Genomic DNA, 57,542 nt, shown 5'->3' on the forward strand with positions numbered 1-57,542 from the left:
CCGGGTACGACACCCAGGTGGGCGACCAACTGGTCAAGGGCCAGGATCGCGCGCCCAGCAACACGCTCGAAGCGCTGGTCAAGCGCAGCAAGGTGCTGGCCGATGCGGCAGTGCTGGCCAGCTCGCAGTCGGCGCAGCACAAACTGGTGTACTCGGCAGTCGCCACCATCGTTGCGGCGGTGTGCCTGGTGGCGGCGCTGGGCTGGTGGATCCGGCGTTCGATCGTGCGTCCGATCGAGAATGTCGCGCATGCCGCACGTCTGGTGGCAGCGGGCGACCTGTCGGCGCGTGCGACGGTCAGCAATCGCGATGAAATCGGCCTGCTGGGCCAGGCCATGGGTCAGGTCGTCACCACGCTCACCGACGTTTCCACCGCGCAGGCCGACATGGCGCAGCGCCACGAGGCCGGGCAGATGAGCTATCGCATGGATGCGCAGGTGTTTCCGGGCGCTTACGGGCGCATGGTCGACGACACCAATGGTTTGATCGGTGCGCAAGTGGACCTGATCGGCACCATGCTGCAGGTGATGCAGCACTACGCGGTGGGCGACATGTCGGTGGACATGCCGCGCCTGCCGGGCGAGAAAGCGCAGATTACAGAGGCGATGGACACCACCAAGCGCAATCTGGCCGCAATCAACGGCGAAATCCGCGGCCTGGTCGACGCCGCGGCCGCCGGCGACTTTGCCACGCGCGGCAACGCCGATGCCTATCAGTTCGAGTTTCGCGGCATGGTGAGCGGTCTCAATGGGTTGATGCAGAACGTGGACCACAACCTGGCCGAGTTGTCGCAATTGCTCAAGGCCATCGCCGACGGCGATCTGACTGCGCGCATGCATGGCGACCAGCAGGGCGTGTTTGCGCGGATGCGCGACGACGCCAATGCCACCGTGCAGCGCCTGACCGACATCGTTGGCGACATCACGCTGGCGGCCCAGACCATCCGCACCGCGTCGGCGGAAATCGCCGCCGGCAACAACGACCTCGCCCAGCGCACCGAACAGCAGGCCGCGAATCTGGAGGAAACCGCTGCCTCGATGGAGGAGTTGACCTCCACCGTGCGACAGAATTCCGAGACCGCGCAGCAGGCCAGCCGTGGCGCTCAGGCGGCGGCCGAAATCGCCGGCCGCGGCGGCGAGATGGTCGCCAGCGTGGTCGACACCATGGGCGAGATCGAAGGCTCGTCCCGGAAGATCGCCGAGATCATCAGCGTCATCGACGGTATCGCGTTCCAGACCAACATCCTGGCCTTGAACGCGGCGGTGGAAGCGGCGCGTGCCGGCGAACAGGGGCGCGGCTTTGCCGTGGTGGCCTCGGAAGTGCGCGCGCTGGCACAACGCTCGGCTGGTGCCGCGAGGGAGGTCAAGCAATTGATCCAAGCCTCGGTGGAAAGCGTCGAGCGCGGCAGTGCACGCGTGGATCAGGCCGGGCGCACGATGCAGGACATCGTGCAATCGGTACAGCAGGTCACCACCCTGATCGCGGAGATCTCCGCCGCCTCGCGCGAACAGTCGGCCGGGATCGAACAGGTGGCGCGCACCGTCAACGACATGGACGAAACCACCCAGCGCAATGCCGCGCTGGTGGAAGAGGCTTCCGCCGCCGCGCGCGCGATGGAGGAGCAGGCGGTGGAACTGAGCGAAGCGGTGGCAGTGTTCCGGCTGGATGTGCGCCGGCCGCGGTTGGCGGCTGCGGCGTGATTGCGTGAGATGTCGTAGCGGCCCGGGTGCAGATGCTTGAATCGAACGCCTGGTGAGTCGAGGGCGCGGTGCCCTTGCCGCTTGCGGGACATGCCGTGAATCCATCCGTGGAGGCTCCTAGGCGGCAGCCATGCCGCCAAGGGTCACGCAACCGGCGCGAACACCGCACCAGGATGGCGGTCGGTGGCCGGGTCAAAACCTGAGTTTGCCTTGGGACGCCGAGAAGTTTGAGATCGCCTTGTTCAAGGCTTGCCTGTTGCTTGGCTTCGATTGAGAAGCCAACCGGAAGCTCATCATCCGAACAACGCGCCTCATGCAGTGCTTACACCATGCGCACCGATGCCTTCGACTGGTCCTTGTTCGCCCATCGTTGCGGGACCTTACGCGGCATGGATGCCGCACAAGAGCCTACAAGGACATACTTACGGGGTGTCCTGCGATGGTGGACGGGCAAGGGCCTTGCGGCCAGGCAGCAGATCGACCGCTCCACGATCGATCTATCGACACCAGTCACTTCGAGACACAGGACAGCTGCGCTGCAATGACGCATTCAAGTCGCAGCGTTGTCGGACGACCAAGCCAGGCCAGGCCAACCTCAGCACCCAGGCATCAACCTGCTTCGCGCACCCGCGCGGTCAGGCCCTTGAGGAAGGCACGCAGCAGCTGATCGCCGCAGGGGCGGAAATTCTTGTGACCGGGCTGGCGGAACAGTGCGGAGAGTTCCGGCTTGGAGAGCGGAAAGCCGGCACCGGCGAAGATGGCGTGCATGTCGACATCCTTCAGCTCGAAGGCCACGCGCAGCTTCTTCAGCACCAGGTTGTTGCCGACGCGCGCCTCCAGTGGCCGTGGCGGCTGGCTCTCGTCGCGGCCACGGAAGCGCAGCACCAGCCCGTCCAGGAAGCGCGCCAGCATCGCATCGGTGCAGGGTTCGAAACCGGGCTCGTCTTCCTTCTTCAGCCAGGCCTGTACCTGCGGCTTGTCGAGCACGAACTGCGGGTCGGCCAGGTGGGTGATCTGCACCACCTTGTCGTCGCTGAGATCGAGCATGTAGCGAATGCTGCGCAGTACATCGTTGTGGATCATGACCATTCCGGTGCCCCGGCCCGCGGCCGGAAAGCGGCCATTCTACGGGGCTTGCATGAAACAGGCCTGACATGGGGCCCAGCGCATCCTGCGCGCCGGAGGCGCGGCGGGTGGCGTGAGCGTTGGGGCAATGCGGCCCCGGCTGCCGGGGCGCCGCAGCGCGCTCAGCTGCCGCGATAGGTGGAATAGCCGTACGGGGAAAGCAGCAGTGGCACGTGGTAGTGGCCATCGTCGGCGATGCCGAACGCGATCGGCACCACGTCCAGGAAGGGTGGATCGGCCAGCGCGGCGCCGTTGGCGCGCCAGTAGCCGGCCACCGCGAATTCCAGCCGGTAGTGGCCCGGTGCCAGGGTCAGGGCGGCCAGCGCCGGGCAGCGCCCGTCCGCATCGGTGACCGCTTCCAGGCGCAGCGCCTGGCCGGCGAACAGGCGCAGCGACACGCCGGCTGCGGGACGTCCCCGCGCGGTGTCCAGCACGTGGGTGGAGAGCGTGCTCATGCCACCGCCTGGGCCGGTTGTGGCCATTGGCCGACGAATTCGGGTTGGTCGTAGGCCAGGTAGCCATCGACGATGGCCTGGCGGTCGTCCAGGAACAACTGGTCGGCCACCGCGCGTGCCAGCCGTGGCAGCGCGACCTTGAGCCCGGACAGGGCCGCGGCCGAGGGGCCGTGATTGATCAGCGCCGAGTAGTTGAAGGCGAACAGCCCGTGCAGCAGGGCGGCATCTTCCGGCGCGCGCGGCAGCAGCTCGAAACCCGGCCCGAGGTAGGGGTGCGCGTCCAGCACCGCATTGGCCTGGCCTGGCGGCGGCTGGTAGCGGTCGGCCCAGCAGGCGATGCGCCCGGACAGCGCGGCCAGTTCCGGGCGCAGCTGCGGGTCGGTGACCAGCCCGGTGGCGATGGCGAGGAAATCGAAGCGATGTTCGCCCTGCGGCGTGCGCACCACCACGGCGCCATCGCGTTCGGCCACCTCCTGCCACGGTGCACCCGCATGCAGTGCGAAGCCGGCATGTGCGCAGGCGCGCTGGAAGGTGTCGTTGGTGGGAGGTTGGTTGTGCGCGAAGAAGCTGGCCATCATGCGGTACTTGTCCGCATCCGGCAGGGCGAGAAAGCGCGGGATGATGCCGGCCTGTTCCATATGCCGGAACGGGTTGATGCGCGGCAGTTCGCTCCGCCGGACGAACACCTCCGCGCAGGCCGCGCCCTGTTCCAGCGCGAAGCAGGCATTGTCGAACGCCGAGGCGCCGCCGCCCAGGATCCCCACGCGCCGGCCGGCCAGCGCGGCGTAGTCGATGGGGCCGGAGGTATGCGCGTAGCGGTGCGCGGGCAGGGCGCGGGCGATCCACTCGGGGACTACCCACTGGCCGCCACCCTGGATGCCGGTGGCCAGGATCAGCTTGCGCGTCAGCAGCGGCGCGCCCATCGCCAGATGCAGGCGGTGGATGCCCGGCGCCACGTTGGGCTCCACCCGCACCAACCGGGTCGCATTGCGCACCGGCAGCCGCAACACGGCGCGGTACCAGCGCAGATAGTCCATCCAGGCGCCGCGCGGGATCTTGTCCAGCGCGTCCCAGCCGGCGCTGCCGTGCTGCGCCTCCCACCACGCGCGGAAGGTGAGCGACGCGACGCCCAGATCGATCGAGGTGATCTGCTTGGGCGTGCGCAGCGTCTGCATGCGCGCATAGGTCACCCACGGGCCCTCCTGCCCGGCCGGGTTTTCGTCGACGACCAGCAGGTTGTGCAGGCGCTCGCGTTGCAACGCGAACGCCGCGCCCAGGCCGCTCTGCCCGGCGCCGACGATGATGGCGTCATAGACATGCCCGGCCGGATGCACGCGCGGGGCCACCCAGGTCTCACCGCCGTGGGCCAGGCGTTGCAGGTCGCGGGCGATCTCGCGTTCGAGGTGGGCCAGGCTCATGGCAATGCCTCCAGACGAAGCTGCACGATGCTGCCGATCTCGGCGAGGGCGGTGGCGATTTCCTCGCGGCGCGTCGCCTCCAGGCGGCGTTCCAGCGCGGCGAGGATGCCGGCCTTGTCGTGCAACCGCACGCAGATCACGAACGGAAAGCCGAAGCGATGACGATACGCCTGATTGAGCGCGTGGAAGCGCCTGAACTCGGCCTCGCTGAGCCGGTCCAACCCGGCTGAGGCCTGCTCTGCAGCCGAGGTGGCGGTGAGCGTGCGATCGATCGCCGCCTTGCCGGCCAGTTCCGGATGCGCACGGATCAGCGCGACCTGATCTTCCGGCGAGGCCTCGTAGACGACCTGCATCAAGCCGACATGCACATCGTCGAACGGCCGCCGCCGCACCGCGCGCTCGACCACCCAAGGCGAATGCTCGAACAGGTCGCGGTAGCGCGCCACGAAGGCGGCATCGTCCAGAACGCGGTCGTCGACCACGCTCATGCGTGCGTGCCCTGCAGCGAGACGTGCGCGGCCACCACCTTCCAGCCATCGGCAAAACGCACCCAGCTCTGACTTTGCCGCCCGCGCGCACTGCTGCCCTCGCGAACGAATTCTGCATGCGTGGTGGCGAAATCCTGGCCGAAGCCATGCACCTGCACCTGCGTCAGCCGGCGCTGCGGCGAGCCGCCGCGGCCGATGCGAAACGCACGGATCGCGTCGATGCCGTACAGCACCTCGCCCACGCCGTAGCGCACGGTGCTGGGCGCTGCATGAAACAGCGCATCCATCGCGGCGATGTCATCGCGCATCAAGGCGTCCTCGTAGGCGTGGAAGGCCGCGCTCACCTGCGCGATGACCTCGGGCAGATCGATCTGGGCTGCATCGATGCTCATGCCGGATGCACCTGCAGCCAATGGCGGGCGATATCGATCCGGCGCGCCACCCAGGCGTCGCCGCTGGCCAGCACGTGATCGACGAAACGGGCCAATGCCGCCGCGCGCGCCGGTTTGCCGGCGATGCGCCCGTGCAGGCCGATGGAGAGCATGCGCCCGCCCTCGCTACGCAACTGCTCGAAGCCATCGCGCAGGTAACGGAAGAACGGCTCGCCATCGGCGAAGCCGTTGTAGGCGACGAATTTCATGTCGTTGGCATCCAGCGTATAAGGCACGACCAATTGCGCACGGCCGTGGCGGGTGTCGTAATACGGCAGGTCGTCGGCATAGCTGTCGGCGTCGTAGACGAAGCCACCTTCCTCGGCGATCAGTCGCGCGGTGTTCGGGCTGGTGCGGCCCTGGTACCAGCCCAGCGGCCGGCTGCCGGTGACGCGGGTGTGCACGGCGATGGCCTCGGCGATGTGCGCGCGCTCGATGTGTTCGGACACCTGTTGATAGTCGATCCAGCGCAGCCCATGGCTGGCGATTTCCCAGTCGGCCGCCTGCATCGCCGCCACCGCGTCCGGGTTGCAGGCCAATGCGCTGGCCACCCCGAACACCGTCACCGGCAGCGCGCGTGCGGTGAAAAGCCGATGCAGCCGCCAGAAGCCGGCGCGGCTGCCGTATTCGTACAGGCTTTCCATCGCCATGGCGCGCGCGCCGGGCTGTGCCTGGGCGCCGACCATCTCCGACAGGAAGGCCTCGGAGCCGGCATCGCCGTTGAGCACGCAGTTCTCCGCGCCTTCTTCGTAATTGACCACGAACTGCACCGCGATGCGTGCGCCTCCGGGCCAGTGCGCCGGGGGCGGCGTGGCGCCGTAGCCGACCAGGTCGCGCGCGGCACTCATGCCGCCGGCTCCGCGTGCCAGGCGGCCAGTGCCGCTTCCACCGCCAGGCCTGGCGTGCAGGCGTAGCCTTCGGCCCGCAGCACCGCCTCCAGTGCGGCCAGGGTGATCAGCACCTTGTGCTTCATCGCGTTGTAGCCCATGGCGCCGATGCGCCAGATCCTGCCTTGCAGCGGCCCGAACGCGGTGCCGATCTCGATCTCGAAGTCTTCGCGCATGCGTCGCCGCACCGCATCGTTGTCGATGCCCGGCGGAATCACCACGCCGGTGACGTTGGTCATGCGGTGCGCGTCGCTGCCGAACACCTCCAGCCCCATCGCGCGCACGCCCGCACTCACCGCGCGGCCGGCAGCGGCGTGGCGGGCGAAGCGCGCATGCAGGCCTTCCTGCAATGCAACGCGTGCGCATTCGCGCGCGCCGTACAGCATGGTGGTGGCTTCGGTGTGGTGATTGAGGCGCTTGTCCGACCAGTAATCCATGATCATGGCCAGGTCGAAATAGTTGGACGCGATGCGCGGGCCACGGCCATCGGCGATGTCGGCGCGCACGATGCCGCGCTCGACATGCCGCCGCGCGAAGATCGCCTCGGCCGCCTGTTCGGACACGGTGATCGGCGCCGAGCCGGACGGCCCGCCCAGGCATTTCTGCAGGCCGCCGGTGACCACGTCCACGTCCCAGCGGTCGCTGGCGATCTCCATCCCGCCGATGGTCGCGGTGGCATCGACATAACTCAGCGCACCGGCTGCGCGACACAGCGCGCCCAGGCCATCGAGTGGCTGCGCCATGGTGGTGGAAGTATCGCCGTGCACGGTGGCCACCAACGCGGGCGCAACGCGTTCGATCGCCTCGCCGATCGCCTCCAGCGGCACCACCTCGCCCCACGGTGCTTCCACGCGGTGCACCTGCGCGCCCAGGCGTTGCAGGATCTCGGTAAGCAGCAGCCCGAAGCGGCCGAAGTCGATCACCAGCACGCGATCGCCCGGCTTCACCAGCGACACCAGCGCCGCCTCGATGCCGGCGCGTGCGGTGCCGTCGACCAGGAACGTCCAGCGGTTGTCGGTGCCGAACAGCGGCCGGTATAGCGCCATCACCTCGTTCATGTAGCCGGTCATTTCCGGATCGAACTGCCCCAGCAGGTCGGCCGCCATCGCGCGCAACACGCGCGGATGCGCGTTGACCGGGCCCGGGCCCATCAGCAGCCGCTGTGGCGGATCGAGTTCGGCGAAGGTGTGCAGGTGGCGCAGGTCAGGCGACAAGGAAATCTCCCAGCTGTTCGATGAAGTGGCGCATGACCGCCAGTGCGACCTCGGCATCGGCCGGGTCGACGTGTTCGTCCGGATGGTGGCTGATGCCGCCGGCGCAGCGCACGAACAGCATCGCGGTGGGACACAGCGCGGCCATCGTCATCGCATCGTGGCCGGCGCCGGAGACCAGGCGCCGCGGGCGGATGCCATGCGCCGCCACGGCCTGTTCCAGCCGGTCGATCAGTGCCGGTGCGCAGGGGCTGGCGGCGAGGGTCTGCAGCGGCTCGATGGCGACGGCGACGCCGCGTGCGGCGCCGATGCCGGCCAGCGCATGTGCGATGTCGCGCACTGCGGCATCGCGGGTGGCGTCATCGCCGGCGCGCACATCCAGCGTGCAGTCCACGCGGCCGGGCACCACGTTGATCGCACCGGGAGCAACCTGCAGTCTGCCGACGGTGGCCACCAGATCGTTGCTGCCATCGCGCGCGATGCGTTCGATCGCCAGCAGTGCGTCGGCCGCGGCGCTCAAGGCATCGCGACGCAGTGCCATCGTGGTGGTACCGGCATGCCCGGCGCGGCCTTCAAACCGCAGCGCAAAACGCCGCTGTGCGGCGATCGCAGTGACGATACCCACCGGCAGGTCTTCGGCTTCGAGCACAGGGCCTTGTTCGATATGCGTTTCCAGATACGCCAGCACGCTGCCAGGTGCGCGCGCGGCGTGGTGGATCTGCGCGATGTCCAGATCCCATTGTGCCAACGCGCTGGCGACATCGATGCCGGCCGCGTCGCTCAGCGCCAGCGCGCCCGGATCGAGCGTGCCGGCCACCGCGCGGCTGCAGAACATGGAGGCCGGGAAGCGCGAGCCTTCCTCGTCGCCGAACGCAACGACCTCGATGGCGAAGGGCAGCCGGCGCGCCTGCGCCTGCAGCGCAGCGACGCACTCGATCCCGAGCAGGATGCCGAGCGGGCCGTCGTAGCGCCCGGCGTCGCGTACGCTGTCCAGATGGCTGCCGACCAGCAGCGCCGGTGCGTCTGGCCGCACCGCCTCGTAGCGGCCGATCAGATTGGCTGCGGCATCCAGCCGGACCTGCATGCCGGCCTGGCGCATCCACTCGCCTACCTGCGCGACTGCGGCGCGGTAGGCGGGGCTGAGCCAGGCGCGGAACAGCCCGGTCGGCGTGTCGCTGTACGGGGCGACGCCGAGCTGGTCGCAACGCGCCACGGCACGCGCGCCGCCGGTACAGGCGTGGTCGGCGGCAGGCAATGAGAACGGCGCGGCAGCAAGCATCGACGGGACCGGTGAGGCCATCGAGACGCCGGAGACGGCCCAATGGCAGGCGAACGGGGAACGGTTCGACTATAGGGAGCCGGTCCTGTCGACATCAAAGAGTTTTTTCGCGCGCTCGCGCTGCAAAAAATGCAACACGGGATTGGTGGTTTCTGGATCGGGGTTCGCGGCGGATTGCCGGCCAGCGGTGTGCCTGCGTGATCCGGCGATGGCACCAGGCGGACGTGCTGCGGTCCGGCGAATATCAAGTGCCGTCACGTCCGATCAGCGACAGCCCGACACGCGTCAGGGCTGCTCAAGCACCTGCCGCAAGGCCTGGACACACTCGTCGACGAAGCGACGCACCTTGGACGAGCCGCGGCGTCCTTGCACGTGCACCACATGCACCGGTTCGGGCGCGATCTCGAACGCGTCCAGCACGCAGGCGAGCCGACCGCTGTGCAGGTGATCGCGCACTTGGTAAGACGGCACCTGGATCAGCCCCCAGCCCTGCAGTGCGGCGTGGATGGCGGCGCCGGAAGCGTTCACGCTGAGCCGAGCGGCCACGTCCACCAGCTGCTCGCGCCCGTCCACCCGGAACGGCCAGCGCGGTGCGCGTTCGGCCGATGAGATCGCCACGGCCGTATGGTGGATCAGGGCATCCGGATGCGAGGGCATGCCATGCGTGCGCAGATAGCCGGGCGTGGCGCAGACCATCCGGCGGACGGTGCCGACCGGGATGGCGGTCAGCGACGAATCGGGCAGCGCGCCGATGCGCACGGCGACATCGATGCCTTCGTCCAGCAGCGCCATCACCCGATCGAGCAGGATGGCGCGCACCTGCACCTGCGGATAGCGCTCCAGGAAGCGGGTGACCACCGGCATCACATGCAGGGTGCCGAACATCTGCGGTGCGGTCACCGTCAGCAAGCCGCTGGGTAGCGCGTGCAGGCCGGCGGCACGGTTCTCGGCATCCTCCAGCTCGGCCAACAGACGCCGGCAATCGCTGGCGTACTGCTGGCCGGCATCGGTCAGTCGCATGGTGCGGGTGCTGCGCACCACCAGCAGCACGCCGAGGCGGTGCTCCATCTGCGCGATGGTGCGCGTGACCGTCGCGGTGGAAATGCCGAGGTGACGCGCCACGCCGGCAAAGCTGGGGTGGTCGGCAATCGCCGCAAATAGCGTCATTTCCTGGATGCGATCCACCGCTGCCTCGCCTTCGCCAACCATCCTCGACAAGGCGCAAAGCCTAGCAGCCCGCCGTGACCGGACTGCAGACGCGAGCGCACCGCGTATCGGTCAGCGAACGCGACCACCGGGCGCAGCATTGCGTGCTGCGCAATGCTGCATTGAGCCGCACGGTGGTTCCCGCGTCCGGATGCCACGTCTAGCATGGCCGGCAATCCACCGGATCCACCTGGATCGGCATCGACATGCACACCGCGACACAGACGAGCTACACGCCGTTCGGCGCGCCGCCGATACACGACCGCCGCAGTTTCCTGCGCGTGTGCTGGATCGCCACCGCCTCTGCGTTGGGCGCGTGCGTGCTGCCTGCTGCCGATGCCTCCGACGCCCATTCCCCACGCTTCGAAGGAGCCCGCATGTCACACGACCCCGCGTACCAGATCAGTTACCGCACCCAACAGGTTGGCGATGTCCAGGTGTTCTATCGCGAAGCCGGCCACAAGGACGCGCCGGTGCTGTTGCTGTTGCATGGCTTTCCCAGTGCCAGCCACATGTTCCGCGACCTGATGCCGTTGCTGGCACGCCAATACCGGCTGATCGCCCCGGATCTGCCCGGCTTCGGCAATACCCAGGCACCGCCGCGCGGGCAGTTCGCCTACACCTTCGACAACCTGTACAAGGTGATCGAAGGCTTCACCGAGGCGCTGGGCCTGAGCCGCTACGCGCTCTATGTGTTCGATTACGGCGCGCCGGTGGGCCTGCGCCTTGCGGCCGCAAACCCGCACAAGGTCACCGCCATCATCAGCCAGAACGGCAATGCCTATCTGGAGGGATTCAGCGACCAATGGGATGCCTGGCAGGCGTATTGGCGTGAACCGAGCGCCGCCAATCGCGAGGCCTGTCGCGCGTCGTTATCGCCGCAGACCATCCGCGACTGGCAGTACGGCACCGGTGCCGACCCGAGCAGGCTCTCGCCCGATGGCTATACCCTGGATATCGCCTACATGGCGCGCCCGGATGCCGAGGAAATCCAGCTGGACCTGATTCTCGACTACCGCAGCAACCCGCAGGCCTATCCCGTATTCCAGGCCTACTTTCGCGCGCACCAGCCACCCTTGCTGGCGGTCTGGGGCAGGCACGATCCGGCGTTCGTTCCGGCCGGCGCGCAGGCGTATCGCAAGGATCTGCCGCATGCCGAGGTGCATCTGCTCGATACTGGACACTTCGCGCTGGAAACGCACGCAACCGAGATCGCGCAGATCATCGGCGAGTTCCTGCCGCGCGCGCTGAAGGGTGCGGGCTGAGGCCTCGGCATCAGGGCGATGTTCGGGAGCGGCGACGCACCTGCGCTCCTGTGGCGACTGCCCGGCGGCCATGCGACGCTGCGTCCGGCCAGCCATCGCGGCCGGACGTATGCATGCGTCATGCAAACAGGCTGCGCACCACATCGGCATTGGTCTGACCGTCGGGATTGCCGACGGTGCTGTCGGAAGCAAGATTCCAGCAACTCAGGTGCGCCACGGCGTTGACCAGCGGGTGCGAGAGATGCAGCTGGGTGACGGTGCCGTACAGCGGGAAATCGTCCACGCTCTGCAGATCCAGTTCGATCTGCGTTGCGTCAGGCAATTGTTTCCACCATGCATGCACCGAGTCGTTGTAGACCCACAGGACCTCGACCGACGGCTGCGCAGGCACGTTGAACCATGCGTTCTGCAACACTGCCAGGGTCTGCCTTACCAGCAGGGAGCCGCCTGCCCTCTTGGCGGCCAGCAGGCCCTGCTGCAGTGACGCGAATGCCGTCGTTTCGAACACCTGGTTATGGCGGAACATGCGATTGGCACCTTCGCCCGGCTGCGTGTCGGAGTAGACCGGATAGCTTCGGGTTTTCTCGCAGAACGGTTGCAGCCCGAACAGCGGCGGCAGCGCATCGGCCACCACGATCTCGCCCGATTCCGGATCCACGTTCACGCCTTGATCGGAATTGACGAACACCAGCAGACGCGCAAAGCCACGCGCGAGCAGCGGCGTGATTCCCAGATTCTCCAGGTTGCCACCGTCGGCGAAGCGGTACGTCTGCGTGTCGCGCGGCTGGCGGTCGTTCACCGGCCAGTACGGATAGCGTGGCACCAGTCCGTTGACCTCGGGGAATCGTTCTTCGAAGTCTTCGGCCGGTGCCATGCTGCTGCAGCCGGCGATATCGTTGAGGCTGAAGGCACGCGTTGGCACGCTGGCGATGACCCGGTCGGGACCATCGTCGCTCAGGTACTCGCTGCCCATCGCAAACGATTCGATCAACCCGCCGCCGACCGCTCCCAGCTGCCCTGGCCGGTTCACGAAGCTGGCGCGTACGCCGAGGACATTGCTGGCCTCGAACGGCACCAGTTCGGCGGTCGGGCTATCGTTGAGGAAGAGCGAGGTATTGAAGATCGGCAACGGGCGCCCGGGACGCACGGTGTAGGCCTTGCTGATGGGCAAGTTCGCGCCTTGCGCAGATGCGCTGTCCGCCGCAGGCGAGACGGTGCCGGTGAAGCAATGCGGATCGACCCCCGTGGCGTCCGGATTCCACAGGCCGAAATCCTGCAGCACCAGCTTGCCGATCACCGCTTGCCACATGTCCGAGGGCGCGTAGCGCTGGGTCGAGCGATACTCGGCAAGTTCGTCGAGGATCGGCAAGGTGCCCAAGCGGTATGGCACCTGGCCCAGATTGTTCGGCGCCATCTGCGCCAGTACGTCCAGGGTGAGTTGCGCCGGATCCAGCATCACCGGGCCGAGCAATTCGTCGTCGCTGATCGATTCCGGCAGGTAACTGAACACCACGTTGGCCCATGTGCCACCGGAGACCGAAGAGATCGCGCTGACCTTGTCGAGCAATCCCAGATGGCGTAATCCGCGCAGCTGCCCCATTGCACACGACAACGCGCGGCTGCCACCGCCGGACAGACAGATGCCGACCCCATTGGACGATACGGCGGTGGGCGGAGTGTTCAGTACTTCGATTGCCACGCTGAGTGTCGCCACTGTGTCCTTCCCGTGCGAGATGCCGTATCACGGCGCAGCGATGAGCGTAGCGTTCCCGATACGATCGCCATGCGATGCCGTGCACAGATCGCGGCACGCTGCGCGATCGGCAGGGGGCATGCTGTGGCGGGAGCGTCATTGGGTGATCGTGCGCATTGTTGCGTCCGCTGGTGTCCATCAGGGCAGCATTGCGCAGGTAGGTGACAGCAGGTCGGATGACAGACGGACGCACTCGCTGTCTGCGTGTGGCTATGCAACCAGGTTCAGGCTTCACCACCCTGCTGCCGCGCCATCCGAGCGCGGGTCGCTCGCGGCGCTGATGGTGCCATCGGCGCCGCGCACCAAGGCACCGGCGTGGCCCATCACCGAGGTGAACGCCGGCAGCAGTTCCACCGCATGTCCGGCTGCGCGCAGTGCCTGCACCAGTGCCGGATCGAAGCGGTCTTCCAGCTTCAGTGATGTGCTGTCCTGCCCCCAGGTGCGGCCCAGCAGCCAGCGCGGTGCGGTGACGGCCTGTTGCAGCGGCATGCCGTAGCGGGCGTAGCGCGAGAAGATCGCGGCCTGGGTCTGCGGCTGGCCTTCGCCGCCCATGGTGCCGTAGGCCATGACGCGGCCGTCGTCGAACACGGCCATTGCCGGATTGAGGGTGTGGAAGGGTTTGCGACCGGGTGCCAGCGCATTCCAGCCGTCGTCGGCGAGCCGGAAGCTGCAGCCGCGGTTCTGCCAGATGATGCCGGTGCGTGGCAGCACCAGGCCGGAGCCGAATTCGAAATAGGTGGACTGGATGCAGCTGACCGCGCGCCCGGCGGCGTCGATGGCGCCGAACCAGACGGTGTCGCCGGCCTGCGAAGGCTGCGGCCAGGGCATGGCGCGGGCCATGTCGATGCGTGCGGCCAAGCCATCCAGCGCCTGCGCATCGTCCAGCAACGCCTGGGCATCCAGCGTCATCCACGCCGGGTCGCCGACATGCGCGTCGCGGATCAGGAAGGCCTGTTTGGTGGCTTCGACCAGGCCATGCAGATGCGCAAAACTGTCGGCATCGTCCGCATGCAGCCGCTCGAACAGCGCAAGGATCAGCAGCGATGCCAGGCCCTGGGTCGGCGGCGCATGGTTGTAGACACGCGCGCCGTGCAGGGCCACCGACAAGGGGACGCTGGCCTCGGCACGATGTTGCGCCAGGTCGTGCGCCCGCAGCGGGCTGCCCAGCGCGTGCAGGTCGGCGGCGATGTCGGCGGCGAGTGCGCCACGATAGAAGCTGTCCAGTCCATCCTCGGCGAGGCGGTGCAAGGTGGTGGCCAATTGCCGCTGCGTCAACAGCTCGCCTTCGCGCAGCGGCGCGCCATGCGGTTCGAAGATCTCGGCATAGGCACCTGGCTGTGCGCGCAGTTCGACTCCCTTGTCTGCCGCGATCTGCGCACCGCCCAGCGTGACCGGCACGCCGGCGTGTGCATGCACGATGGCATCGCGCAACACGCGTGGCAGCGGCAGGCTGCCGCCGGCGTGCTGCAGGGCCAGCGCCCATCCGGAGACCGTGCCGGCCACGGTGTTGGCCGCGCCGGGGCCGCGCCAGGGGATGCTGGTGTGGCCGCGGTAGAACGCGCGCGTGGCGGCCTGCGCGGCGCGGCCGCAGGCGTCGATGGCATGCACGCGGCCGTCGGGTTCATGGATCAGCCAGAAGCCGTCGCCGCCGATGCCGGTCATGTGCGGATACACCACCGCCAGGCAGGCGGCGGTGGCAACGGCGGCTTCCACCGCAGTGCCGCCATCGCACAGGACATCGCGGCCGGCCTGCGCGGCCAGATGGTGGGGGGCCACGACCATGCCACGGCGGGCACGCAAGGTCTGCAGCATCAGGGCATCTCCGCTGGCGGGCTGAAGGCGAGCACACCATCGCGTTCGAGCCGCGCGGCCAGTGCGAACAGGCGATCTTCGCGGCCGGGCGCGGCAATCAACTGCACGCCCAGGGGCAGCCGGCCCGGACGCGGCAGCGGTGCGGCCAGCACCGGGCAGCCGGCCAGGCCGAGCGGCTGGGTGAAGATGCCCAGGTTGGCGCGGGCGGAGACCGGCAGGCCATCGATCTGGATGGTGTCCTGATCGATACGCGGCGCCACGCACGGCGTGGTGGGCGCGATCAGCACGTCCACCTCGTCCCATAGCGCCTGCATTGCGCTGGCGAACCAGCACGCGAACGCCTGTGCATCGGCCACCGCGCTCGCCGGCAGTTGCAGCCCCGCCAGCAGGCGATCGCGCGTGGCCGGGTCGAACTGCTCGGCATGGCTGCTCAACGCGGCGCGATGACGATAGCCGCCTTCGGCCGCGGTCAGCACGAAGGCGGCCGCGCGCGCGCGTTCGGCCTCGGGCAGCTCGACCACCACACTGCTATTGCATGCCTGCATCAGCGCACCCAGGCCGGCCTCCAGCTCGGGGTCGAGATTGCGCTGGAACCAGCCGCCGAGCCGGGCGATGCGCAGGCTGGCCACGTTGCAGGTGGCAAGCGGCTGCCCGCACACGACCTCGTGCACGCGGCGCAGATCGGCCACCGAAGTGGCGAATGGACCGACCACATCCAGCGCCTCGACGAATGGGAACACGCCCTGCAGCGGCACCGTGCCATGGGTCGGGCGCAGGCCGTACACGCCGCATAGCGCAGCAGGAACGCGGATCGAGCCGTTGGTGTCCGAGCCGAGCGCGAACGGCACCAGCCCCGCCGCCACCGCCGCCGCCGAACCGCCGGACGAGCCGCCGGCCAGATGCTGATGGTCGTGCGGGTTGGCGGTGGTGCCGTAGTGGGCGTTGACGGTGGCGAAACCGTAGGCGAATTCGTCCATGTTGGCGGTGCCGATCAGCACCGCACCGGCATCGCTCAGGCGCTGCACCACCGCCGCATCGCGGTTGGCCGGTGCGGCCTGCGCACGCAGCATCGCGCCGGCCGTGGTGACCTGGCCGGCAACATCGAACAGGTCCTTGACCACGAACGGCACGCCTGCCAGTGCGCCGCCATCGCTGCCACCGCTCAGCGCCGCCTGCACCCGCGCGGCATCGGCGGCGGCGCGTGCCGGCAGCAGGCGGGTGATTGCACACAGGCGGTCGTTGGCCTGGTGGATGCGCGTCAGGGTCTGGGTGGCCAGGCGCGCGGCTTGCGCGGGCTGGCTGCGCGTGGTGGCAACGATGGCCGCGATCTGGCCCCGCGGGCCGGCCGTGTCATGGGTGGCGGCGCGTGGCGGGGTGAAGCTGGCCAACACGTGCGCATGGCCGCGCAGGATATCGGTATTGCGATCGATGCCGGCTTGCCACTGCGCTGGGAGTTGCATGGGTCACCTTGGGGTTGGGAATTGGGAATCGGTAAATCGGGTTTCTTGGTTGATTGCAGTCAATGAGTTGTTGGTGGTGCGTGGGAACGCGGTGCAATTGACTGCAATACAGCGCATGAGCTGAGTAATCTGGTTACTGCAGTCGAGAACTGGATGAGGCTTGCGCTGCGGATGGAAGGATTCGATGGAAATGCGGAAATGCGGGTTGCAGCTGCATTGTTGGGGTGCCTTTGCGATCAAAGCATGCGGGGGCGGCATGAGGCGTCATTTCGTCTCAGTCCCGGAAGCTGCCCCTCTCCTGCGGGAGAGGGGTTTGGGTCAGGGTGCCCGGCCGGTCGACGATTCGTCAGGCGCGCGATGGATCGCGTTCTACCTACGCAACGCGTGACACGTCGTGATCAACTCCTCCATCTGTTCCGCGTGCCGCTTCGTCCCGTGGCAGCGGAGGTAACGGCCTGCCCACGGCCGGCGGCTGCGGTGCGGTGAGGCGCTCCACCAGCAACTGCTCGAACGCGTCCACATCCACCGCATGCACCACCGTCTGCGCCTGTTCGCCCAGCCCGGGCTGGTAGCCCGGCGCCCACGACAGGATGTCGCCATAGCCTGCGTCGAAGGCGGTGTTGGTGTCGATGTACAGCGTCTCGGTGCGTGTGGCCAATTCCGGGCGCAGCCACAGTGCCGTGGCCAGCTCATCCCACATCGGGAAGCCCGGCTCGCGCCGGCGCAGCGCATGCCCGATCGCCGTGTCGGCGGCACTCATGCGCGCGAGCAGGTGCGGGGTGAGTTCGGTGGCGGTGGAAGGGTCTACCGGCACCATGGTGATCTTGCGCCACGGGGCATGCATGACGATGCGGGCGGCTTCCGGATCCCAGCGGATATTGAATTCGCGGCGCGGCGAGTTGACGAACTCGCGTGCGAACTGGCGTGCGCTGATGCTGTCGCGCTGCTGCCGCGGATTGAGGCTGCCACCCATGTAGACCAGCTCGCGCGCCAGCGTGGCGAAGGCCGGATCCAGCGACTGCGCCAACGCCAGGTTGGTCAACGGACCGGTGGCCACGATGCTGACCTCGCCCGGGTACTGGCGCACCATGCGCAGCATGAACAATGCGGCCGGCTCGTCGCGGGGGCGCACCACGCTCGGGTTGCCGAGCGGCAGATCGGGGACCACGTCGTGTGCGTGATAGCGCGGTGCGCTCTGCACGGTGTCGCCATCCACCCAGTGCCGGGTCCACGCACCCTTCCAGACCAGTTTGCCGTACAGCGCTTCCCAACGTTCGGTGGCGGCCTCGCTGTTGAGCAGCGGGTGCACCGGGCCGGGCAGCACCGGAATATGCGGGTGTCCGGTGAGTTCCAGCAGGCGGCAGGTGTGCGCCAGCGCCTCGTCGCGCCAGATGTTGCCGCTGACCGCGCTGATGCCGAGCACCTCCACTTCGGGCGATTGCAACAGCAGCACATGCGCGGGGGTGAAACCATCGATATCGTCTTCGAGGATGACGCGGCGTCTGGGTGTGGCGGAAGAAGGTGCGGTCATTGCGCTTGGGTCGTGGAGGTGGATGTCTTGCAGTGGAGATGCAGCGGATGTTGCGTGGGCAGGCGCGTCCCTGCGTGTGACGAAACGTTACCGGTGCAGCCTGTTCGCGCTCAGGCGCGCTCATGCGTCGCAGGCGCTAACTGCGCTGCGCCAGCAACGCGCGTTCGTACTGCGCCAGGTCGATTTCCAGCTGCCATTGCAGCCGCGCCTTCGCGCTGGCCTGACGAAAGCCGCGGCAGCCGGCATCGTCGGTTTCGTGTTGGAGCGCATCGCGGCAGGCCGGCACGGCGGCGCCGTCGGCAGCCCACAGATCGGCGCCCGGCAGGAAGCTGTAACGCAAGCCGTTGCGCGCCAGCCGCTTGAGTGTCGGGTAATCGATGCCCTGCTCCTGCACGGCGCGTTGGTATTCGTGGGTCATGTCGGCGCGCGACACGCCGGCATCGTCGGTGGACAGCACCACCGGTACGCCGGCGCGCAGGTACATCGCCAGCGGGTGCTGCGCGCCCTTGATGCCAAGAATCACATCGTTGCTGGTCAGGTTGATCTCCACCGCGATCTGCTGCCGGCGCATGCGCTGCAACAGTTCGCCCGCATCGTCTTCGTAAGGCAGGTCCACGCCGTGGCCGATGCGGCGTGCGCCGGCATCCACGGCCTGGCGGATGTGCGAGCGCAACTGCGCCGGCGGCACCAGGCCCAGCGTCAGCTCGCCCGCATGCAGGGACAGCGGCACGTTCGGGTAGCGCGTGGCGAAGAAGCCGAACATGGCCATATGCCGCGTGTAGTCGGCCAACGCCACCGGGTTGTCTTCCGGCGCGACGATGTTCACCGCGACCGCACGGCTGCCACCGGCGGCCACCAGCGCGTGGGCAAGCGCCATCTGCCCGAACACCATCGGTTGTGGCAGTACGCGCAACACATACGGCACGTAGCGGTATTCCACCCCGCAGCCCGGATGCGCATCGGTGCGGTCGCAGCGCAGCACGCGGCGCACCTGCGCGTCGGTATCGGCAAGCGCGGCCTGTGCAGCCTGCACCAGCGGCGGCAGTGCGTCCTGCAGTGCAGCCAGATTGGCGCTGTCGTCGCCGCCGTACCAGGGCAGTGCCTGCATGCGCTGCGCGGCCTGCTCCATCTGCGGCGGGTTGGCGATGATCTCCACGTATGCCACACGGTCGCGCGCGGCCTGCTCGAGCACGGCCGCCACGGTGTCGGCCACGCGGGTGCGCACCACCGCCTCGAACTTGCCGAAGCTGCCGAAGAACTGACCATGCCCGGTGGGGTGTGCGGCGCTCGGCACGAAGCTGCGCATCGACATCGCATCCACCACCCGCCCATACAGCGCCGCATCGCGTGCGGCCAGGTCGCGGGCCGGCACCTGGTCCTTGCCGCATGGCGGCGCGCGCAGGCTCAGGTCGTCCAGCTGCACGCAGGCTTCGTCCTCGCTGGCCCAGCGCAGGTAGTCCTCGGCATACACCGAGCCGGACAGATGGTTGTGCAGGTCGCCGCCCTTGGGCATCGCCTGCAACCAGGCACGCAGTTGCGCCGGTTGCGCAGCGGCATTGCGAAACAGTTGTGTGATCTGCTGCTCGCGTTGCTGCGCCGAGGCGGGCTGCGTACGTGCATGGCCAACGACGGGCAGCAGCGCGCACACACTCAGGATCAGGCAGCGATGGAGGATCGACATGCGGGACGAACTCGGGAAGGACCACGGGGTGTCTGGTCGCCGCACGCGGGTGAGCGTGCGGCAACGGGGCTGATGGGATGCGCCGCATGCAGCCAAGCTGGCGCCGCGGGCTGCTGCCACTTCAACGCGATGGCCTGCGCAATGCAAGCGGCAAGACCTGCGCTGACCGTCGCAGACTGCGCCGGCGGCCCTGCGCCGGCCCCGCCACGGGAGCGGTGCTACCCGGCCGGCGTGCGTGCGCATGACCGACGGCGCAGCGCGAACGCTGTCTCGCAGGTGGCGAACATGCGCGCCAAGATCGCCGGCCGTCGCGCGCAGGCAGGCGCGCATCGGCTCATTCCAGCGCATGACGCAGCACGAACAGGCCGGCGATCGCCCAGGTTGCCGGGTGCACGCCGCGCCAGCGACCGCTGCCCAGCCTTAGCGCGGCATAGGCGATGAAGCCGAACGCCAGGCCGGTGGCGATGGAATAGGTGAGCGGCATCGCCAGCATGCACAGGGCCGCCGGCAGCGCGTCGCCGACATCGTCCCAACGGACCTGCGTGCATTCGCGCAGCATCATCGACGCCAGATAGATCAGTGCCGGTGCGGTGGCATAGGCAGGCACCATTGCCGCCAGCGGCGAGAACAGCAAGGCCAGCAGGAACAACGCGGCGACCACCAGCGCGGTGAGGCCGGTCCGCCCACCCGCCTGCACGCCGGCGGTACTTTCCACATAGGCGGTGGTGCTGGAGGTGCCGAGCAGCGAACCGGCCAGGATGGCAGTGCTGTCGGCCAGCAGGGCGCGGTCGAACTGCCGACGTTGCGCGGCGGTGCGCAGCAGGCCAGCGCGCTGCGCCACGCCCATCAGGGTGCCGGTGGCATCGAACATTTCCACCAGCACGAAGATGAGCACCACATGCAGGACCGCGGTCAGCGCGCCGCGCTCGCCGTGTGCCTGCAGTGCGCCGCCGACATCCAGTTGCAGCAGGGTGGGCGCCAGGCTGGGCGGCGGCGAGAGTATCCCCTGGTACTGCACCAGCCCCAGCGCCAGGGCGGCGGCGGTGATCGCCAGGATGCCCAGCAGCATCGCCCCGCGCACGCGGCGCGCGTCCAGCACGCCGATCAGCAGCAGCCCGGCCAGCGCCAGCAGTGGTTCGGGCCGGTGCAGATCGCCCAGGGTCAGCAAGGTCTGCGGATGGGCGACCACCAGCCCGGCCTTCTGCAGGCCGATCAACGCCAGGAACAAGCCGATACCGGCCGCGATCGCGCTGCGCAACGCGGGCGGGATGCCGTCCACCAACCAGCGACGTGCGCCGGTGAGGGTCAACAGCAGGAACACGCAGCCGGATACGAAGACCAGCCCGAGCGCCTGTTGCCAGCGATAGCCCAGCGTGCCGACCACGCTGAAGGCGAAGAACGCATTCAAGCCCATGCCCGGCGCCATGCCGATGGGGTAGTTGGCCAGCACGCCCATCAGCAGCGAGCCCAGCGCAGCGGCCAGGCAGGTCGCCACGAACACCGCGCCGTGGTCCATGCCGGTGGTGGCCAGGATGTCGGGATTGACGAAGACGATATAGGCCATCGTCAGGAAGGTGGTGGCGCCGGCCAGCACTTCGGTGCGGACGCTGCTGCCATTGGCGGCCAGTGCGAATTGGGGCCAGCGCATCAGCGTGCGCGCCCGCGAGGGGATCGGGTGAACACAGTGTAGGCAGGCATCGGCGCAGTCTCTTCAACGCAGAATCAAGTGCGCGCAGCGCACGCGCCGCTCATCTTGCACGGCACGCCCCGATTTTCCACCACCGCGTGCTGCCGCCGCGCGCGATCGCGGCCTGGCGGCACCCGGTCTCCAGCCCGGCCGTGCCGAGATCATGGTGGCGCATGGCCACCCTGCACGCCGCTTGCCCACTCACAGGTCCAGCACCAGGCGCGGCGAGCGGCTGCGCGAGCAGCACAGGGTGATCTGCGCATTGGCGGCGTGTTCGGCGGCGCTGAGTACGCTGTCACGGTGATCGGGCAGGCCGGCGATCACGCCGGTCAAGCAGGCTCCGCACATGCCCTGCTCGCAGGACAGCGGAACGTCGATGCCGGCATCCAGCAAGGCGCCGGCGATGCTGCACCCGGCCGGCACCTGCACCACACGGCCGCTGGCGGCCAGCTCCACCTCGAAGGCACGGTCGGCAGCGTCGGGCAGTTCCGGCGCGGTGGCGGCGAAGTGCTCGCGGTGCACCTGCGATTCCGCCCAGCCCTGCGCCCTGGCGACGGCGGTGAAGTGGTCCATGAACGCAGCCGGCCCGCACAGGTAGAGCTGGTCGCGCGCGCGCGCCTGGACGAGTGCGTCGGGCAGGTGCACGCGCGGGCTCTGGCCGCCTTCGCTCAAGTGCATGTGCACCTGGCCGTGCGAAAAGCCCTGTTGCAACCGCTGCCCGAACGCCACGTCGGCATGCCGGCGCGCGTAGTAGTGCAGGACGAAGGATTCACCACGCGCTTCCAGCGCCTCGGCCATTGACAGCAAGGGGGTGATGCCGATCCCGGCGGCCAGCAGCACATGCCGTTCGCCAGCACGCAGCGGGAACAGATTGCGCGGGCTGGAGATGCGCAGGCGATCGCCGGGCGACAGCTGCTCGCACAGATGCCGCGAGCCGCCGCGCGAGGCATCGGCCAGCTTGACGCACAGCAGGTAGTGGTCGCGCGCATGCGGGGCGCTGGCGATCGAATACTGGCGGATCAATCCGTCCGGCAGATGCAGGTCCACGTGCGCGCCGGCCTCGAACGCCGGCAGCTCGGCATCGATCGGCTCCAGGCGGATCGCACGCTGGCGGTGGCCTTGCTCGGCCACGGCGGCAACGCGCACTTCATGCAGGCCCATGGCGCGCTCCTTGGCGGTCAACGCAGGAAGAAGTCGCTGTAGCCCTGACTGCGCAGGCCACGGCGGTAGGCGATCGAACTGCGGTCGGCGGGGATATGCACCTCCAGCAGCGGGTCCAGCGGCAGGTATTCGGGCCGCTGTGCTTCGACCATGGCGCGGTCTTCCTCGAACACGCGCAGGTTGAAGGCATGCACGTCCTCCACCGGCAGATGGGTGTCGAAATTGCGTGCGATCGGCACCAGCAGGCGCGTCTTGTGCTTGGACACGGGGCTTGCGGCATTCATGATCACCAACCGCTTGCCCGGCACCGGGAAATGGATGGTGAGCGTGGCGGTGAACGGCAGATGCACTTCGAAGTGCCGCAGCCACTGGAACTCCGGGTCCACGTCCGGCAGCGGCATGTCTACCGAATAGTTGGCCACGCTGCTGAGGTAATCGGCGTCGAAACCGGTGGGTGTCTCGGTGGTGGTATAGGCCGGCACCTCGCGCTTGTCGGGCTGGGCGAATGTCGCGGTGTGCACGAACGCGAAATGCGCCACGTCGATGAAGCCTTCCAATTGCCGTGCGGCGCTGCCGGCGATGTCGAAGGCCGGGCACACGATCTGCTGGAAACCTTCTTCGTCCCAGCCGGGCATCGGCGGAATCTGCACCTCGGCCTCACTCACCCCGGCCGGCTTGGCCAGGCACACCCAGATCAGGCCGTAGCGCTCGGCCACCGCATAGGTGTGCAGGCGCATCCTGGCCGGAATGTTCTGATCTGGACTGGCCGGGATGTGATTGCAGCGCCCGCCCGAACCGAAGCGCAGCCCGTGGTAGGCGCACACCACGCCGCCGCCATCGGCGGTACCCATGCTCAGCGGCACACCGCGGTGCGGGCAGACATCGCGCGCGGCCACCAGCTCGTCGCCCAATCGGTACAGCACCAGTGGCTCGTCCAGCAGGGTGGCCTTGAATGGCGCCTGCCCGACTTCGCTGCTCAGCGCCACGGCGTGCCAGTGCTGGGCCAGGCGCTGCCAATCGGCGGCTTCGAAGGTGCAGTGCAGGGGGAGGGCGGGGACAGCGACATCCATGGGGCGGTCTCTGGCGTGAGGCGGGAGCGGCCCCTGACGCAGGGGCCTGGATTGACTCTAGGAAGCCGGGGGTGTGTGATCAAACATCGTTTTTCCGTCTAGCCATTGCAAAAAACGCAACGCCAACCGAGTCCTGCCCCATGCTGACCTTCTCCCGCTTCACCCGATACTTCATCGAAGTGGCCCGCTGCGGCAGCATCCGCAAGGCTTCCGAGGTGCTGCACGTGTCGGCCTCGGCGATCGACCGCCAGATCCTCAAGGCCGAAGAGGAGCTGGGGGCGCAGTTGTTCGAACGCCTGCCCGGCCGGCTGCGGCTCACTGCCGCCGGCGAGCTGCTGCTGGTGGACGTGCGCGGCTGGGAGAAGGCCTATGCGCGTACGCTGGAACGCTTCGACGAGCTCAAGGGGCTGCGCCGCGGGCATGTGGAGATCGCCATGATCGACGCGCTCAGCGAAGGCGTGGTGCCGGCGGCGGTGGCATCGCTGGTGCAGGAGTACCCGGGCATCACCTTCAACCTCTCCACCGCGCGCAACCAGCGGGTGATGGAGATGGTGACCTCGGCCGACGTGGATATCGGCCTGTTGCTCGACCCGGTGAGCAGCGTGGACCTGGAGGTGCGCGCGTTCGCCGATATTCCGCTGGGGATCGCAATGCCGATCGGCCACCCGCTGAGCGGCCGCTCCGAGTTGCAGTTGAGCGAAACCCTGGAACACCGACTGTTGCTGCCGGCTGCGCCGTTGATCGTCGGCGAGCACGCCAAGGTGCTGTACCAGCGCCAGCACATCGACGTGAAGCGGCTCACCCATTGCAACGACGTGCGCACCCTGCGCGGATTGGTGCGTGCCGGCGCCGGGGTCGGTTTGATGTCGTGGCTGGATGCGGCCCCCGATGTGGCCGACGGAAGGCTGGCGTTCGTGCCGTTTCGCCAGCACCTGACCAAGCCGATGACGCTGGCCCTGTGCGTGGCCCCGCAACGCCAGCTCTCGCGCTCGGCGCAGCTGGCGATCCAGGCGCTGGCGGCGAAGATCGATGCGATGACGGTGCCGGTGGTGGGGTAGCCCCTCATCCGGCGCTGCGCGCCACCTTCTCCCGCCAGCGGGAGAAGGAAGCGCCAACACTTGCTGCCTTCTGCTTCTGCTTCTGCGTCTGCGTCTGCGTCTGCGTCTGCGTCTGCCTTCTCCCGCTCGCGGGAGAAGGTGCCCGTAGGGCGGATGAGGGCAACGCCCACCCGGTACAATCGCATCTGCTCTTCAGACGACACCCGCACCATGCAGTTGATCGACATCGGCGCCAACCTGACCCACGACTCCTTCGACCGCGATCGCGATGCGGTGTTGCAACGCGCACGCGAGGCGGGAGTGGCGCAGTTGGTGATCACCGGCGCCAGCCGCGAGCATTCCCCGCTGGCCCTGCAGCTGGCCCAGCAGCACCCCGGATTGCTGTACGCCACCGCCGGCGTGCACCCGCATCACGCCGTGGAATTCACCGCCGAATGCGCAGCGGAAATGCGCGCGTTGCATGCCCATCCGCAGGTCGTGGCCGTCGGCGAATGCGGCCTGGATTACTTTCGCGACTTCGCGCCGCGCCCGGCGCAACACAAGGCATTCGAAGGCCAGTTGCAACTGGCCGCCGACAGCGGCAAGCCGCTGTTCCTGCACCAGCGCGACGCGCATGCGGATTTCCTGGCGATCCTGCGCAGCTTCGACGGCACGCTGGGTGCGGCAGTGGTGCACTGCTTTACCGGTACGCGCGAGGAATTGTTCGATTATCTGGACCGCGATTTCTATATCGGCATCACCGGCTGGCTATGCGACGAACGCCGCGGCGCGCATCTGCGCGAGCTGGTGCGCAACATCCCCGCCAACCGGTTGATGATCGAAACCGACGCGCCCTACCTGCTGCCGCGGACGCTCAAGCCCATGCCCAAGGACCGCCGCAACGAGCCGATGTTTCTATCGCACATCGTGCAGGAGCTGGCGCGCGACCGCGGCGAAGACGTGGCGGTGACCGCCGGCAACAGCACGGCGGCAGCGCGCAGCTTCTTCGGCCTGCCGGTGCCCGCCGCAGCGGATTGAACGAACGGCTGCATGCGGCGCCCGGCATCGCTGGGCGAGCGGCGTGCCGAAAGCGGCCAGCGCCAGGCGATGCGCCAATGGCCTGTGCGATCGCCCCGGCCAGGCATGGGCCGTGTGCTAGGCCGCGAGCAGTTCCCACCCCTGTGCATCGCGCAGATGCAGTCCTGGCTGGGGCGCATCCACGCTCACGCGAACGCCATCGGCCCACGGCAACTGGCGTTGTTGCGGAAACCATCGTCGACGCTGGTCCACCACGATCAACAGACCGTGATCGTCGCCCAGTGCGACAAAGCCCTCGACCGCCGGTGCGAAGGGGCGCAGTCCGAAATGATGGACCACGCTCTCGGTCACGGTCTGCACATGGTGGCTGGGCAGGCCGATCTCGCTCAGGCACAGCAACTCGCTGCCATGAAACGCGCCCTGGCCCGTGGCCGCATCCTGCAGCGCATCGCGCGCGATCAGTTCCAGCACCGCCCCATCGGGGCCGGCGAAATACACCGACTGCGATTGCCAGGCGCCATCCAGTGCGAAACGCTGCCGTCCCTGCGCGTCGCCCAGCACGCTGGCGCGTGCGCCGATCCATTGTGCAGCGGCGTCGAACCGCGACGGTGCCACGTTGAAAGCCAGGTGCACGCTGCCCACCGGCTGCTGTGCCTGGACGCATTCCAGCGTCGTCCAGCCGATGCGCAGCGTGGTGCCGTGGACCGGCAATTGCAGCACGTCGCGGTAGAAACGCAGGCTGAGGTCGGGATCGAGACAGGGCAGGACGAGCTGACGCAGGCGCATGGCGATGGATCGGAAGTGGGGGAGCCCGCATTGAACAACCTCAAGCAAGGTTGAGGTCAAGCGCGCATCGTCGTTGCGGCGCGCCAACGACGCATGCGGCGTCGATGGTGCAGGCGCCCACTGGCGGACATGCGACTGCACGCGCCGGGCCTGCCGGCGCCGATCCCAGGCGGGCCAGGTGCCCGCGGCCGCAGCGGCATTGCCGGGGCGCGGAGCGGACGCTCAGATCTGCTGCGCCAGCGCCCACAGATGCCGCACCAACGGTGCGTTCTCCAGCGCATCGGGTGCGGCCGCCAGGGCCAGACGCGCCAGCGGCATGCGGCCGGTGATGTCGAGGTAGCGCACGCCGGGGCGCTGCAGTTGCGCGGTGGAGGCGGGAACCACCGACACGCCCAGTTCGGCGGCCACCAGGTTGATGATGGATGACATCTGCGGCGCTTCCTGGGTGATGCGCAAGGTCACGCCCGACTCGCGGCAGGCGGCCAGGATTTCGTCGTACAGGCTGGAGCCGAAACTGCGCGGAAACAGGATGAAGGGCTCGCCGGCCAGCGCTGCCAACGGTGCACTGGTGCGCGCAGCCAGCGGGTGCGCGGCAGGCACGGCGATCTTCATGGGCTCGTCGGCAAAGCGCAGCAGCTGCAGATCCGGTGGCGTGCTCAATCCGTAGCGCACGAACGCCGCATCCAGGCGCCCGTCGGTCAGCCCCACGAGCAGGCTGGCGGTATTGGTTTCTTCCAGCAATAGCTCGACCTGCGGCCATTGCCGGCGAAAATCGCGGATCAACCGCGGCACCACCGGACTGAAGGCGGCCGAAGCGGTGAGCCCCATGCGCAGCCGGCCGGACTCTCCGCGCGCCACGCGCCTGGCGGTCTCGGCAGCCCGCTCCACGTCGGCCAGCACGCGGCGCACCTCGCCCAGGAAAGCCTCGCCGGCGGCGGTCAGCTCGGCGCCGCTGTGGGTGCGGCGGAACAAGGCGGTGCCCAGCTCGCGCTCCAGCGTCTGGATCTGCTGGCTGAGCGGCGGCTGGCCGATGCCGACCCGCGTGGCCGCGCGGGTGAAGTTGCCTTCTTCGGCGACCGCAAGGAAGTAACGCAGGTGACGCAGCTCCATGGCATCTGTTTTACATATGGCAACCGCCAGTATCATATATTGGACAGGGGGTGCCGCCGGGCGAATACTCGCCGCTCCCGATGTCGTTGCTGCTGCCGTGCCGTCTTCCGATCGTTTTTCCCGCAGCTTGCCGATGGCCGACCCGGGCGCTGTTACCGCCGCCCCGGCCATCGGCCGGATCCGGCTGGCGCTGTTCCTGGCCGGCTTCGCCACCTTCTCGCTGCTCTACAGCGTGCAACCGGTGTTGCCGGAATTCGCCCGGACGTTCGGCGTGGATGCGGCCGTGGCCTCGCTGCCGCTGTCGCTGGCGACCGCCGGGTTGGCGATCGCGATCTTCTGTGCCGGAGCGGTGTCGGAAAACCTGGGCCGGCGTGGGCTGATGTTCGCCTCCATCGCGCTGGCCGCCGTACTCAACCTGATCGCCGCATTCCTGCCGCACTGGGGCGCACTGGTGGTCGTCCGCACCCTGTCCGGGATCGCGCTGGGCGGCGTGCCGGCCGTGGCGATGGTGTACCTGGGCGAGGAACTGCCTCCGCACAAGCTGGGCGCGGCCACCGGCCTGTACGTGGCCGGCAATGCGTTCGGCGGCATGAGCGGGCGCATCCTGATGAGCGTATTGACCGATCACAGCGACTGGCGCACCGCCCTGGCCCTGCTGAGCGTACTCGACCTGCTGTGTGCGCTTGCCTTCGTCTGGTTGCTGCCGCCCTCACGCCATTTCGTGCGCCGGCATGGCATCAACCTGCAGTTCCATCTGCGCGCCTGGGCCGGGCAGCTGCGCGATCGCAACCTGCCGTGGCTGTTCGTATTGCCGTTCCTGCTGATGGGCGTGTTCGTCAGCGTCTACAACTACGCCGGCTTTCGCCTGGGCGGGCCGGAGTTCGCGCTCAGCCAGAGCCAGATCGGCATGATCTTCAGCGCTTACGTGTTCGGCATCGTCAGCTCCTCGGTGGCCGGTGGGGCTTCGGATCGCTTCGGCCGCGGGCCGGTGGTCAGTGCCGGTATCGTCTGCTGCGTGCTGGGTGTGGTACTGACGCTGACACATGCGCTGGCGCTGGTGGTGGGCGGCATCGTGTTGCTGACCATCGGATTCTTCATCGCGCATTCGGCCGCCAGCGCCTGGGTGAGCCGGCTTGGTGGCGCACATCGTAGCCACGCCGCCTCGTTGTACCTGCTGGCGTATTACGCCGGCTCCAGCGTGATCGGTGCGATGGGCGGCTGGTTCTGGCAACACGGCGGCTGGGCCGGCCTGGTGGGGATGAGCCTGAGCCTGCTCGGCATGGCGTTGGCTGCCGCGCACGTCCTGCGCAAACGCGCCGACGACACCCGTCCCTACGGCCGGTTCGCGCCGCATCCGCCGCGCGGGGAGTGAGCCGGCGCGCCGCAGGTGGCAGCGGGTGCCCGTGGCTTCGTGCGGCAGGCAGTGCTGCGTGGCCAGAGCCATCTCGACGGTGCACGTGGCTGCGAAGGCAGCCACGCCGACCGTGACGGAGCCATTGTCGCGTCCGGTGCAGTGCAGCGGCAGTTCGCCGTTGCAGCTGCATGGCCATGCACGCGTCAGACCGCGGTTGGCTTGGAATCGAGCGATGTCACCCCAGATCATGCGCTTGCGTTCGTGTCTCGCGTACGGTGCCTGCTGCATCCGCTGCGGCGGTACTCGCGTATCCGTGTCTGCCGCCTGGTGGTCGGCTGCGGCGCGCAGACCGCGGCGCCAGCGTCGTCTCGCAACGAGCAGGCTGCGGTGGCATGGCGCGTGTTTTCCACGTTATCGGAGTCGCACCATGAGCGTTGTTCCCGCACCAGACGGCGATGCGTTACAGGAATTCATCCAGACCCACCAACGCCTGTTCGTGCTGACCGGTGCCGGCTGCAGCACCGATTCGGGCATTCCCGACTATCGCGATCTGCAAGGGGGCTGGAAGCGCCCGCAACCGGTGACATTCCAGGCCTTCATGGGCGAGCTCGCCACGCGTCAACGCTACTGGGCGCGTAGCCTGGTCGGCTGGCCGCGGTTCGGGCTGGCGCGACCCAACGCGACCCATCACGCGCTGGCCGCGCTGGAAGTGCGCGGCCAGCTGGAACTGCTGCTGACCCAGAACGTGGATCGCCTGCATCAGGCCGCCGGCAGCCAGGCGGTGATCGATCTGCACGGGCGGCTGGATGTGGTGCGTTGCATGGGCTGCGAACGCCGCATGCCGCGCACCGAATTCCAGTGGCTGCTCGAACAGTCCAATCCCGGCTGGGTGGAGCTGGATGCCGCACAGGCGCCCGACGGCGATGCGGATCTGGACGACGTCGCCTTCGAGACGTTTGCGGTGCCGCCGTGCCCGGCGTGCGGTGGCATCCTCAAGCCGGATGTGGTGTTCTTCGGCGAGAACGTGCCGCGCGAGCGGGTGGAGCGCGCATTCGCGCACCTGCAGGCCGCCGACGCGGTGCTGGTGGTGGGCTCCTCGTTGATGGTGTACTCGGGCTTTCGCTTCGTACAGGCGGCCGCGCGGTCGGGCCTGCCGATCGCCGCACTGAATTTCGGTCGCACCCGCGCCGACGAACTGCTCACATTGAAGGTGGAACAGTCGTGCGCGCAGGCGTTGGCCTTCCTGCACGCGCCGGCGGACCCGCTGCGCGCTGCGGCCTCCCATTACGACAGCGCGCGCTCCGCATGACGCAGTGATCCATTGCCGCGGTTGTGCGGCGGCGCGGCACGCAGTGCAATGGGCAACCCCCTGTTGCGCCTGGATGTTGCCTTGAGCCAGTTGTTCACTCCCATCGCGTTCGGTCCGCTCGCGCTCGCCAACCGCATCGTCATCGCACCGATGTGCCAGTACTCGGCACAGGACGGCTGCGCCACCGATTGGCATCGCATCCATCTGGGCACGCTGTCGCAATCGGGCGCCGGCCTGCTGATCCTGGAGGCGGCCGCGGTGCTACCGGAAGGGCGCATCAGCTACGCCGATCTCGGTCTTTACGACGATGCCAGCGAGCGTGCGCTGGCTGACGTGCTGCACTCGGTGCGTCGCTGGTCGCCGATGCCGATCGGCATCCAGCTGGCGCATGCCGGGCGCAAGGCATCCACCGATCTGCCGTGGAACGGCGGCGAGGCGATCGCGCCCACCGATCCGCACGGTTGGCAGACCGTGTCCGCTTCGGCGCTGGCGTTCCGCGACGGGCAGCCGTTGCCGCAGGCGCTGGACGAGGCCGGTATCGATGCGGTGGTGGCGGCGTTCGTGGCCTCGGCCACCCGTGCCGAACGCCTGGGCCTGCAGCTGATCGAGCTGCATGCTGCGCATGGCTATCTGATGCATCAGTTTCTCTCGCCGTTGAGTAACCAGCGCACCGATGCCTATGGCGGGTCGCTGGACAATCGCATGCGGCTGACGCTGCGCATCTTCGATGCCGTGCGTGCGGCGGTGTCCGATACGGTGGCGGTGGGCGTGCGCCTGTCGGCCACCGATTGGGTGGAAGGCGGCTGGGATCTGGAGCAGAGCATCGCGCTGTCCAAGGCACTGGATGCGCGTGGCGCGCACTACATCCATGTTTCCAGCGGCGGGTTGGATCCGCGCCAGCAGATCCCGCTGCAAGAGGGTTACCAGATTCCGTTTGCGCAGGCGATCCGTGCGCAGGTCGCCACGCCGGTGATCGGTGTGGGCCTGATCACCGAGCCGGCACATGCCGAGGCGATCCTGCAGGAGGGCCAGGCCGACGCCATCGCGCTGGCGCGCGGCATCCTGTACGACCCGCGCTGGCCGTGGCATGCCGCCGCCGCGTTGGGCGCCACCGTCACCCCGGCACCGCAATACCTGCGCTGCGAGCCGCGCCACGCACGCGGCGTGTTCGCCAGCTGACGCACGCACGCCATACCGGAGAGGACACGCATGCCGATAGGATTTCTCGGATTGGGCACGATGGGCCTGCCGATGGCGCATAACCTGCTGCGCGGCGGCTTCGAGCTGAGCGTCTGGAACCGTTCGCCCGAACGCGCGCAGCCGCTGCGGGAGGCCGGTGCCACGGTGGTGATGCAGGCACGGGATGCGGCACACGGTCCGTTGCTGTTTTCCATGCTCGCCGACGACGACGCGGTGCGTCAGATCGTGCTGGAAGGCGGCGTGCTGGATGCGCTGCCGGCCGGCAGCGTGCACGTCAACATGGCCACCATCTCGGTGGCGCTGGCGCGCGAGCTGACCGCATTGCATGCCGAACGCGGTATCGCCTACGTGGCGGCACCGGTGTTGGGTCGCGTCGATGTGGCGCAGGCGGGCAACCTCAACATCCTGGCCGCCGGCGACGCTGCAGCGCTGGCGCGGGTGCGGCCGATGTTCGACGTACTCGGGCAGCGGACCTGGCCGATCGGCAATGCACCCGAGCAGGCCAATGCAGTGAAACTGGCGGCCAATGTCTGTCTGGCCAGCGCCATCGGCGCCATGGCCGAGGCCAGCACGCTGGCCCGTGGTCACGGCGTGGAGACCACCCAGTTCCTCGACATGCTCACCAGCACCTTGTTCGCCGCGCCGGCATATCAGGGCTATGCCAGGCTGATCATGCAGCGCCAGTACCTCCCGGCCGGCTTCACCGCCACGCTGGGCCGCAAGGACGTGGATCTGGCGATCCAGGCCGCCGCGCAGAAACAGGTGCCGATGCCGCTGGGCGAACTGTTGCGCGCCGAACTGGATGCAGCGATCGCGCATGGCGACGGCAACGCCGATTGGGCGGTGCTGGCCGAGGTGGCGGCGCGTCGCGCGGGCCAGGCATAGTGTCGGCAGCAGCGACGGCCTGACGTGTTTGCGATACGACGCCTCGCTTTGCGGTCCCTGCAACCGGTGATCGACACCGGGTACCAGTCGTACGCGCCGCGGTCGATGGCGGAAGATGGTGCCTCGCCATGAAGCGCCTGCGCTGGACGAGCGAACGCCGCCGCGTCATGCGCCGGCATTGCCCGGCAAGAACCGGTTTTTCTCCGTGGGGGTTGCTTGAGGCAATCTGCGCAAGCGGCTAAGGTGCCTGCTCGATTCGGCCTGGTTGCGGTGTGCGCGATGCGCAACGCGCTCCAGCCATCACAGCGCCTTCAGGGAGAATGCGATGCAACACCCGCACAACCGGCCCGGTTTTTCCGCGCGACGATCGCGCGCGCCGGCCCACGCCGGTAGCGCGTCATGAGCCTGCCGCCGCCTGTGGTCGATCAGGGCCAGGTCGGCCCGGAGCATCCCGAGCATCCGGACCATTTCCTGTTCGCGCAGATCCGCGAGGCGGTGAGCGTGCTCGATGCGGAATTGAACAAGCCTGCCGACGACGCCAGTGAACGCATGGCTGCGCGCCTGCTGCCGCTGGCCAAGCAACATGGCTTCGATCAGGTCGATCATGTGGTGCTCAGCCGGCATGTGGGCGAGGTCGGCGAGAACGTATTCCTGGTGCGCGGAGAGCTGTCCGACCCGGCGCATCTGCGTGCGCACATCACGACCCAGGAAGCGATGGAAACGTCGGTGGAGGCATCGCTCCTGCAGTTGAACGAAATCAACCGCCGCCTGATGCTGCGTCTGCCGCCGCGCTAGGCGCATCGCGCGCGCGTGTCGCGGTCGATCGTGCCGTCGCCAGGCATGGGGCGTTGGCGACGCGAGCATCCGGGGCGCTCCGATGTGCAAGACGCGTGGCCGATCCGATCGTCTGCGGAACCGCACTGGCTGCACGCCGACAGTTACGCACGCAAGCACTGCGCTGGCAGGCGTGCGCATTGGCTATGATCGCTCCATGCGCTCCGACTACATCCTTACGCTGTCCTGCCCCGACCGCACCGGCATCGTCTATCGCGTCACCGGCCTGCTGTTCGATCTGGCCTGCAATATCCTCGATGCCCAGCAGTTCGGCGACGAGGAGAGCGGGCGGTTCTTCCTGCGTGTGCATTTCGACAAGCCCCCGGGGACCGAGATCGCCAGCCTCGAGCAACGCTTCTCGATCCTGGCGCACGAATTCCAGATGGCGTGGCAATTGCACGACGCCCGGCGCCGCGCGCGGTTGCTGGTGCTGGTGAGCAAGCAGGGGCATTGCCTCAACGATCTGCTGTTCCGCATGCATAGCCGGCAGTTGCCGGTGGATATCGCCGCAGTGGTGTCCAATCACGCCGATTTCGCACCGCTGGCCGCGTCCTACGGGGTCGACTTCCATCATCTGCCGGTCAGCGCCGACACGCGCGAGGCGCAGGAAAGCCAGCTGCTGGCCCTGGTCGAAGACCTGCAGATCGATCTAGTGGTCCTGGCGCGCTACATGCAGATTCTCTCCCCGGCGCTGTGCCGCGCGCTGGCCGGGCGGGCGATCAACATTCACCACAGCTTCCTGCCCAGTTTCAAGGGTGCGCAGCCGTATCACCAGGCCCACGCACGCGGGGTCAAGATCATCGGCGCCACCGCCCATTACGTCACCGAAGATCTGGACGAAGGCCCGATCATCGAACAGGACATCGCCCGCGTCGACCACGCCATGACCCCACGCGACCTGGTGCGCGTGGGCAGCGACACCGAATCGCTGGTGCTCGCCCGCGCGGTGCGTCGCCACGTCGAGCATCGCATCGTGCTCAACGGACATCGCACCGTGGTGTTTCGCTGAAGCGGCCTCGCCGCGCGTTGTCCCAGGCGTAGATCGTCGCCTCGCATGGACGCTGGCCAGCGCATGCGCACCGGCCAGCGTCGTGTCGCACATCAGGTGCGCATCACTTCGCCGCGTTGGCGTTCATCACCGCGTTGCGGTTTGCATCCAGGTACTGTGCCGGGTCGCGCATGCCGGTGGTATGGCACTGGCCGGTGGTATGACCGCGATTGATGCCACCGGGCAGCTGCGCATTGGATTGCTCCACGGTGCCGTCCTCGGGATCGTTCAACACCAGGTCCGAGGCCGCGTTGCAGTAATCGTTGGTGTACCAGTTGGTCTTGGCGAACGAGGTGGTGTAGTAGTTGACCTTGGCGCGCGCGTCTGCCGGAATGCCGGCCAGCCAGGCCTTGGCACCGTCGTAGGTAAGGTCGGTATTGCTGCCGCAGCCTACACCGAACCACGAGCCCACGGTGGCGAGAATGCCGGACAGGTTGGTGCCCTGGTAGGGCGTACCGACCGACTGCATCACGCGCCCGCCGCTGGCGTTATCCAGGCCGCTCCAGTAGTAGGTATACAGATGCAGCGCGGCCATGCCGCCCTGGCTATGCGCCACCGTGGCGAACGAGGACCATTGATTGGCGAACTGCGCCAGCCGTTGTGCGAACTGGTCGTTGCTGCGGTTCTGTTTGGCATCCAGGAACGACGCGGCATTGGTGAATTGCGCCTGGGGCCAGACTCCGTTCGAACAATATCCGTGCACCAGCACCAGCTTGGAGCCGGCAGCCTGCGGTTGCACTCGTGCCGATGTCAGCGTGGCGGGACGCGGGCCCATGCGCATGCTTTCGTCGATGGCGCCGGTGGTGCGCGCGATGCTGGCACGGCGCAGCGCCGGTACCTGCAAGGGCAGCGTGCCGGCCTGCACCAGCGGGATGTAGTGATCCGGATCTTCGATGCGCAGGCCGCGCAGCGTGAAGGGCGCACGTGCGCCGGCACGCGCGATCCAGCGTTCGTCCAGGCTCAGCGGCAGCTGCCCCTGTTGTGGGGTCAGCATGCCGCCGATCCACGCCACCGGCACGTCCTTGCCTTTGGCGTCGGTGCCCCAGACCTGGCCGAACACGCGATAGTGCGACGGCGCGTTGCCCCGTGCGGCCACTGGCAGCGCCACCATGAGCCGCGTGCCATCGGCGGCGCGCGCGCTGAGCGTATTGCCAAGCAGGCGCAAGCTGGTGTCCAGCACCGGCAGCACGTGCTCGCTGGTCCGCACGAACGCTTGCCCGGCCTGATCACGCCCATGCACGATCACCTGCGCGATCCAGGTGCCTGCCTGCGTCGGCTGAAAGTTGCCGCCGTAGATGCCGTCGCCGGCGGCGCCGTCGGCGTGCGCGCCGTCGTCTGCCATCGGCAGCATGCGCACCGCACCCTGCGGATCGATCACGCGCAGGCTGGCGGTATCGATCTGCCCAGCCTGCGCCGCCAGCAAGGTGGCGCCGCGCGCATCGTTACCGCTGAGCATGGCATTGAGCGTGAGCGAACGGCCGACCAGTTGCTGGCGATCGCGCGGATACGAGGCGAGCTGGGTGCGCGGGTCGCCTTCCATCAACACATAACCGCGCTGCGCGGTCGGCGATGCCGACTGCAGCGTCAGCGACCAGTTGCCGTTCTGCGCTGCCTCCACCGCATAGCGCATGCCGCCGATGCCGCTGTCCGCGCTGCCCAACAACGTGCGCTGCGCCTGCAGCTGCGGTGCGGCAGCGGCGCGTGCACCGGCAGTGCGCGGCGCGGCGACAGCCGCATCCCAGGCCTGATCGCCGGTCAGCACCATGAAACGCAGGTGGCCATTCTCCACCGGCAGGCTGCCTTGCCAACGCGCGGCCTGACCTGCCGGCGTCAATTCCACCGGCAGCAGGGCGCTCTTGGACAGAATCGCCGCTTCGGCCGGATCGGGCGCGCGCATCTGCGCGAACTCCTCCGGCGGCCCGGCCAGTTGCTTGGGTTGCAATTCGGCCGCAGCGAGCGGCGCAGAAAGCAGCGAGAGGGAACACAGGAACGACAACAGCGACGGCTTCGGCATGGCGAGATCTCTCCGTGAGCGTTGCAGAAGCAATGCCGTCGCGCATGGCAACGACATCGGATGCAGCGCCCCCTTCGCTGCTATTCGATTTTGGTTATACCGCGCTCTTGTGACAGGTCTGCTGTGCGCTGCAACACCTCATCCGCGGCAGACGATCATCGAAAAATGCAGAGTGTGATCAGGGTCGCGGACAAGTCCGTTCTCAGTACGGAGGGATGCGTGGCCGCATCGCTTCCTGTGTCGGAGCCTCAGGCTCGCAGCCGATGGGTAGTACGGAGAGACAGGTGGCAGCGCTTTGTCGGTGGTCGCCAGAGCGTGGGTGGCGTGCGCCCGACGGGAGCACTCGTCATCGCTGGCCGAGTTTGGCCGTGGCACCGGCCGGCGCGCGGGCCAGTTCGATGAAGGCGCGCAGGTAATCGATCGCGATCTCCGCTTCGCGTGCGCCCAGGTAGATGTGTTTGGAAATACCGCGCGCACCCAGCCGAACAGGCACCACTTCCATCCTCGAGGCGTATTCCTCCACCAACCAGCGTGGCATGGCCGCCACGCCGCGGCCACTGGCCACCATCTGCATCATGATGTCGGTGGTTTCGATCGCCTTGTGGCGACGCGGTGTGACGCCGGCCGGCAACAGGAATTGGCTGTAGATGTCCAGGCGCTCGAGGTCCACGGGGTAGCTGATGAGTACCTCGCGGGTCAGCTGCTGCGGTTTGACGTAGGCCGCCGACGCCAGCGCATGGCCCTTGGCCACGACCAGCACCTGCTCGTAGTCGAACACCGGCTCGAACTTGAGCCCTGGCTTGAACAGCGGGTCGGGCGTGACCAGCAGATCGATCTCGTAGCCGAACAGCGCACCGATGCCGCCGAACTGGAATTTCTGTTTCACGTCCACGTCCACATCCGGCCACATGGCCAGATACGGCGCCACCAGTTTGAGCAGCCACTGGTAGCAGGGATGGCATTCCATGCCGATGCGCAGCGCGCCGCGCTCGCCCTGCGCAAACTGTCCCAGGCGCTCTTCGGCCAGATCCAGCTGCGGCAGCACCCGGTTCGCCACCGCCAGCAGATACTGGCCTGCCTGGGTCAGACGCAGGCTACGCCCCTCGCGCAACCAGATGTCGGTGCCCAACTGCTGCTCCAGCTTCTTCATGCTGTGGCTCAGTGCCGATTGGGTCAGATTCAGCACGCCTGCGGCAGCGGTCAACGAGCCTTGCTGCTCGACCTGCTGGACGATGCTGAGATGGATGCGCTCTAGCATTCAGATGATCCGAATTCATGGATTGTTGAAATAACACCATTTTACTTCATTGAATGCGATCCCTAGCATCAGGGCACGTCGTTCGGTCATTGCCGTGGCAATGGCCGAATCCGCAGGCAACCGACCGATCCGGCCCGGTTGCTTGCGCTGTACGCGACGTCCCCCACTGCTCAGGTCACCCTGCATGACTGTCAACGTGCCACACCCACTCCGCATCGTCGCGGTCTCTGGCGGGATGCAACGCCCTTCCAAGGCCGTTGCCCTGGCAGAGCACCTGCTGGATCTGCTTGCCGATCGGGTGCCGTGCGAGCGGCACCTGGTCGAACTCGGGGCGTTGGCACCGCAGTTCGCTGGCGCCCTGCGGCGCTCACAACTGCCCGTGATGGTGGAGCTCGAGCTTGCACGTGTGGAGCAGGCCGACGTGCTGGTTGTGGCAACACCGGTCTACCGCGGTTCCTTCACCGGCTTGTTCAAACACTTCTTCGACTTCATCCATCAGGACGCCCTGATCGATACGCCCGTGCTGTTGGCCGCAACCGGCGGCAGCGAACGCCATGCATTGGTGATCGACCACCAGCTCCGCCCGCTCTTCAGCTTCTTCCAGGCACGCACGTTGCCGCTGGGCGTCTACGCAACCGACCGTGATTTCGTGGACTACCGCGTGCGGAACGAGGCGCTGGCCGAGCGGGCCAGGCTGGCGGTGCAGCGGGCATTGCCGCTGATCGAACTGACGCGGCATGCAGGGCCCATCACCGCGCAGGACGTGGCCGCGGCCTGAGCGCCAGCGCCGATCCTAAGGTCCGGCATTCCGCCCGCAGCATCCGCAACGCAGAGAGTGCGGGCGCTTCCTCCTAGAAATCAAGGCGTCACATCGCAATGACTCAAGCACTGAACTTCACCATCAAGCGCCTGTGGTTCGATGAGAACTACCACCCCTCGGCCACGACGCGTAACACGACGAACTTCGCCAATCTGGCCAGGGGGCAGCGTCGTCAGGAGAATCTGCGTAACACGCTGGCGATGATCAACAACCGCTTCAACGATTTGGCCCATTGGGACAATCCCACGCGCGACCGCTATGCGCTGGAGCTGGAGATCATCTCCGCCGAGATGAACATCGGTCAGAGCCAACCGGACGATGCCTTTCCGTTGATCGAGATATTGAAACCCAGCATCGTCGACCGGCACACCGGTGCGCGCATCGACGGCATCGCAGGGAACAACTTTTCGTCCTATGTGCGCGATTACGACTTCAGCGTACTGCTGCCGGCGCACAACCAGGATGCCTCCGGGTTCAATATCCCGAACAATTTCGGCAACCTGCACGGCAAGCTGTTCAAGCACTTCGTGCGCTCGGACGCGTACACCGCGCACTTCGAGAAGCTGCCGGTCATCTGCATCAGCGTCTCCACCAGCAGGACCTACCGACGCACCGGCAATCGGCACCCCATCCTGGGTATCGAATACAGGCAGGATGCGTTCTCGTTGACGGATCAGTACTTCGAAAAAATGGGCCTGCAGGTGCGCTATTTCATGCCACCCAACAGTGTTGCCCCGCTGGCGTTCTACTTCTTCGGCGACCTGCTCGGCGACTACACCAGCCTGGAGCTGATCGGCACCATCAGCACGATGGAAACCTTCCAGAAGATCTACCGGCCGGAGATCTACAACGCCAATTCCGCTGCGGGTGCGATCTATCAGCCGAGCCTGAAACATCAGGATTACTCCTCCACCCAGATCGTCTACGACCGGGAAGAGCGCAGCCAGCTGGCCGTCACGCAAGGCAGATACACCGAAGAGCATTTCATCCGGCCCTACGGGCACCTTCTCGAGCAATGGGCGTCCAGCCACGCTCCCTGATCAACCAAAACGCAAGGCATCATCCGTCATGACAAAGCTGCTCCCCACCTCGACCGCAGGTAGCCTGCCCAAGCCGTCCTGGCTCGCACAACCCGAAACGCTGTGGTCGCCCTGGAAACTGCAGGGCGAGGCACTGATCGAAGGCAAGCAGGACGCGTTGCGGTTGTCGCTGCAGGAACAGCAGCACGCCGGCATCGATATCGTCAGCGACGGCGAGCAGACCCGCCAGCATTTCGTCACCACCTTCATCGAACACCTCAGCGGCGTCGATTTCGAGAAGCGCGAGACGGTCAGGATTCGCGACCGCTACGACGCCAGCGTGCCGACCGTGGTTGGCGCGGTGAGCCGCCCGAGGCCCGTGTTCGTGGACGATGCCAGATTTCTGCGTCAGCAAACCCGTCAGCCGATCAAGTGGGCGCTACCGGGCCCGATGACGATGATCGACACCCTCTTCGATGCGCACTACAAAAGCCGCGAAAAGCTGGCATGGGAATTTGCCAAGCTCCTGAACCAGGAAGCCAGGGAGCTCGAAGCGGCCGGCGTGGATATCATCCAGTTCGACGAACCCGCCTTCAATGTCTTCTTCGACGAGGTCAACGACTGGGGTGTTGCCACGCTCGAACGCGCGGTCGAAGGACTCAAGTGCGAGACAGCCGTTCACATCTGTTATGGCTACGGCATCAAGGCCAATACCGACTGGAAGCAGACCTTGGGATCGGAGTGGCGGCAGTACGAAGCGTCGTTTCCCAAGCTGCAGGCATCATCGCTGGATATCATTTCGCTGGAATGCCATAACTCGCACGTGCCGATCGATCTGATCGAACTGGTGCGCGGCAAGAAGGTGATGGTCGGTGCCATCGATGTGGCAAGCGCCACGATCGAAACCCCGCAGGAAGTCGCCGACACGCTGCGCAAAGCGCTGCGGTTCGTCGATGCCGACAAGCTCTATCCTTCCACCAACTGCGGCATGGCACCGCTCGCCCGGCACGTCGCACGCGGCAAGCTCAGCGCGCTCAGCGCGGGCGCGGCGATCGTGCGCGCAGAGGTGTCGGCCTAGGTCGTTGTGGCGTTATAAAGAAAGCCCCCGCAAGCGGGGGCTGCGCTGTTCTCCATCACCTTGCGCTGATCAGTAATTGACCTGCAGCTGCACCCGCAACAGGTCGCCTTCCACCACCGGATACGGCGCGGTGCTGACGTCGGTGCGCTTCATCTTCGAGTAGGCGAACACCAGTTCCAGCGCGTCCATCGGCTGCCACTCCACGCCGGCCTCCACTTCGTCCAGCCGCATGCGCGGGGCATTGGTGTCGAACTTGGAGCCGCCGCGGTAGGTCTGCCACTTGAGGTAGGGCAGCAGGGTGCCGTAGTTGAAGTCGTACTTGTACATGGTCTGCACGTAACCGCCGCTCAGCGACCGGGTGCGGATACGGCGCTGCGCCACATCCAGCTCCGGCCCGCGGCCCACCGTCCACTCGGCCTGCACCCCGAACGGTTGCGGGTAGTAGATGATGTGGGCGGCCACGCGTTGGTCGGTGTAGCCATCGGGTTCGGTGATGGCCGGGGTGAAGCTGCGGCCGCCGATGTTGACCGCCGCCGCGCTCGGCACGAAACGGCCGGCGTAGGCGTCGGCGCCCACTTCCAGGTACTGCCCGTTGGCGAGCTTGAACGGGTAGGTGGCATGCACCACCGCATGCATGCTGTCGTTGCGCTCGGCGCGGTTGGCGCCCTGGCCGTTGTAGACGCCCGCGCCGAGCACGCCGTAGTCGCCAGAGCCCTTGAGGCCGGACTTGACCAGGTCCTGGAAGCGGCCCTTGGCCACGGTGGGGCTGTAGTAGAACACCGCGCCGAGATCGCGTTCGTCGCGCAGGCCGGAGTTGAGCGCATCGGCGCGGTCCAGGGTGAGCCGGTTCTGGCTGGACTGCAGGTTCTCCCAGCCGTAGGGCATCTTCGACTGGCCCACGCGAACGCGGTACTCGCGCTTCTTGTCGAAGAAGATATCGGCGTAGGCATCGCGCAACTGGGCGAAGTTGGACGTGGTGGAACCGCCAGGCGTGCTGGCGAAATCCGGCTGGAAGTACAGCGACACGTGGTCGTTGATATCGCCGCTCAGCACCAGGCGCGCGCGGCGGATGCCCATGCTCTGGTCGTTGCCGAGGAAGCGGTCGCCGGGTGCACGCAGGTCCTGTGCATCGCCGCCGATGCCGTGGTTGTATCGGATCTGGGTGTAGCCGCGCAGGCTCAGCTTGTCGTACCACTTCTTGCCGGCATCGCCGGCCTTGGCCGGTGCCGGTGCCGGTGCCGGTGCCGGTGCCGGTGCCGCTGCAGGCGCGGGCGTGGTTTGGGCGATGGCGGTGTCGGCGGGCGCGCTGGCCCCCGGCGCCGCCGGCAATGGCTGGGCCGGTGCCGCCGGCATGGCCGATGCCGGCAATTTGCCGTTTTCGTCCACCTGCACGAAGGTGCCCAGCTTGTCGCGGCCCGGTGCCGGTTCGGCAAAGATCTGCTTGGTCTTGCGATCCACGTACAGCTCCAGCTCGGCAGCCAGGGTGCTGGTGCTGGCCGTGGCACTCAGGGCGCACAGGAGGGTGGCAAGGTTGCGCTTTTTCATCAACTCGGCTCGTACAAGGAAAATCGGGTCGGTGGAGGACGTCGGACCGGTGCGCCCGATGGGCAGCAGACACGGCAACCAACCCTCCGCCAGGATGCCCGGTCGTCCCTGACGGCGCGGCAGTGGCGGTAGTTATATTTAGGTTTGATGTCAGTTTGGTGACATAGACGGCGCGTCCCCTGAAACGCTTGTGTCAGTAGCGTGTCCGGGCAATGTCAGTTCTGCGACCGGCGGGAGGCAGGCCCGGCTGCGCATCCCGCAGCGTCGATATGGCGCCCGCCGCAGCGGCTGGCGGGCGATGCCTGCGCTGGTTGCGCGGCCCTGGCGGTCGCACCGCGGGTCAGCGGCCGGGCGCCTCGCAGCGGGCCGCGGCGCGTCTGGACGTGATGCTCCAGCGAAGGCAGGCCGCGAGTCCACGCGGCGTGGGCGTTGGCCAACCGCCGCAGGCAGGCCAACGCGATCACCGGCCACGGGCCATCGTGCGCCGTGGCCATGTTGCGTTGGGGCAGGCGGCCGGTGTGGTCGGTCGCACCGGCCGCCTGGGCCGCTCAGCGCGCTGCCAGGGCAGCAGCCACCGTGTCGCGCAGTGGCGTGGTGGGGCGCCCGATCAGGCGGCTCAGGGTGCGGCTGTCATCGAACAGGCTGCCGCCACCCGAGGACGCGGAGCACTGGGCCAATACCTGCGCGAACCCGGCAGGCAGCCCCGCCTGCACCAGCGCCGTGGCGTAGTCGGCCTCGGGCAGATCGTGATACGCGACCGGGGTGCCCGCCTGCCGCGATACCTCGGCGGCATACTCGGCCATGGTGAATGCCGTATCGCCGGCCAGCTCGTAGATCTGTCCGGCCTGCGGCGCGTCCGAAGCCAGTACCGCTGCCGCTGCCGCAGCGTAGTCGGCGCGGGCGGCGGCGCTGAGGCGGCCCTGCCCGGCGCTGCCGATCACCGCTCCGTGCGCCACCTCGGCAGCGATCGCGCCGGTATAGTTTTCGGTGTACCAGCCATTGCGCAGCAGCGCATGCGGCACGCCGCTCTCGCGCAGCAGGGCTTCGGTGGCGACATGCTCTTCGGCCAGCGACAGGGTGCTGGTGTCGGCGTGCAGGATGCTGGTGTAGGCGAGCAGCTCGACCCCGGCGCGCTTGGCAGCGTCGATCACGTTGCGATGCTGCGGCACGCGTGCGCCTACTGCATTGGACGACACCAGCAGGATCCGCTCGACGCCGGCAAAGGCCTGGTCCAGGCTCGCAGGATCGGCATAGTCCGCGCGACGCACCGTGATGTCGCGTTTTGCGAACTCAGCCAGTGACGCCGTATCGCGGGCCGTTGCTACGATGCGATGGGCAGGCACACGTGCGAGCAGCGCTTCGACGACCAGGGCACCCAGCTGCCCGCCGGCGCCGGTGACGAGAATCAGGGGAGGGACCGATGTCATATGAGGCTCCAGTAGGTATCGAAAAGAGGTTTGGTCTAATATAAAGACCGATTGACTCGCCAGCATCGTGTCAGCGCCGCCGGTCCTCCGCAAGGAGGCAGTTTTCCTCCCCCTGGTTACCGTGGAGATCCCTGTGAATGCGATTGCCCTGTTCCCGCCGCCGCCCTCCCTGGAAGGCCCCTTCGACGCGACCAAGTGTCCCGTGCGCGACGTACTCGATCAGATCGGCGACAAGTGGACCCTGTTGATCCTGCTGACGCTGATTCCCGGACCGTTCCGTTTCAGCGCCATCCAACGCGCCGTGCCCGACATCTCCAAGCGCATGCTGACCCAGACGCTGCGCAATCTGGAGCGCAACGGCATGATCACCCGCAAGGTCTACGCGACCAAGCCGCCGAGCGTGGAGTACGCATTGTCCAAGCTCGGCGTCGCCTTGCTCGGCCCGGTCTCTCAACTGCTCAACTGGGCCGGCGAGCACCATGCCGACATCCGCTCCGCACGCGAACGGTTCGACCGCGCACAGCAACCGGTGACCGCGTTGGATGCCGAAGACGCCCTGGCCTGACGGCTGAGCTTGGCCGGCGCGCCTAGCGCCGCGGCCAGGCACCGCGCTTCAACCGGGCGTGCCAAGCGCTTGCCCGGTTCAAACCTCACGCCCACCAAGCCGGACCCGCGTCAGCTTTACAGCGCGGTGCCACGCTCCGGCGGAGGTGTTGGGTTGGCACAGACTCGCAACCCGATGTGCGACGACGGCTCACCACCCAGCGGTCGCGTTATCGCAGATTCGGATGACGCCAGTGAATCCAGCACCAACCCAGCCCCGAAGCGAACAAGGAACGGGCCAGCGCGCCCTGAACCCAGCGTTCGCCGACGCCATGCGCGCCCAACGCCCCTACTGCGAATCCAAGCAGCGATAGAGCGGCGACCTTGCGCTGCTCGATCAGCCACCTGGCCTGTCTGGCACGCTTGAGGCGTCGCGCTTCCTGCGCAGCAGGACCTTGCAGCATGACCGCACGGGCAACCGCGTCCGCATTGAAATCATCCATCGTCTAACGATCTCTCAAGAAAATATCGCGCCACACTTATTCGGTGGTGGAGCCGCGTCGGCCCGCAGGTGCAGGCCTGTCCTCCATCACGCATCGAAGCGCAGATCTTGAACCAGCGTGTTCGTGTGGCACTCATGCGATGGAACGTTCGTATGCCTCGCGCAATAGCGGCTGCACCGCTTTCAGGTCGTCCCTGGTGCGCAACTTTGTGACCACGGTGACCTGCCTGCCTTCGGCTACGGTCTTGATGATGAGCGGATGCGTGACGATGCGATCGAGATGGATCGCCAGCCGCAAGGCGTCGGACATGACCACGACATCGGCAAACACGCGCCGGCTGCGCAACAGGATGTACCGCTGCCGGGAGACGAACTCGATCGGGCCGAGCGAGTTGGCAATGGATTCCAATGCCTTGTAAAGGTCGACGAGCGTGGTCGGCCTGTTGCGCAAGGCATTGTCCGGCTCGTCCGTGACACAGGCGTGGCGCTGGTTCTTGCGTGTGAACTGTCGTTGGCAGGTTTGGCATACCCACGCGGTGGTCACGGCACGCGTACTCCGGTTTGGGCCGCGCCGAGGCCTGGCGCGGCGTCCGTCATCAGGCCTGGGGGGTGCGTCCCATCAAGCGGCCGACACCGCCGCCAACGACTGCGCAGATCGCACCGACCAGTACAGCGAAGACGGCGGTGGCCATCCAGAGCAAGGCAGTGAGTTCGCCGTCAGAGAGCCGGCCTGGCCCGAGGGCCCATGCAACCGCCCATCCAGCCGTCCCGTCGACCAGACCCATCGCCGCGCCGAGCAGCGGCGCAGTCCTGAATGCGAACATCCACGCTGCTGCGCCCCCGAATGCCGCATACAGGACGACCGAGCCGATCGCCGCGTAGGAATAGGAAAAGCCAAGCGCACGCGAGGCGATGGCGGCAACCGCGTCGAACGCCACCACGGACACGGATGCAAGCAGGAACAATCGCGCAACTTTCATGTCCGGTCCCCGTCAGGCACGAGACGGAACCGCGCCCATGCCCGCAAGCCTTGCGGGTGGGCAGAGCAGGAACGCATGTCAGTTTCCCGCCTTGGCACGATGATAGGCCACCAGCGCATTGGCATGCCCATGCCCGAGCTTGTGTTCGCTCTTGAGGATGGCGACCTGTTCCATATGCATGCGATCCGGAAGCTGGTCGAGGATATCGAACCAATGTGCCACCGGCTTGCCATAGGTCTTCTCGATCGATGGAAAATAGGAGGCGGGACCTGTGACCTTTGCATCGTTTGCCATGAAAACTCCGTGCTGGAGGCGGATCCTTGGCCGAATCGGGCAATGCGACGATCTGCACGTGCCTGTTGATGCCATGCATGATCGCACAGGCAAAAGCGCGATGGATCTGGTCGCCGCCGTCTTCTGCCTCAGCCTTTCACATGCCGGCGGCAAGAAAGCAGTGACGCCTGTTCTTTGCACCCCAAGTGCTGAGCATCTGAATAGATGTCGGGTCTCGATTCGCCACAGATGAAGTGACCAGAGTCTTCAGACGGTGCCTAACGCCTGAGCCGATCCGCGAAGCGGCGTCGGCTTGACTGAATGGCTAGCCCTCACTGTGCGGCTTGCGAGGCAAGGCGACAACATTACCGGAAGCCGAGTGCCTGGCATCCTTTGGTGGGGTCACACGGAGAAGCCCAGGCGCTACAGTCCAACGCTGACCATCATCCGTCAGCACAGAGACCGACTTCTTGTTGTAGCGAACGATAACGCCACAAACCGGGCCGCCTATGTCTGGCTCGAATGTGACGCGATCACCGATGCTGAAGCGGAGCATCGTTGCATGCGCGCGCGCGTGCTGCATAAAGCGAAGTCTCTCGACAATGCGATGATTGAGGTCGATGAGCTCGGCTTCGGTGAGGTTGTCGATATCGATTGCCATGCGGTTCAATGCTTGAGTTGAGCCGCGCCGAGAAGCGGCGTCGGCATGGACGAATTGTCAGGCCGCACCCCGTGTGAGACGCGGCCATGCTTGATGCAGGCCAAGCAGGTGCAGCGTGCCGATTCCAAAGCAGATGGCCGAGCTGGTGTACCAGAAGCCGACCGAATTGCCTGGAAAGTATGCCTGCAGCGGGACGAATGCAACGCCGCGGAGCAGGTAGACGGCAGTGACGCCAGACAAGACGACACGCGCCAGGGGAAGGCGGCGGATCACCCCGGCACCGGACCAGGCATAGAGGCCCCAGCCGACGAGCACTGCAGCGATGGCGGCGGTGACGGTAGAGGGATACCACAGCCCTTGTGCGGCCATTGCGGCCATGTCCTCACCTGCACCAAGTGCGCGGTACCAAGCCGGGCCACCGAAGATGCACGCCAAATGGACGGAGGCAGCCAGCATGGAGCAGGCACCAGCAAGTAGGAGCAAGTTGTTCCGAACTGCGATCATCTGGCTGTGTGGCCTAACACCTGAGTTAAGCCGCGCCGCGAAGCGGCGTCGGCTTGGACGAATTGTTAGGCGACAGGCCGGGAGACGAAGGCATAGATTGCTTCCTCTAGGCTGATGTTGCCGTTGTTGATGCGCTCAAGATAGAACGGCGAAAAATCTTCTTGACCCATGATTTCCTGAATCTTGCTGCTGGATAGGGTATAGAAGAAGTCGCTGGCCGCCGTAATGGACGCTGGCTCATTGTTAGCCTGACACTGTTTAGCTCGCGCCAGACAATGTTGGGCGAGGTGTACCGCGTCACGTGCGGCGACAGGGCGCACCAAGTCTTTTGGATTTTGGATCGAGCCATCCGCGAGAACGTCCGTATACATCGAGGGCTCTCGGCCGCGGCGCAGGCTGCCCATAAGTTCAAGGGACGTATCAAGCGCCTCCTTCATATTTTCTCGCTGCGTCAGGGTCAGCGATGGCCCAAAGGCGGCGATGATCTTTGACTTGTGATCTAGAAGGTTGTTCCAAGTCTTCTTGAGCACTTGCCGATCCGCCAGGTTTCGACCTGCAGCTCCGAACGCTAATGCGGACTTGCCGACTTCCTCGATGGCCGCAACAGCAAGGAAGTAGGCGCGTGCGAAATGCTCGGCACTTAGCAACGTTTTTGCCTCTTCAACTAGCGCCGTGGCGTTATCAATCGACACCACCGAAAGCTTCAAGAGTGTCTGCTTGCTGAGTTCTTTCATGCCGCCTAACGCCTGAATTAAGCCGCGCCGCGAAGCGGCGTCGGCTTGAATGAATAGTTAGACGGCGGTGCCAGGAGGTGGTGAAGCAAGGACCGTGCTCCCCAGCACTGCCGCCGAGAGCCGAGCATGCCACAGATTGCGGTCTTGGGGCTTGCCCGAGGTGCTGGAAGCTTGATGTGACCAACGCCCAAGGCAATGAGCGCTGCGGGACAACGAAGCGGGACGACGAAGGAGCACGCGATCCGATGGCGGGAGACGAGGGGGCCGCGTACCGGAGCCGACCGCTGAGGCGCCAGCCCTGTTGCCAAAGACGAAAGCCGCGCCGCACTTACAGCACTACCGCCTAACGCTTGAATTAAGCCGAGTTGCGAAGCAACTTCGGCTTGAATGAGTTGTTAGGACCCATCGGCGAGGGCCCAGGGAAACGATGGCTCTGTTGACACCGTGAAGCCTCGCGGGGTCAGCAGGCTATCAAGCCGAACCACATCCTTTGCAGTGAATGCAGGGGCAAGAGGTTGGCCATCTCTTAAAGCTTGGAGTGCTTCCTTGCCAGAAATGCCAAGCTCCGCCGCAACACGGCCTGCCGCCCTGGGAAGGCTACCGCTAGTGGTAGTTAGGAACACCCGGTAGGTGTTTCTATCCCACTCGGGGCGCTGATAGTTGGTCGTGGCTACTGCCCAAGTACATTGGTTGCAGGAGAGCACTATCGAACCGCCAGAGATCGATGTGAGCGCAGCAGCTCCGCAGTCTGGGCAAGTGTGATCTGTCACGTGGGCCCTAACACCTGAATTAAGCCGAACCGCGAAGCGGTTTCGACTTGAATGAATTGTTAGACCTCAACCGGTGCATGCGTATTTGCCGCCCAGAATGACAGTGCGAAGACCAAATTTGGAAAGTGCGAGAGGTGCCAGGTTGAAAGTGAGATGTGATGAAAGCCCAAGTGGTTATGGGTGTACGCCGCGCGGCGCTCTAGTGTGCTCTTGCTGCCAGCGTCAGACAGCCAAGCATCTACGGCCAGCGTATCGTAGTCAGCGAACTGTCCGCCGTTCAAGACTAATAGTTCGTCACGATCTGATGCGACTGACGGCCAGCGGTCATGCGGGGCTTTGGTAGAGATGCTGGTGTGCAGGAGTTGCTTGACGCCGCTGTGGGATTTGAGTGGTACGTCCTTCCATCGCTGATGATGTGACTTGGCAATTCTGGAATGGCGGGTTCCATCTTGATGGTAGGAGGAATGCACGTCCACCACGCCAGTAAAGTGGCCAATGTAGATGCCGCTCCGACTTTCGGATATCCATAGAAGACGAAAGAACTCGTCGCCTTGTTTCAGCCCGACTATTACGCGCATTGAGGCCTAACGCCTGAATTAAGCCGCGCCGCGAAGCGGCGTCGGCTTGAATGAATTGTTAGACGATCATAGCGAGTAGCTGACTTTTGTGTCAGCAATGATGACTTTACCGTTGACCTGCAAGTGCTTGATAAGTGTTTCCAGCTGCGGCTCCGTGATGGAACTCTTTGCGTTCTTGACAGTTGCACGGATGGTGCTTTTGAGTGTCTCAACTTTCCTCGGTCGAGACGCGCCGCGCTTTTTAAGATCTGCGAGAACAACTGCATAGTTGTCGATCTTTGGTGGAACGGGAGCAGCTTTAGCCGGAGCAACAGGCGAAGGCTGTGCTTTGCCATTTCCATTTGGACAGACGAACTTACCGTTCTGATTCAGAACAACGCGAATTTTCTCTTTAAGCGACATGCTGCCAAAGAGCGCGTTGACTGCTTTGCAGCAGGCAACGCAGTTGTCATCGCTGTTGCTCCCGGCGCGGGAGGAAGGAACAAGATGCTCGACACTAGCGTCTGCTTTTGGAAGGGGCATGTTGCAAAAGAAGCAAATGCCTCCCTGGGCAAACATTAATCTGTCAAGCGGCTTGGTGGTCATCTGATCGTCTAACGCTTGAATTAAGCTGCGCCGCGAAGCGGCGTCGGCTTGAATGAGTTGTTAGGCAGTGAGTGGCCGCAGAAGTTGGATGTTGCAACTTTGCTCCCCAGCACTGCCGTCTGGATCGAGTGTGCCACAGCTTGCGGGAGGGAGCTTGCCCAGCAATGCAGCGGCGCGTGGTGCCGCCGAAATCAGATGCGATCAGCGCAGCGAAGTAACAACGGGCAAGGGCGAAGCACCGAACTTACCTCAACCAGCAACGGTGATGACTGCTGTACGGAGCCAACCGCATGCACGCCTGCGAACTCACCGAAGCGGCAACCACCAACGCATTTGCTCCACTACGGCCTAACGTTGGAATTCAGCCGACGACAAAAAGCGCAGCTTTTTGGCGGTCGGCTGGAATGAATTGTTATGCACCATAGGCGGCACGCGACAGACGGTACAAGCAATGCAAGCGTAGCGAACTACCTTCAGGTACTTGAGGGTGCTCAAAGGTGCCTGACTCGCACATATTGAGTCTTTCCATAACTGCGCGAGACCTGGAGTTTCTAACTGCCGTGAAGGACACGATTTCGTTTAGGCCGAGGGAAGTAAAACCGATGCGAAGTGCTCCCCGCGCAGCCTCAGAAGCCAACCCTTTGCCCCAATGCGAAAAGGAAAGGCGCCAACCGATTTCCACGCACGGCGAGAATGGAAGTTCGGCTGACGGGGTGTGCAAGCCGACGAACCCGATGAACTCGTGAGAAGCCTTCAACTCAGCGGCCCAAAACCCCCAGCCACGCTCTCGAATCAAAGACTCGCAACGATCAGCGATCGAGTCACTTTCGGCGCGTGTGAGGCGGGCGGGGAAGAACTCCATCACCCTTGAGTCTGCATTGAGCGCAGCAAATGGTTCACGGTCAGCGGGTATCCACTGCCGCAAGAAAAGGCGCTCAGTTTCGAACTCGATGGGATCAGCCATTTGCAACGGAGCCGGTGAATGAAGACGCATAACGCCTGAATTAAGCCGCGCCGCGAAGCGGCGTCGGCTTGAATGAATAGTTAGACGGTGGTGCCAGGAGGTGGTGAAGCAAGGACCGTGCTCCCCAGCACTGCCGCCGAGAGGCGAGCATGCCACAGATTGCGGTCTTGGGGCTTGCCCGAGGTGCTGGAAGCTTGATGTGACCAACGCCCAAGGCAATGAGCGCTGCGGGACAACGAAGCGGGACGACGAAGGAGCACGCGATCCGATGGCGGGAGACGAGGGGGCCGCGTACCGGAGCCGACCGCTGAGGCGCCAGCCCTGTTGCCAAAGACGAAAGCCGCGCCGCACTTACAGCACTACCGCCTAACTACTATTGGACCGCCGAAATGCGGTGTTGCGGCCAGTATCTTCGATCACAAGCGTCTTGTGAATGGGGAAACCCCTAGCCGCAATCACGGGATCGCACGATAGTAAGCGGCCGCGACCATGTGGATGCTTTTAGCATTATCCAGCAAGGACGCAGGCGTATGAAATACACCCCCAAGCACGAGGGCGTAACAGCGCGTCCACCGGTCCGGTTGCTCGATCAGGTGCGCGACCGCCTGCGGGTACGGCACTACAGCCTACGCACCGAGCAGGCCTACCTGAGCTGGATACGGCGCTTCATCCTGGCCAGCGGCAGGCGCCATCCGACGCAGATGGGGCAGGCGGAGGTCGAGGCGTTTCTTACCCGCTTGGCGACCGTCGGGCAGGTGTCCGCGGGGACGCAGAACCAGGCCTTGGCCGCGTTGCTGTTCCTATACCGCGAGGTCCTGCGCATCGAGCTGCCCTGGATGGAACACCTGGTACGTGCCAAGCGGCCCAGGCGCATCCCGGTGGTGCTCGCGCGCGAGGAAGTTGCACGCCTGCTGGCGGTGATGGAGGGTAGGTGTTGGCTGATGGCCAGCCTGCTGTATGGCAGCGGGATGCGGTTGCTGGAGTGCCTGCGGCTGCGCATCAAAGACGTGGACGCGGTGCGCGGCGAAATCGTGGTGCACGATGGCAAAGGCGGCAAGGATCGCCGGGTGCCGCTACCGCTCAGCCTTCGAGATACGCTCCTCCGTCAACGCGAACGGGCGCTGGTGATGCACGCTGCCGATCTGGCGGCCGGGACCGGGCGGGTGTTCCTGCCGCATGCCCTGGCACGCAAGTATCCCAACGCGGATGCCGAGCCGGGGTGGCAATACCTGTTTCCGTCTGCGCGCCAGTCGCGGGATGCGCGCAGTGGCCGGGTCGGCCGCCATCACGTGTCCGAGGAAGTCCTGCAGCGTGCGGTGCAGGTGGCGCGGCGCCGTGCAGGCATCACCAAGCCGGCCACCTGCCACACCTTGCGGCATTCGTTCGCCACACATCTGCTGGAGGCCGGCCACGATATCCGCACCGTGCAGGAACTGTTGGGCCACAAGGATGTGGCCACCACTCAGATCTATACGCATGTACTGGGCCGCGGTGCGTCTGCGGTGCGCAGTCCGCTGGATGGGCTCGGCCTCACCGACAGCGACGGGTGAGGCGGCCATGCCGGCAGTGGTGCGTGCGGTCTTGGGTCGCAGGCGCTGCTCCATTGCCGATGCGTTGCATGCAGACAGCGATATCAGCCGAGGCCAGTGCAATCGACACAATCCCTCAGCCGTCCAGCAACGCCTTGTCCCGCACCGCGCCCTTGTCTGCGCTCGTCGCCAGCAACGCGTACGCCTTCAGCGCGGTGGTGACCTTGCGTGGGCGCAGCTCGACTGGCTTCCAGCCCGTCGTATCCTGTGCGGTGCGGCGTGCGGCCAGTTCTTCATCGGTGATCAGCAGATCGATCGAGCGGTTGGGGATATCGATCAGGATCCTGTCGCCGTCGCGCACCAGTCCGATCGCGCCGCCCGCTGCCGCTTCCGGCGATGCATGGCCGATCGACAGTCCCGAGGTGCCGCCGGAGAAGCGGCCGTCGGTGAGCAGGGCGCATTGCTTGCCCAGGCCCTTGGATTTCAGGTAGCTGGTGGGGTAGAGCATTTCCTGCATGCCGGGGCCGCCCTTGGGGCCTTCGTAGCGGATCACCACCACGTCGCCGGCCTTCACCTCATCGGCAAGAATGCCCTTCACCGCCGCGTCCTGGCTTTCGTAGACGCGTGCAGTGCCTTCGAAGACGTGGATGGATTCATCCACGCCGGCGGTCTTCACCACGCAGCCGTCGCGGGCGATGTTTCCGTACAGCACGGCCAGGCCGCCTTCCTGCGAGAACGCGTGCGCCACATCGCGAATGCAGCCCGCGCTGCGGTCGGAGTCCAGGCTGTCCCAGCGCGTGGCCTGGCTGAAGGCGATCTGGGTAGGAATGCCGGCCGGGCCGGCCTTGTAGAACGTGTGTACCTTTTCATCGTCGCTCTGGGTGACATCCCATTGCGCGATGGCATCGGCCAGCGTGCGTGCGTGCACGGTGGCGGCGTTGGTATGCAGCAGGCCGCCGCGTGCCAGTTCACCGAGGATGGCCATGATGCCGCCGGCGCGATGCACGTCCTCGATATGGTACTTCTGCGTATTGGGCGCCACCTTGCACAGCTGCGGCACGCGCTTGGACAGGCGGTCGATATCGCGCATGCCGAACGGCACCTCGGCTTCCTGCGCGGCGGCGAGCAGATGCAGGATGGTGTTGGTCGAGCCTCCCATCGCGATGTCCAGCGTCATCGCGTTCTCGAACGCCTCGAAGGTGGCGATGCCACGGGGCAGGGCCGTAGGGTCTTCGCCGCCATACCAGCGGTGGCAGAGTTCCACCGCCACCCGGCCGGCGCGCAGGAACAGCTGCTCGCGATCGGCGTGCGTGGCCACCACCGTCCCGTTGCCCGGCAGCGACAGGCCCAGCGCTTCGGTCAGGCAGTTCATCGAGTTGGCGGTGAACATGCCCGAGCAGGAGCCGCAGGTGGGGCAGGCGCTGCGCTCGAATTCGGCCACCTTTTCGTCGGAGGCGCTGTCGTCGGCGGCGATCACCATGGCATCGATCAGATCGAGCTTGTGCTCGGCCAGCCTGGTCTTGCCGGCTTCCATCGGGCCGCCGGAGACGAACACGGTAGGAATATTGAGCCGCAGCGCGGCCATCAACATGCCAGGAGTGATCTTGTCGCAATTTGAAATGCACACCAGCGCATCGGCGCAGTGCGCGTTGACCATGTACTCGACCGAGTCGGCGATGATCTCGCGGCTGGGCAGCGAATACAGCATGCCGTCGTGGCCCATCGCGATGCCGTCGTCCACGGCGATGGTGTCGAATTCCTTGGCCACTCCGCCGACCCGCTCGATCTCGCGCGCGACCAGTTGCCCGAGATCCTTCAGGTGCACATGCCCGGGCACGAATTGGGTGAACGAATTGGCGATGGCGACGATGGGCTTGTGGAAATCGCCGTCCTTCATGCCGGTGGCACGCCAGAGCGCGCGCGCGCCAGCCATGTTGCGGCCGTGGGTGGACGTTTTGGAGCGGTATTCGGGCATGGCGGATTCAACGGCGAAAGCGAGCGGCGGCTGGCAATTAGACCGTGTCGTGACTGTTGCTGCTGCAACCGTCGCCGCGCGGTCCGGCGATGGATCACGGTAGCACGCAGCCGCGGACGGTCGATGGCGCCGCAGCAGGGGATCCCGCCGGCGGCAGGTCGCCGGGTTCGGCCACTCGCGGGGCGAGATGGCGCCCACCGCCGGTCGTACATCGGCTGCGGTGCGGTGCGCGGCGCCGTTACACTAGGCCGATGTCTTCCGAACTCTCCTGCCGGCCGGGCTGTGCGGCCTGCTGCATCGCGCCGTCGATCAGTTCGCCGATTCCCGGCATGCTCAATGGCAAGCCGGCCGGGATGCCGTGCGTACAGCTGGACGATCGGCTGGGGTGCCGGTTGTTCGGGCTGCCGGAACGTCCGTCGGTGTGCGGCGGCCTGCGGCCCTGTGCCGACATGTGCGGCAGCTCGCGCGCGCAGGCGCTGGCGATGTTGACCGCGCTGGAACTGGCCACCTGCCCCTGACGCAAACGATGCCGGGGGACGCCGCGCCGATCAGCCGGCGACAGGCATGCCCAGGTACTGATCCTTGAGCCGCACGTAGTGTTGCGCCGAGTAATGCAGGCTTTCGATTTCCTTGTCGCTGAGTGTGCGTGCCAGGCGCGCCGGATTGCCCAGCCACAACTCCGCCTCGCCGACCACCTTGCCGGGGCCAACCACCGCTCCGGCGCCGACGAAGCCATAACGCCTGACGGTGGCGCCGTCCAGCACGCAGGCGCCCATGCCGATCAGGCACAGATCCTCGATGGTGCAGGCATGCAGGATGGTCCCGTGGCCAACGGTGACGTCGGCGCCGATCACCGTCGGGTAGCCGGCCTTGTTGAACGGACTGTGGTGGCTGACATGGATGATGGTGCCGTCCTGCACGTTGGTGCGGTCACCGATCTGCACGTGATTGACGTCGCCACGGATCACCGTGCCCGGCCACACCGAGACATCGTCGCCCAGAGTGACCTTGCCGATGATGGTGCAGGCCGGGTCGATATAGACGCGCGCGCCCAGCTGCGGGGTGTGGTCCAGGAACGAGCGAATCGCGGTCACGGCAATCTCCAACGGGGCGGCGTGCCGCGTCGGTGCAGGCACGCGCGCATGATACCTGCGCGGTCGGCAGGCACGTCCGGACGACGATCGCCGCACCGCCGGGCGGACGTCGCTCAGCGAATGCAGCAGCGACCGACGGTACCGCCGGGCCGCCCTGAACGCCTGCGACAGCGCGGCCAGGGGACGACAGCAGGTTCCGTTGGCGTCGTGCCTGGATCGGCCGTCGTCGGCGACGTATCGATCCGCATCCTGCGAGCGGTCGAGTCGGTGCGACGGGGCCGCGCGCGGACCCACGGTCGTGGCGAACCAAGCTGCGGCAGTGGCCGTCTGCGGCGCAGCCTGAACATCGGCGCGGCCGCACGTCGATGGGCGAAGCAGCGCCAGGTAGCACGGCGCTGACGATGCTGCCGCGCAAGTGTTCCGCCTGGAATCGATAGGCGCGATGGACGCCTGGGGGCTCTCCGAAAGACGTTCTCTCGGAGCGAAGTCGGGCGATGGTGCGTCCGATAAACGCACGGCACTGGTCGGATCCAGCTTGAAGCGCCATCGCATTCGGCCTAGCGTGCCTGCCGTCGCTCGTGCGCATACCTGCGCTTGTCGCAGCACGTCCGTGCCGAGACGAGAGGGCGCAGACGCATCCGCAGGCGCACCTTTCACAACACGTCATACGCACAGGAACGTTCGATGTCGCATAGCACTTCCGCACCCGGGCATTTCGCACTGGAACAGATGACGCCATTCCAGTGGCGTGCGGTCGCGGTGTGTGTGGTGCTGACCATGCTCGACGGCTTCGATGTGATGGCGATGGCTTTCACCGCACCGCATGTCTCGGCGGAGTGGCAGCTGTCGGGCAAGCTGCTGGGAGCACTGTTCAGTGCCGGCCTGGTCGGCATGGCGGCGGGTTCGCTGCTGCTGGCGCCGGTGGCCGATCGAATCGGGCGTCGCGCGCTGACGCTGGGCTGCCTGGCGATCCTGACCGTGGGCATGGGCGCTTCCGCGCTGGCGACCGGCGCCTGGCAGCTGGCGGCCCTGCGCGCCTTCACCGGAATCGGCATCGGCGGCATGCTGGCCAGCGTCGCGGTCACCGCCGCCGAGTATTCCAGTGCGCGCTGGCGGACCACCGCCACCGTGTTGCAGGCCACCGGCTACCCGGTCGGCGCAACGCTGGGCGGGCTGATCGCGGGGCTGCTGCTGCAGCATTGGTCGTGGCAATCGGTGTTCGTGCTCGGCGCGGCCGGGTCGCTGCTGTGCGTGCCGCTGGTGCTGGCCTGGTTGCCCGAATCGCTGGAGTTCCTGATCGTGCGCCGGCAGCCGGATGCTCTTGCACGCTTCAATGCCGTGCTGGGGCGCATGGGCATGCCGCCGCAGCGGGAATTGCCGCTGCCGCCCCCGCAGCCCTCCGGGCAGGCGCACGGCTATACGGCGCTGTTCACGTCAGGGCTGTGGCGGCGATCGCTGTTGATCGCGGCGGCCTTCTTCCTGCTGATGTTCACGTTCTACTTCGTGATGAGCTGGACACCGAAACTGCTGGTGACCGCAGGGCTGTCGGCGGCGCAGGGCGTCACCGGTGGCGTGCTGCTGAATCTGGGCGGTATCGCCGGCGGCAGCTTGCTCAGCTGGCTGGCGTTGCGCGCGCGCCTGTCGCGGCTGACGGTCGGGGCGCTGCTGCTGTCGGTGCTGGCGCTGCTTGTCTTCGGCGCGTACAGCACGGTGTTGAGCTGGGCGTTCGCCGCCGCACTGCTCACTGGCGCGGGCATGACCGCGGCGATGGGCGGCTTGTATGCGGTCGCCCCGGTCGTCTTCGGTGCGGCGGTGCGCTCCACCGGCCTGGGCTGGGCGATCGGGGTGGGGCGCTTGGGCGCGATCCTCTCGCCGCTGTGTGCCGGAGTCCTGCTGGACATCGGGTGGTCGCCCGCCACGCTGTACCTGGCCTGCGCGTTGCCGTTGCTGCTGGCGGCAGCGGCGGTGCTGGCGATGCGGTTGCCGGAGCGCTGAACGGCTCGGTCCGCAGGCAGCGCCACGCGTTCGCAGGCGTGGCCGCTGCTCAAAGAAATCACGGGGCTTGCCGATAACCCGGAAGACCGCCATGCCTGTGGCGGGCTCTTCCTTGGACATCGTGCAGACCCGCGCCGGCATGCTCAGAACCATCGACTCCGACCAACTCCGGCCCGGCATGTATGTCTACAAGCTGCTGGGTGCGTGGGTGCACCATCCGTTCTGGAAAACGTCCTTCCTGGTCGATTCCGAGGACGTGGAAAAGATTCATGGCAGCCGGATCGAGCAACTGGTGATCGACACCGCGCGTGGCCTGGATGTGGACACCGGGTCCGCCGTGGCCGACGGCCTGGCGAGCGATATGCCGGTGGCCGCACCGCAGCCGCTGCCGGCGGAGTCCGCGTCCACCCGCACCGCGCGCACCAACAGCGTGACGGCGCAGGTCGGCATCGAGGCCGAAGTGGTGCGCGCGC

The 57,542-nt window shown here is 66.5% G+C and carries 52 protein-coding genes (2 of these 52 running past the window's edge); 18 read left to right on the forward strand and 34 right to left on the reverse strand.

Translation table 11 applies throughout. The annotated features are described in order from the left end of the window. Positions 1-1,700, forward strand: partial view of a methyl-accepting chemotaxis protein gene (locus tag LL962_RS00970; protein WP_304956866.1) — the 3' portion only. The gene continues 418 nt to the left of window position 1, outside the view; only the last 1,700 of its 2,118 coding nucleotides appear in the window; its start codon lies off the left edge, out of view; it ends in the stop codon at positions 1,698-1,700. Positions 1,701-2,309: 609 nt separating this feature from the next. Here LL962_RS00970 and LL962_RS00975 read toward each other — a convergent pair. The 9 genes from LL962_RS00975 to LL962_RS01015 form a co-directional block, all read right to left on the reverse strand. Continuing rightward, positions 2,310-2,783, reverse strand: coding sequence for a DUF1456 family protein (locus tag LL962_RS00975; protein ID WP_228315557.1), 474 nt, complete (start codon positions 2,781-2,783; stop codon positions 2,310-2,312). 164 nt (positions 2,784-2,947) lie between these two features. Continuing rightward, positions 2,948-3,307, reverse strand: a complete 360-nt coding sequence (uraH, locus tag LL962_RS00980) for a hydroxyisourate hydrolase (protein WP_228315558.1) — start codon at positions 3,305-3,307, stop codon at positions 2,948-2,950. After that, positions 3,277-4,698 (reverse strand): FAD-dependent urate hydroxylase HpyO, encoded by a 1,422-nt coding sequence (gene hpyO, locus LL962_RS00985; RefSeq protein WP_228315559.1) that lies wholly within the window; start codon positions 4,696-4,698, stop codon positions 3,277-3,279. Before hpyO ends, uraH begins: the two co-directional genes overlap by 31 nt. Continuing rightward, entirely contained in the window at positions 4,695-5,186 is a 492-nt protein-coding gene (gene uraD / locus LL962_RS00990; RefSeq protein WP_104586370.1) for a 2-oxo-4-hydroxy-4-carboxy-5-ureidoimidazoline decarboxylase, read from the reverse strand. Before uraD ends, hpyO begins: the two co-directional genes overlap by 4 nt. Beyond that, positions 5,183-5,578 carry an oxalurate catabolism protein HpxZ gene (hpxZ, locus tag LL962_RS00995; protein WP_104586368.1) on the reverse strand — a complete coding sequence of 132 codons (396 nt, stop codon included), beginning with the start codon at positions 5,576-5,578 and terminating at the stop codon, positions 5,183-5,185. The genes uraD and hpxZ overlap by 4 nt, the downstream gene beginning before the upstream one ends. Continuing rightward, positions 5,575-6,465 carry an allantoinase PuuE gene (gene puuE / locus LL962_RS01000; RefSeq protein ID WP_104586366.1) on the reverse strand — a complete coding sequence of 297 codons (891 nt, stop codon included), beginning with the start codon at positions 6,463-6,465 and terminating at the stop codon, positions 5,575-5,577. Before puuE ends, hpxZ begins: the two co-directional genes overlap by 4 nt. Further along, positions 6,462-7,718 (reverse strand): pyridoxal-phosphate-dependent aminotransferase family protein, encoded by a 1,257-nt coding sequence (locus tag LL962_RS01005; RefSeq protein ID WP_104586364.1) that lies wholly within the window; start codon positions 7,716-7,718, stop codon positions 6,462-6,464. Before LL962_RS01005 ends, puuE begins: the two co-directional genes overlap by 4 nt. Beyond that, on the reverse strand, positions 7,708-8,928 hold the full coding sequence (locus LL962_RS01010) for an allantoate amidohydrolase (protein WP_230429873.1): 1,221 nt from the start codon (positions 8,926-8,928) through the stop codon (positions 7,708-7,710). The genes LL962_RS01005 and LL962_RS01010 overlap by 11 nt, the downstream gene beginning before the upstream one ends. A gap of 351 nt (positions 8,929-9,279) precedes the next feature. Then, complete coding sequence (locus LL962_RS01015; protein WP_228315658.1) at positions 9,280-10,203, reverse strand: LysR substrate-binding domain-containing protein; 924 nt, start codon at positions 10,201-10,203, stop codon at positions 9,280-9,282. A gap of 203 nt (positions 10,204-10,406) precedes the next feature. Here LL962_RS01015 and LL962_RS01020 point away from each other — a divergent pair, with 203 nt between their 5' ends. After that, positions 10,407-11,465, forward strand: coding sequence for an alpha/beta fold hydrolase (locus tag LL962_RS01020; RefSeq protein WP_228315560.1), 1,059 nt, complete (start codon positions 10,407-10,409; stop codon positions 11,463-11,465). Positions 11,466-11,583: 118 nt separating this feature from the next. Here LL962_RS01020 and LL962_RS01025 read toward each other — a convergent pair whose 3' ends face one another. The 8 genes from LL962_RS01025 to LL962_RS01060 form a co-directional block, all read right to left on the reverse strand. Further along, positions 11,584-13,179, reverse strand: coding sequence for a hypothetical protein (locus LL962_RS01025; RefSeq protein WP_228315561.1), 1,596 nt, complete (start codon positions 13,177-13,179; stop codon positions 11,584-11,586). 270 nt (positions 13,180-13,449) lie between these two features. After that, positions 13,450-15,030 carry a gamma-glutamyltransferase family protein gene (locus LL962_RS01030; RefSeq protein ID WP_228315562.1) on the reverse strand — a complete coding sequence of 527 codons (1,581 nt, stop codon included), beginning with the start codon at positions 15,028-15,030 and terminating at the stop codon, positions 13,450-13,452. Then, on the reverse strand, positions 15,030-16,490 hold the full coding sequence (locus LL962_RS01035; protein ID WP_104586354.1) for an AtzE family amidohydrolase: 1,461 nt from the start codon (positions 16,488-16,490) through the stop codon (positions 15,030-15,032). The genes LL962_RS01030 and LL962_RS01035 overlap by 1 nt, the downstream gene beginning before the upstream one ends. Positions 16,491-16,863: 373 nt before the next feature. Further along, positions 16,864-18,021, reverse strand: coding sequence for a nucleoside hydrolase (locus tag LL962_RS01040; RefSeq protein WP_228315563.1), 1,158 nt, complete (start codon positions 18,019-18,021; stop codon positions 16,864-16,866). A gap of 136 nt (positions 18,022-18,157) precedes the next feature. Next, a complete protein-coding gene (locus tag LL962_RS01045; protein WP_228315564.1) occupies positions 18,158-19,702 on the reverse strand; it encodes an adenosine deaminase family protein in 1,545 nt (514 codons plus the stop codon). A 334-nt stretch (positions 19,703-20,036) separates the two neighbouring features. Continuing rightward, entirely contained in the window at positions 20,037-21,350 is a 1,314-nt protein-coding gene (locus LL962_RS01050) for an NCS2 family permease (RefSeq protein ID WP_228315565.1), read from the reverse strand. 240 nt (positions 21,351-21,590) lie between these two features. Next, complete coding sequence (locus LL962_RS01055; RefSeq protein WP_167395231.1) at positions 21,591-22,550, reverse strand: PDR/VanB family oxidoreductase; 960 nt, start codon at positions 22,548-22,550, stop codon at positions 21,591-21,593. Between the two features lie 17 nt (positions 22,551-22,567). Then, positions 22,568-23,620, reverse strand: coding sequence for an aromatic ring-hydroxylating dioxygenase subunit alpha (locus LL962_RS01060; protein ID WP_104586340.1), 1,053 nt, complete (start codon positions 23,618-23,620; stop codon positions 22,568-22,570). 140 nt (positions 23,621-23,760) lie between these two features. Between LL962_RS01060 and LL962_RS01065 the strand changes: the two genes are divergently transcribed. Together LL962_RS01065 and LL962_RS01070 are read left to right on the forward strand one after the other, a co-directional pair. Then, positions 23,761-24,678 (forward strand): LysR family transcriptional regulator, encoded by a 918-nt coding sequence (locus tag LL962_RS01065; RefSeq protein WP_104586338.1) that lies wholly within the window; start codon positions 23,761-23,763, stop codon positions 24,676-24,678. Positions 24,679-24,888: 210 nt separating this feature from the next. Then, a complete protein-coding gene (locus LL962_RS01070; protein WP_228315566.1) occupies positions 24,889-25,695 on the forward strand; it encodes a TatD family hydrolase in 807 nt (268 codons plus the stop codon). A gap of 117 nt (positions 25,696-25,812) precedes the next feature. Here the strand turns inward: LL962_RS01070 and LL962_RS01075 are convergent, their stop codons facing one another. After that, positions 25,813-26,481 (reverse strand): VOC family protein, encoded by a 669-nt coding sequence (locus LL962_RS01075; RefSeq protein ID WP_104586334.1) that lies wholly within the window; start codon positions 26,479-26,481, stop codon positions 25,813-25,815. Between the two features lie 222 nt (positions 26,482-26,703). Next, positions 26,704-27,591 carry a LysR family transcriptional regulator gene (locus LL962_RS01080; protein WP_228315567.1) on the reverse strand — a complete coding sequence of 296 codons (888 nt, stop codon included), beginning with the start codon at positions 27,589-27,591 and terminating at the stop codon, positions 26,704-26,706. 97 nt (positions 27,592-27,688) lie between these two features. Between LL962_RS01080 and LL962_RS01085 the strand changes: the two genes are divergently transcribed. The 6 genes from LL962_RS01085 (at position 27,689) to purU (ending at position 34,182) form a co-directional block, all read left to right on the forward strand. After that, positions 27,689-28,963 (forward strand): MFS transporter, encoded by a 1,275-nt coding sequence (locus LL962_RS01085; RefSeq protein ID WP_441004845.1) that lies wholly within the window; start codon positions 27,689-27,691, stop codon positions 28,961-28,963. A 409-nt stretch (positions 28,964-29,372) separates the two neighbouring features. Then, entirely contained in the window at positions 29,373-30,254 is an 882-nt protein-coding gene (locus LL962_RS01090; RefSeq protein WP_104586330.1) for an NAD-dependent protein deacetylase, read from the forward strand. Positions 30,255-30,302: 48 nt separating this feature from the next. After that, positions 30,303-31,433 carry an NADH:flavin oxidoreductase/NADH oxidase gene (locus LL962_RS01095; protein WP_425509899.1) on the forward strand — a complete coding sequence of 377 codons (1,131 nt, stop codon included), beginning with the start codon at positions 30,303-30,305 and terminating at the stop codon, positions 31,431-31,433. A 30-nt stretch (positions 31,434-31,463) separates the two neighbouring features. Beyond that, a complete protein-coding gene (locus tag LL962_RS01100) occupies positions 31,464-32,339 on the forward strand; it encodes an NAD(P)-dependent oxidoreductase (RefSeq protein ID WP_228315569.1) in 876 nt (291 codons plus the stop codon). Positions 32,340-32,738: 399 nt separating this feature from the next. Continuing rightward, positions 32,739-33,134 (forward strand): XVIPCD domain-containing protein, encoded by a 396-nt coding sequence (locus tag LL962_RS01105; RefSeq protein ID WP_104586327.1) that lies wholly within the window; start codon positions 32,739-32,741, stop codon positions 33,132-33,134. Between the two features lie 196 nt (positions 33,135-33,330). Further along, a complete protein-coding gene (purU, locus tag LL962_RS01110) occupies positions 33,331-34,182 on the forward strand; it encodes a formyltetrahydrofolate deformylase (RefSeq protein WP_104586325.1) in 852 nt (283 codons plus the stop codon). A gap of 103 nt (positions 34,183-34,285) precedes the next feature. On the opposite strand, the gene LL962_RS01115 is transcribed toward purU, so the two are convergent. Together LL962_RS01115 and LL962_RS01120 are read right to left on the reverse strand one after the other, a co-directional pair. Beyond that, positions 34,286-36,235, reverse strand: coding sequence for a choice-of-anchor X domain-containing protein (locus LL962_RS01115; protein WP_228315570.1), 1,950 nt, complete (start codon positions 36,233-36,235; stop codon positions 34,286-34,288). Between the two features lie 346 nt (positions 36,236-36,581). Further along, the gene (locus tag LL962_RS01120) at positions 36,582-37,493 is read right to left on the reverse strand and encodes a LysR family transcriptional regulator (protein WP_228315571.1); all 912 of its coding nucleotides are present in this window, start codon (positions 37,491-37,493) and stop codon (positions 36,582-36,584) included. Positions 37,494-37,677: 184 nt separating this feature from the next. On the opposite strand from LL962_RS01120, the gene msuE reads away from it, so the two are divergent. The 3 genes from msuE (at position 37,678) to LL962_RS01135 (ending at position 40,410) form a co-directional block, all read left to right on the forward strand. Continuing rightward, complete coding sequence (gene msuE, locus LL962_RS01125; RefSeq protein ID WP_228315572.1) at positions 37,678-38,271, forward strand: FMN reductase; 594 nt, start codon at positions 37,678-37,680, stop codon at positions 38,269-38,271. A 98-nt stretch (positions 38,272-38,369) separates the two neighbouring features. Next, complete coding sequence (locus LL962_RS01130; RefSeq protein WP_228315573.1) at positions 38,370-39,353, forward strand: DUF1852 domain-containing protein; 984 nt, start codon at positions 38,370-38,372, stop codon at positions 39,351-39,353. 28 nt (positions 39,354-39,381) lie between these two features. Further along, positions 39,382-40,410: a methionine synthase gene (locus tag LL962_RS01135; RefSeq protein WP_228315574.1), complete on the forward strand. Its 1,029-nt coding sequence runs from the start codon at positions 39,382-39,384 to the stop codon at positions 40,408-40,410. 69 nt (positions 40,411-40,479) lie between these two features. On the opposite strand, the gene LL962_RS01140 is transcribed toward LL962_RS01135, so the two are convergent. Both LL962_RS01140 and LL962_RS01145 read right to left on the reverse strand, forming a co-directional pair. After that, complete coding sequence (locus tag LL962_RS01140) at positions 40,480-41,955, reverse strand: OprO/OprP family phosphate-selective porin (protein WP_228315575.1); 1,476 nt, start codon at positions 41,953-41,955, stop codon at positions 40,480-40,482. Between the two features lie 548 nt (positions 41,956-42,503). Next, positions 42,504-43,382 (reverse strand): SDR family oxidoreductase, encoded by an 879-nt coding sequence (locus LL962_RS01145; protein WP_228315576.1) that lies wholly within the window; start codon positions 43,380-43,382, stop codon positions 42,504-42,506. Positions 43,383-43,515: 133 nt separating this feature from the next. On the opposite strand from LL962_RS01145, the gene LL962_RS01150 reads away from it, so the two are divergent. Further along, entirely contained in the window at positions 43,516-43,947 is a 432-nt protein-coding gene (locus LL962_RS01150; protein ID WP_228315577.1) for a winged helix-turn-helix transcriptional regulator, read from the forward strand. Positions 43,948-44,560: 613 nt separating this feature from the next. On the opposite strand, the gene LL962_RS01155 is transcribed toward LL962_RS01150, so the two are convergent. The 9 genes from LL962_RS01155 to LL962_RS21025 form a co-directional block, all read right to left on the reverse strand. Beyond that, a complete protein-coding gene (locus tag LL962_RS01155) occupies positions 44,561-44,971 on the reverse strand; it encodes a DUF5655 domain-containing protein (protein WP_228315578.1) in 411 nt (136 codons plus the stop codon). Positions 44,972-45,023: 52 nt separating this feature from the next. Continuing rightward, positions 45,024-45,392 carry a hypothetical protein gene (locus tag LL962_RS01160; RefSeq protein WP_228315579.1) on the reverse strand — a complete coding sequence of 123 codons (369 nt, stop codon included), beginning with the start codon at positions 45,390-45,392 and terminating at the stop codon, positions 45,024-45,026. Between the two features lie 93 nt (positions 45,393-45,485). Then, a complete protein-coding gene (locus LL962_RS01165; protein WP_228315580.1) occupies positions 45,486-45,701 on the reverse strand; it encodes a DUF4287 domain-containing protein in 216 nt (71 codons plus the stop codon). A 304-nt stretch (positions 45,702-46,005) separates the two neighbouring features. Then, the gene (locus tag LL962_RS01170) at positions 46,006-46,341 is read right to left on the reverse strand and encodes a hypothetical protein (protein WP_228315581.1); all 336 of its coding nucleotides are present in this window, start codon (positions 46,339-46,341) and stop codon (positions 46,006-46,008) included. Positions 46,342-46,398: 57 nt separating this feature from the next. Next, positions 46,399-46,797, reverse strand: coding sequence for a hypothetical protein (locus tag LL962_RS01175; RefSeq protein ID WP_228315582.1), 399 nt, complete (start codon positions 46,795-46,797; stop codon positions 46,399-46,401). Between the two features lie 113 nt (positions 46,798-46,910). Further along, complete coding sequence (locus LL962_RS01180; protein WP_228315583.1) at positions 46,911-47,579, reverse strand: AbiV family abortive infection protein; 669 nt, start codon at positions 47,577-47,579, stop codon at positions 46,911-46,913. A gap of 829 nt (positions 47,580-48,408) precedes the next feature. Next, positions 48,409-48,927 (reverse strand): hypothetical protein, encoded by a 519-nt coding sequence (locus tag LL962_RS01185; RefSeq protein ID WP_228315584.1) that lies wholly within the window; start codon positions 48,925-48,927, stop codon positions 48,409-48,411. Between the two features lie 66 nt (positions 48,928-48,993). After that, positions 48,994-49,512: an HNH endonuclease gene (locus LL962_RS01190; protein ID WP_104586287.1), complete on the reverse strand. Its 519-nt coding sequence runs from the start codon at positions 49,510-49,512 to the stop codon at positions 48,994-48,996. A gap of 412 nt (positions 49,513-49,924) precedes the next feature. Next, the gene (locus tag LL962_RS21025; protein WP_441004846.1) at positions 49,925-50,506 is read right to left on the reverse strand and encodes a GNAT family N-acetyltransferase; all 582 of its coding nucleotides are present in this window, start codon (positions 50,504-50,506) and stop codon (positions 49,925-49,927) included. A gap of 500 nt (positions 50,507-51,006) precedes the next feature. Between LL962_RS21025 and LL962_RS01195 the strand changes: the two genes are divergently transcribed. Further along, positions 51,007-52,026: an integron integrase gene (locus LL962_RS01195; protein WP_228315585.1), complete on the forward strand. Its 1,020-nt coding sequence runs from the start codon at positions 51,007-51,009 to the stop codon at positions 52,024-52,026. A 115-nt stretch (positions 52,027-52,141) separates the two neighbouring features. Here the strand turns inward: LL962_RS01195 and ilvD are convergent, their stop codons facing one another. After that, the gene (gene ilvD, locus LL962_RS01200; protein ID WP_228315586.1) at positions 52,142-53,980 is read right to left on the reverse strand and encodes a dihydroxy-acid dehydratase; all 1,839 of its coding nucleotides are present in this window, start codon (positions 53,978-53,980) and stop codon (positions 52,142-52,144) included. Positions 53,981-54,231: 251 nt separating this feature from the next. Here ilvD and LL962_RS01205 point away from each other — a divergent pair, with 251 nt between their 5' ends. Further along, entirely contained in the window at positions 54,232-54,498 is a 267-nt protein-coding gene (locus tag LL962_RS01205) for a YkgJ family cysteine cluster protein (RefSeq protein WP_228315587.1), read from the forward strand. Positions 54,499-54,528: 30 nt separating this feature from the next. On the opposite strand, the gene LL962_RS01210 is transcribed toward LL962_RS01205, so the two are convergent. Continuing rightward, positions 54,529-55,074, reverse strand: coding sequence for a gamma carbonic anhydrase family protein (locus tag LL962_RS01210; protein WP_104586487.1), 546 nt, complete (start codon positions 55,072-55,074; stop codon positions 54,529-54,531). A 684-nt stretch (positions 55,075-55,758) separates the two neighbouring features. Here LL962_RS01210 and LL962_RS01215 point away from each other — a divergent pair. Together LL962_RS01215 and LL962_RS01220 are read left to right on the forward strand one after the other, a co-directional pair. Then, complete coding sequence (locus tag LL962_RS01215) at positions 55,759-57,069, forward strand: MFS transporter (protein WP_228315588.1); 1,311 nt, start codon at positions 55,759-55,761, stop codon at positions 57,067-57,069. A 139-nt stretch (positions 57,070-57,208) separates the two neighbouring features. After that, on the forward strand, positions 57,209-57,542 hold the 5' end (the start) of the coding sequence (locus LL962_RS01220; RefSeq protein ID WP_228315663.1) for an HD-GYP domain-containing protein. The gene runs 905 nt beyond the window's last position; the window shows 334 of its 1,239 coding nt (coding positions 1-334); the start codon lies at positions 57,209-57,211; the stop codon falls past the right edge of the window.

The sequence above is a fragment of the Xanthomonas sp. NCPPB 1067 genome, assembly GCF_020783795.1.
Taxonomy (GTDB): Bacteria; Pseudomonadota; Gammaproteobacteria; order Xanthomonadales; family Xanthomonadaceae; genus Xanthomonas; species Xanthomonas melonis.

Bases quoted from the DNA above. Each gene is read 5' to 3' on its own strand.
- LL962_RS01145 (WP_228315576.1), bottom strand. From the start codon at position 43,382: ATGACATCGGTCCCTCCCCTGATTCTCGTCACCGGCGCCGGCGGGCAG.
- hpyO (WP_228315559.1), bottom strand. From the start codon at position 4,698: ATGAGCCTGGCCCACCTCGAACGCGAGATCGCCCGCGACCTGCAACGC.
- ilvD (WP_228315586.1), bottom strand. From the start codon at position 53,980: ATGCCCGAATACCGCTCCAAAACGTCCACCCACGGCCGCAACATGGCT.
- LL962_RS01060 (WP_104586340.1), bottom strand. From the start codon at position 23,620: ATGGATGTCGCTGTCCCCGCCCTCCCCCTGCACTGCACCTTCGAAGCC.
- LL962_RS01055 (WP_167395231.1), bottom strand. From the start codon at position 22,550: ATGGGCCTGCATGAAGTGCGCGTTGCCGCCGTGGCCGAGCAAGGCCAC.
- LL962_RS01045 (WP_228315564.1), bottom strand. From the start codon at position 19,702: ATGTCGATCCTCCATCGCTGCCTGATCCTGAGTGTGTGCGCGCTGCTG.
- uraD (WP_104586370.1), bottom strand. From the start codon at position 5,186: ATGAGCGTGGTCGACGACCGCGTTCTGGACGATGCCGCCTTCGTGGCG.
- LL962_RS01165 (WP_228315580.1), bottom strand. From the start codon at position 45,701: ATGGCAAACGATGCAAAGGTCACAGGTCCCGCCTCCTATTTTCCATCG.
- LL962_RS01205 (WP_228315587.1), top strand. From the start codon at position 54,232: ATGTCTTCCGAACTCTCCTGCCGGCCGGGCTGTGCGGCCTGCTGCATC.
- LL962_RS01015 (WP_228315658.1), bottom strand. From the start codon at position 10,203: ATGGTTGGCGAAGGCGAGGCAGCGGTGGATCGCATCCAGGAAATGACG.
- LL962_RS01215 (WP_228315588.1), top strand. From the start codon at position 55,759: ATGTCGCATAGCACTTCCGCACCCGGGCATTTCGCACTGGAACAGATG.
- LL962_RS01080 (WP_228315567.1), bottom strand. From the start codon at position 27,591: ATGGAGCTGCGTCACCTGCGTTACTTCCTTGCGGTCGCCGAAGAAGGC.
- hpxZ (WP_104586368.1), bottom strand. From the start codon at position 5,578: ATGAGCATCGATGCAGCCCAGATCGATCTGCCCGAGGTCATCGCGCAG.
- LL962_RS00975 (WP_228315557.1), bottom strand. From the start codon at position 2,783: ATGATCCACAACGATGTACTGCGCAGCATTCGCTACATGCTCGATCTC.
- LL962_RS01180 (WP_228315583.1), bottom strand. From the start codon at position 47,579: ATGAAAGAACTCAGCAAGCAGACACTCTTGAAGCTTTCGGTGGTGTCG.
- LL962_RS01075 (WP_104586334.1), bottom strand. From the start codon at position 26,481: ATGCGCCTGCGTCAGCTCGTCCTGCCCTGTCTCGATCCCGACCTCAGC.
- LL962_RS01190 (WP_104586287.1), bottom strand. From the start codon at position 49,512: ATGACCACCAAGCCGCTTGACAGATTAATGTTTGCCCAGGGAGGCATT.
- LL962_RS01065 (WP_104586338.1), top strand. From the start codon at position 23,761: ATGCTGACCTTCTCCCGCTTCACCCGATACTTCATCGAAGTGGCCCGC.
- LL962_RS01070 (WP_228315566.1), top strand. From the start codon at position 24,889: ATGCAGTTGATCGACATCGGCGCCAACCTGACCCACGACTCCTTCGAC.
- LL962_RS01130 (WP_228315573.1), top strand. From the start codon at position 38,370: ATGACTCAAGCACTGAACTTCACCATCAAGCGCCTGTGGTTCGATGAG.
- purU (WP_104586325.1), top strand. From the start codon at position 33,331: ATGCGCTCCGACTACATCCTTACGCTGTCCTGCCCCGACCGCACCGGC.
- LL962_RS01135 (WP_228315574.1), top strand. From the start codon at position 39,382: ATGACAAAGCTGCTCCCCACCTCGACCGCAGGTAGCCTGCCCAAGCCG.
- LL962_RS01185 (WP_228315584.1), bottom strand. From the start codon at position 48,927: ATGCGCGTAATAGTCGGGCTGAAACAAGGCGACGAGTTCTTTCGTCTT.
- uraH (WP_228315558.1), bottom strand. From the start codon at position 3,307: ATGGCCACAACCGGCCCAGGCGGTGGCATGAGCACGCTCTCCACCCAC.
- LL962_RS01120 (WP_228315571.1), bottom strand. From the start codon at position 37,493: ATGCTAGAGCGCATCCATCTCAGCATCGTCCAGCAGGTCGAGCAGCAA.
- LL962_RS21025 (WP_441004846.1), bottom strand. From the start codon at position 50,506: ATGCGTCTTCATTCACCGGCTCCGTTGCAAATGGCTGATCCCATCGAG.
- LL962_RS01100 (WP_228315569.1), top strand. From the start codon at position 31,464: ATGCCGATAGGATTTCTCGGATTGGGCACGATGGGCCTGCCGATGGCG.
- LL962_RS01115 (WP_228315570.1), bottom strand. From the start codon at position 36,235: ATGCCGAAGCCGTCGCTGTTGTCGTTCCTGTGTTCCCTCTCGCTGCTT.
- LL962_RS01095 (WP_425509899.1), top strand. From the start codon at position 30,303: ATGGGCAACCCCCTGTTGCGCCTGGATGTTGCCTTGAGCCAGTTGTTC.
- LL962_RS01195 (WP_228315585.1), top strand. From the start codon at position 51,007: ATGAAATACACCCCCAAGCACGAGGGCGTAACAGCGCGTCCACCGGTC.
- LL962_RS01175 (WP_228315582.1), bottom strand. From the start codon at position 46,797: ATGCTGGCTGCCTCCGTCCATTTGGCGTGCATCTTCGGTGGCCCGGCT.
- LL962_RS01170 (WP_228315581.1), bottom strand. From the start codon at position 46,341: ATGGCAATCGATATCGACAACCTCACCGAAGCCGAGCTCATCGACCTC.
- LL962_RS01140 (WP_228315575.1), bottom strand. From the start codon at position 41,955: ATGAAAAAGCGCAACCTTGCCACCCTCCTGTGCGCCCTGAGTGCCACG.
- LL962_RS01040 (WP_228315563.1), bottom strand. From the start codon at position 18,021: ATGACCGCACCTTCTTCCGCCACACCCAGACGCCGCGTCATCCTCGAA.
- puuE (WP_104586366.1), bottom strand. From the start codon at position 6,465: ATGAGTGCCGCGCGCGACCTGGTCGGCTACGGCGCCACGCCGCCCCCG.
- LL962_RS01090 (WP_104586330.1), top strand. From the start codon at position 29,373: ATGAGCGTTGTTCCCGCACCAGACGGCGATGCGTTACAGGAATTCATC.
- msuE (WP_228315572.1), top strand. From the start codon at position 37,678: ATGACTGTCAACGTGCCACACCCACTCCGCATCGTCGCGGTCTCTGGC.
- LL962_RS01035 (WP_104586354.1), bottom strand. From the start codon at position 16,490: ATGCAACTCCCAGCGCAGTGGCAAGCCGGCATCGATCGCAATACCGAT.
- LL962_RS01020 (WP_228315560.1), top strand. From the start codon at position 10,407: ATGCACACCGCGACACAGACGAGCTACACGCCGTTCGGCGCGCCGCCG.
- LL962_RS01050 (WP_228315565.1), bottom strand. From the start codon at position 21,350: ATGCGCTGGCCCCAATTCGCACTGGCCGCCAATGGCAGCAGCGTCCGC.
- LL962_RS01030 (WP_228315562.1), bottom strand. From the start codon at position 15,030: ATGCTGCAGACCTTGCGTGCCCGCCGTGGCATGGTCGTGGCCCCCCAC.
- LL962_RS01105 (WP_104586327.1), top strand. From the start codon at position 32,739: ATGAGCCTGCCGCCGCCTGTGGTCGATCAGGGCCAGGTCGGCCCGGAG.